The sequence below is a fragment of the Bacteroides sp. MSK.20.82 genome, assembly GCF_019052485.1.
Classification (GTDB): domain Bacteria; phylum Bacteroidota; class Bacteroidia; order Bacteroidales; family Bacteroidaceae; genus Bacteroides; species Bacteroides thetaiotaomicron.
In genome coordinates this window covers 1-57,671 of the sequence record NZ_JAHQUN010000028.1, presented here as the reverse complement: position 1 = coordinate 57,671, position 57,671 = coordinate 1, and the positions used below count along the sequence as shown (strand labels likewise).

The 57,671-nt window shown below is 45.0% G+C and carries 28 protein-coding genes (1 of these 28 running past the window's edge); 11 read left to right on the top strand and 17 right to left on the bottom strand.

Annotated elements, in window-relative coordinates; genetic code table 11:
- Positions 1-2,854, bottom strand: partial view of a TonB-dependent receptor gene (locus tag KTR07_RS19145; protein ID WP_181981980.1) — the 5' portion only. 260 nt of this gene lie to the left of the window's left edge; the window shows 2,854 of its 3,114 coding nt (coding positions 1-2,854); its start codon is at positions 2,852-2,854; its stop codon lies off the left edge, out of view.
- Between the two features lie 237 nt (positions 2,855-3,091).
- Between KTR07_RS19145 and KTR07_RS19140 the strand changes: the two genes are divergently transcribed.
- Positions 3,092-3,259 (top strand): hypothetical protein, encoded by a 168-nt coding sequence (locus tag KTR07_RS19140; protein WP_165938096.1) that lies wholly within the window; start codon positions 3,092-3,094, stop codon positions 3,257-3,259.
- 34 nt (positions 3,260-3,293) lie between these two features.
- Positions 3,294-4,166, top strand: a complete 873-nt coding sequence (locus tag KTR07_RS19135; RefSeq protein ID WP_113748296.1) for an aldose 1-epimerase family protein — start codon at positions 3,294-3,296, stop codon at positions 4,164-4,166.
- Positions 4,167-4,370: 204 nt separating this feature from the next.
- Here KTR07_RS19135 and KTR07_RS19130 read toward each other — a convergent pair whose 3' ends face one another.
- Both KTR07_RS19130 and KTR07_RS19125 read right to left on the bottom strand, forming a co-directional pair.
- Complete coding sequence (locus KTR07_RS19130; RefSeq protein ID WP_113748295.1) at positions 4,371-6,251, bottom strand: DUF4980 domain-containing protein; 1,881 nt, start codon at positions 6,249-6,251, stop codon at positions 4,371-4,373.
- A 630-nt stretch (positions 6,252-6,881) separates the two neighbouring features.
- Positions 6,882-8,399, bottom strand: a complete 1,518-nt coding sequence (locus tag KTR07_RS19125; protein WP_225710334.1) for a TROVE domain-containing protein — start codon at positions 8,397-8,399, stop codon at positions 6,882-6,884.
- 111 nt (positions 8,400-8,510) lie between these two features.
- Here KTR07_RS19125 and KTR07_RS19120 point away from each other — a divergent pair, with 111 nt between their 5' ends.
- From KTR07_RS19120 to KTR07_RS19105, 4 genes are all read left to right on the top strand, one after another.
- Positions 8,511-9,533, top strand: a complete 1,023-nt coding sequence (locus tag KTR07_RS19120) for a YafY family protein (protein ID WP_008767775.1) — start codon at positions 8,511-8,513, stop codon at positions 9,531-9,533.
- A 181-nt stretch (positions 9,534-9,714) separates the two neighbouring features.
- Entirely contained in the window at positions 9,715-12,966 is a 3,252-nt protein-coding gene (locus KTR07_RS19115) for a glycoside hydrolase family 2 protein (protein ID WP_032841480.1), read from the top strand.
- Positions 12,967-12,983: 17 nt separating this feature from the next.
- Positions 12,984-15,239 (top strand): GH92 family glycosyl hydrolase, encoded by a 2,256-nt coding sequence (locus KTR07_RS19110; protein WP_008767773.1) that lies wholly within the window; start codon positions 12,984-12,986, stop codon positions 15,237-15,239.
- A gap of 216 nt (positions 15,240-15,455) precedes the next feature.
- A complete protein-coding gene (locus KTR07_RS19105; protein WP_008767772.1) occupies positions 15,456-18,023 on the top strand; it encodes a hypothetical protein in 2,568 nt (855 codons plus the stop codon).
- Between the two features lie 875 nt (positions 18,024-18,898).
- Here the strand turns inward: KTR07_RS19105 and KTR07_RS19100 are convergent.
- From KTR07_RS19100 to KTR07_RS19080, 5 genes are read right to left on the bottom strand one after another with little or no spacing between them, the layout of a single operon-like run.
- Positions 18,899-21,046, bottom strand: a complete 2,148-nt coding sequence (locus KTR07_RS19100; RefSeq protein ID WP_217315477.1) for a BACON domain-containing protein — start codon at positions 21,044-21,046, stop codon at positions 18,899-18,901.
- A gap of 2 nt (positions 21,047-21,048) precedes the next feature.
- A complete protein-coding gene (locus KTR07_RS19095) occupies positions 21,049-22,329 on the bottom strand; it encodes a hypothetical protein (protein ID WP_008763274.1) in 1,281 nt (426 codons plus the stop codon).
- Between the two features lie 21 nt (positions 22,330-22,350).
- Complete coding sequence (locus tag KTR07_RS19090; RefSeq protein ID WP_008767770.1) at positions 22,351-24,357, bottom strand: SusD/RagB family nutrient-binding outer membrane lipoprotein; 2,007 nt, start codon at positions 24,355-24,357, stop codon at positions 22,351-22,353.
- Positions 24,358-24,368: 11 nt separating this feature from the next.
- On the bottom strand, positions 24,369-27,674 hold the full coding sequence (locus KTR07_RS19085; RefSeq protein ID WP_008767769.1) for a TonB-dependent receptor: 3,306 nt from the start codon (positions 27,672-27,674) through the stop codon (positions 24,369-24,371).
- 36 nt (positions 27,675-27,710) lie between these two features.
- Complete coding sequence (locus KTR07_RS19080) at positions 27,711-29,447, bottom strand: DUF5010 domain-containing protein (protein WP_008767768.1); 1,737 nt, start codon at positions 29,445-29,447, stop codon at positions 27,711-27,713.
- Between the two features lie 797 nt (positions 29,448-30,244).
- Between KTR07_RS19080 and KTR07_RS19075 the strand changes: the two genes are divergently transcribed.
- Positions 30,245-33,940 carry a beta-galactosidase gene (locus KTR07_RS19075; protein ID WP_008767767.1) on the top strand — a complete coding sequence of 1,232 codons (3,696 nt, stop codon included), beginning with the start codon at positions 30,245-30,247 and terminating at the stop codon, positions 33,938-33,940.
- A 635-nt stretch (positions 33,941-34,575) separates the two neighbouring features.
- Here the strand turns inward: KTR07_RS19075 and KTR07_RS19070 are convergent.
- The 7 genes from KTR07_RS19070 to KTR07_RS19040 all read right to left on the bottom strand — a co-directional run bounded on the left by KTR07_RS19070 (position 34,576) and on the right by KTR07_RS19040 (position 51,170).
- Positions 34,576-37,635, bottom strand: a complete 3,060-nt coding sequence (locus KTR07_RS19070; RefSeq protein ID WP_117981685.1) for a glycoside hydrolase N-terminal domain-containing protein — start codon at positions 37,633-37,635, stop codon at positions 34,576-34,578.
- Between the two features lie 214 nt (positions 37,636-37,849).
- Entirely contained in the window at positions 37,850-40,411 is a 2,562-nt protein-coding gene (locus KTR07_RS19065) for a glycoside hydrolase family 3 C-terminal domain-containing protein (RefSeq protein WP_117981684.1), read from the bottom strand.
- Between the two features lie 50 nt (positions 40,412-40,461).
- Positions 40,462-42,180, bottom strand: coding sequence for a sialate O-acetylesterase (locus tag KTR07_RS19060; RefSeq protein ID WP_117981683.1), 1,719 nt, complete (start codon positions 42,178-42,180; stop codon positions 40,462-40,464).
- A 30-nt stretch (positions 42,181-42,210) separates the two neighbouring features.
- The gene (locus KTR07_RS19055) at positions 42,211-45,075 is read right to left on the bottom strand and encodes a glycoside hydrolase family 3 N-terminal domain-containing protein (RefSeq protein WP_181981979.1); all 2,865 of its coding nucleotides are present in this window, start codon (positions 45,073-45,075) and stop codon (positions 42,211-42,213) included.
- A 66-nt stretch (positions 45,076-45,141) separates the two neighbouring features.
- On the bottom strand, positions 45,142-46,050 hold the full coding sequence (locus tag KTR07_RS28810; protein WP_309301810.1) for a family 43 glycosylhydrolase: 909 nt from the start codon (positions 46,048-46,050) through the stop codon (positions 45,142-45,144).
- A gap of 2,071 nt (positions 46,051-48,121) precedes the next feature.
- Positions 48,122-48,967 carry a patatin family protein gene (locus KTR07_RS19045; RefSeq protein ID WP_008767761.1) on the bottom strand — a complete coding sequence of 282 codons (846 nt, stop codon included), beginning with the start codon at positions 48,965-48,967 and terminating at the stop codon, positions 48,122-48,124.
- Positions 48,945-51,170, bottom strand: a complete 2,226-nt coding sequence (locus KTR07_RS19040) for a cation:proton antiporter (RefSeq protein ID WP_011107975.1) — start codon at positions 51,168-51,170, stop codon at positions 48,945-48,947. The genes KTR07_RS19045 and KTR07_RS19040 overlap by 23 nt, the downstream gene beginning before the upstream one ends.
- Before the next feature lie 186 nt (positions 51,171-51,356).
- Between KTR07_RS19040 and KTR07_RS19035 the strand changes: the two genes are divergently transcribed.
- Positions 51,357-51,878, top strand: coding sequence for a hypothetical protein (locus KTR07_RS19035; RefSeq protein ID WP_008763266.1), 522 nt, complete (start codon positions 51,357-51,359; stop codon positions 51,876-51,878).
- 83 nt (positions 51,879-51,961) lie between these two features.
- Here KTR07_RS19035 and KTR07_RS19030 read toward each other — a convergent pair whose 3' ends face one another.
- Positions 51,962-53,167 carry a hypothetical protein gene (locus KTR07_RS19030; RefSeq protein WP_011107976.1) on the bottom strand — a complete coding sequence of 402 codons (1,206 nt, stop codon included), beginning with the start codon at positions 53,165-53,167 and terminating at the stop codon, positions 51,962-51,964.
- Positions 53,164-54,501, bottom strand: a complete 1,338-nt coding sequence (locus KTR07_RS19025; protein ID WP_011107977.1) for a DUF4270 family protein — start codon at positions 54,499-54,501, stop codon at positions 53,164-53,166. The genes KTR07_RS19030 and KTR07_RS19025 overlap by 4 nt, the downstream gene beginning before the upstream one ends.
- 197 nt (positions 54,502-54,698) lie before the next feature.
- On the opposite strand from KTR07_RS19025, the gene KTR07_RS19020 reads away from it, so the two are divergent.
- The 3 genes from KTR07_RS19020 to KTR07_RS19010 all read left to right on the top strand — a co-directional run bounded on the left by KTR07_RS19020 (position 54,699) and on the right by KTR07_RS19010 (position 57,485).
- Positions 54,699-55,787, top strand: coding sequence for a kelch repeat-containing protein (locus tag KTR07_RS19020; protein ID WP_062695911.1), 1,089 nt, complete (start codon positions 54,699-54,701; stop codon positions 55,785-55,787).
- The gene (locus KTR07_RS19015; RefSeq protein ID WP_011107979.1) at positions 55,780-56,121 is read left to right on the top strand and encodes a DUF4907 domain-containing protein; all 342 of its coding nucleotides are present in this window, start codon (positions 55,780-55,782) and stop codon (positions 56,119-56,121) included. Before KTR07_RS19020 ends, KTR07_RS19015 begins: the two co-directional genes overlap by 8 nt.
- 179 nt (positions 56,122-56,300) lie before the next feature.
- Complete coding sequence (locus tag KTR07_RS19010) at positions 56,301-57,485, top strand: aminopeptidase C (protein ID WP_011107980.1); 1,185 nt, start codon at positions 56,301-56,303, stop codon at positions 57,483-57,485.
- The last annotated feature ends 186 nt before the right edge of the window (positions 57,486-57,671 follow it).

Below are 57,671 nucleotides of genomic sequence, written 5' to 3'. Positions count from 1 at the left end.
CACTGCGGGTCAATGCCGGAATATCAGAGTTTGGGTTCGTAGGTGACCAGGCATTAAGCAAACGGGTTCCCTTATTCAGGAAACCGACATTGGAAGCACTCCAAAAATCGCTTTTCTTCTTCACGTCACTGATTATATCCACTCCCTGAACGCCTTGCCAAAACATTGTCAGATCGAAGTTCTTATATTCCAGATAAATATTCAATCCGTAGCTGAAAGAGGGAGTAGGATCATAAATCCAGTTCTGATCTCTTTCGTCAATCACACCGTTATGGTCAATATCACGGTAACGGATACGGCCGACAGCAGCGCCTTCTTGAGTAGCATGGTTGTCTACTTCATCCTGCGACTTAAAAATGCCATCAGCAATGTAACCGACTTGTGCGCCGTAAGTATGTCCGACTACACTCTTCACACCATTACCACCAAACTTGCCGTTGGCAGCTACCGTTTCCGGCAATTCAAGAATTTCATTCCGATAAGTGGATATGTTTCCGTTCAGGTCGTAAGTCAGTCCAAAGGCAGTCTTGTTACGATAACCCAGATTAAATTCAAAACCCTGGTTTTTCATTGCACCCGAATTTATCCAACGGCTGCCGCCTTCTCCCAGCACTCCTACTCCTGCCATTTCAGTCAGGATATCTGTTGTTTTCTTGTAGTAGTATTCCAGTGAACCATACAGTGATTGCTTGAACAGGCTGAAGTCGATACCGACATTGGTCTGTGTCGTTGTTTCCCATTTGATATTGTCATTACCGATCTGGTTGCGTTTGAAACCGGAAGGAAGTACGCCTCCACCGTTAGAACCTGTGATATCGTATGCCGTACCGTAGCTCTGTCCGCCGAAAGAATCGGTTGTACCATAGTTAGGTGCATAGATAGTATAACGGGCAAGGTTGGAGATTTCCTGATTACCGGTCTGTCCCCACGAAGCACGCAATTTCAGATCATCAAGCCAGGTCAGTTCTTTCATGAAGTTCTCCTGTGTGATGCGCCATCCCAAAGATACGGAAGGGAAAGTGGCATAACGGTGGTTTTTACCGAACCGGGAAGAACCGTCCCGACGGAGAGTTAACGAAAGCAGATATCTGTCGGCATAAGAATAGTTCATTTTGCCGAAGAAAGAGACGAGTGAATAACCTTCACCGGCACCGTATGCCTGTGCCGTGCCACTACCTGCATCGGGCCACATATAGTCGGGGGTAAGGATAGAGAAGTCTTCTTTGTATCCGGAGAAATGGCTGTCGTCTTCACGGTTCAACTCCATACCTAGCATTACGTCTCCACGATGTTTGCCTACTTCCAGCTGGTAAGTAGCAATGGCGTTCCACATCCATTTCGTCCAGTGTTCCTGCTTGGCTTCCACTGCGCTCTTGCCATTATTGGTCTGCGTTCCTTCCTGATAAGGATAAGTGAAGTAACGTGCCTGCTTGTTGGCATAGTCCAAACCGAAAGTGGAGCGTAAATTGAATCCCTTGAAAGAAGTCAGATTGACATAGGCATCACCGAACATACGCCAGTAGGTGTATCGGTTATCTTTATTGTATTCAAGTACGGCACGAGGATTACGACGGTCGGGCCATCCGCCTACCGGTCCGCCCCATGAACCATCCGAAGCATATACGGGAATAGCGGAAGGAATATCCAGTGCGGTTTCAATAATTCCACCCGGAGCCTGCACTTCCGACGTGCGGTTCAATGTAAAATGCTGACCGATGGTCAGGATATCATCAATCAACTTATAATCGCTGTTCATACGAGCCGAGAAACGATCGAAGTCCGTGTCTTTGATAACACCCAGATTCTTGTAATATCCCAGAGAAAAGAAAGAAGAACCTTTCTCCGAACCGTTGCTGACGGAAAGATTGTATTGCTGGATAACACCAGTACGAGTGATCTCGTCAAACCAGTCTGTGTCTGCCACAGGCATTGTATTCTTTGAATCCAGATATTTGGAAAGAGTCATTCCGTATAATACCGGATTGCCGTCGGCATTGTATCCCCAATTGTAAGCATATCCCAAAGCATTACCGTTCGGATTTTCACCGTCGTTCACGTAGGCTTGCCACATAGCTCGTCCGTATTGCTCAGTGTTCAATACGTTCATTTTACTCTGATACATGGAGGCGGAAACAGAAGCGTCGAAATTGATTTTGATCTGTCCTTTCTTTCCTTGTTTGGTAGTAACGATGATAACGCCGTTCGCTGCACGCGAACCGTAGATAGAAGCGGATGCGGCATCTTTCAAGACTTGAATGGATTCAATATCATTACCATTCAGTTCGTGCATACCGGCTTTGGTAGGAACACCGTCGATTATATAAAGCGGGTCGTTATTGTTCAGCGTACCGATACCGCGGATACGTACGGTAGCCGATCCGCTCGGATTACCATCGGCGGTGATGTTCATTCCGGGGACACGTCCCTGAAGGGCTTTCACCGGATTGTTTTCACCCTGCTTCTGAATTTCGTCTACCTTTACTACAGAAACAGCACCTGTCAGGTCGGCTTTACGCTGTGTAGTATAACCTGTTACGACAACTTCATCTACCATCTGGGTATCTTCTTCCAGTAGTACATTAACGATAGCAGCCGCTTTTACGGTCACCGGTTTATAACCAATATACGTAATCTTTAAAGTAGAGTTGGCCGGAACTGAAAGAGTGAAATTACCATCGAAGTCTGTAATTGTTCCGTTGGTTGTAGCTGTAGTTTCAACGACAGAAGCACCGATAATCGGTTGCCCATCCGTTTTAGAAGTAACGTTTCCCTTTACCGTAATGTTTTGCCCCCACAGGGCCGACATGAAAGCAAACAGGAAACAAACGCTGCAAAGAAGTTTTTTGTTCTTCATGATACCAGGCATTAGTTTAATGTTATTAATTTAAAAGTACGAATTTTCTCTTTTCGATGATGCAAATTACGGTTGATTTAAGTCAACCGACTGAAAAAAATGTTTCAAATGCTGTAAGATATGTTGCATAGAACGCTATTTTATAGGGTTTTATACCCGGATGAAATAAAATTAATAGTTCATAAGTATATCCCCTCGAAAAAGGTTACCTTTGTGTGTCAATAAAGACATTTGCTAATGAATAAACAGAGACCTTTTATACATAAAATAATGACCAAACAACAAGCTATCAAGCTTTTCGAAGAAAAGAAAATCCGTACCGTATGGGATGATGAACAATGCTCAAAGTGGCATTTTATCGAAAATAGAATCAAAAGAGAAGTCAAAAGAGGAATTGAAAGATGAATCAAATGAGTATTCAACTAAATAACTGAATGATATGAAAACAATCTCCAACGAACAACTTACTATTCAGGTATCTCCATATGGAGCCGAACTTTGCAGTATCCTCGCCAATGGGAAAGAGTATCTGTGGCAAGCCGACCCTGCTTTTTGGAAACGCCACTCTCCTGTACTTTTCCCGATTGTAGGAAGTGTGTGGGAAAACCAGTATCGTAATGAAGGTATCGCTTATACATTGAGTCAACACGGCTTTGCCCGTGATATGGAATTTACTCTTGTTTCAGAGAAAGATGACGAAGTACGATACCGCCTTGTCAGTAATGAAGAGACATTACAGAAATATCCTTTCCCGTTTTGTCTGGAAATAGGTTATCGTATTCAGGGTAAGCAGATCGAGGTTATATGGGAAGTTAAGAATACCGGAGAAAAAGAAATGTATTTTCAAATCGGTGCGCATCCTGCATTTTATTGGCCGGATTTTAATGCGGATACACAGAATCGTGGTTTCTTCGGTTTTGACAAGGAAGAAGGATTGAAGTATATCCTCATCTCAGAGAAAGGATGCGCAGACCCTTCCACTGAATATTCTCTGGAACTTACAGACGGGTTATTGCCATTGGATACACATACATTCGATAAAGATGCTTTGATAATAGAGAATGAGCAAATCCATAAAGTGACTCTTTATACCAAGGAAAAGAAAGCTTATTTAAGCCTGCACTTTCATGCTCCCGTAGTCGGTTTATGGTCTCCGCCTGCAAAGAATGCCCCTTTTGTCTGCATTGAACCGTGGTATGGCCGCTGTGACCGCGCACATTACACAGGCGAATACAAAGACAAAGACTGGATGCAACACCTGCAACCGGAAGAAACTTTCAGAGGAGGGTATACGATTGAGATCGATGAATAAGTAATGACAGCCTATTCTGCGAATAGACTGAAGAAACACAGAACAGCTGCCGGACCTCACGGACGGCAGCTGCCAAACACCTAATCTACAAAACCTAACTTAAAAACTAACTCATAAATCCAATCTATGAAATACTGATTATACAAGTGATAAACAATTGATTATATCCTTGATAAATACCTATTGAAAAATAAATCCATCCTTTTATAAACCTAATCTATACACACTAAATGAATCGACTGCGAATGTACCGCCCTTACTGTAAAAACACATACGATTGTATGGCTCTGTAGGGAAAATCAGATTAGTCATCGCTATCTTCCCACCATCCAGAAATATTTCTACCGAACACTTATCAACAAAGACATCCAGTTTGTATTCATTTTCCTTTTGGATAGGCGCCCATGTAGCCAATGCGAAATCATCTATATAATTGATAGAAGTCGTCTTCCGTCGGTCGTGCGCCTCGATCTCGTGCGGAGAGCTGTTCTTCCCAAAATCTACGATGCCGCTTTTCGTACGGTCCATCACCAGCTTCTTTTCCGGAAGATTAAGGTAAATATCCACTTTCTCTCCCTTGTCATTGAAAAGACTGAATCCCATAATTTCCGCCTTTCCAGCTATGATATTCAGAGAAAGCTCATAAGCTCCTTCATTATCAGTCAATAAAGATTCGATGTGATAATCCTTGTCTACCGTGAAGGACGGAACATCCTTGCTTTCTTTTCGTAAGTTCTTAGTTTCCGCTACCGGTGCGGCGGAAAGATAAATATCATTATCCTGTGTATAGAGTCCCAATTCACGGGGCAGTGCATTGGCACTACGGAACTGCCGGGTCGGAACGATATTGCAATACTGCCAGTTGCTCATCCAAGGCACTGCCACCACACGGTCTCCCGTATTTGAGAAACAGACGGTAGCATAGTGATCTTTCCCCCAGTCCAGCCATTTCGTGACATTCGGCAGATTGTCACAAATAAATTTTGTGCCGTCAAAGTCACCGATAAAATATTGAGTAGCACTTCCTCCGAAGTAACATCCCGGATTTACATTGACAATCAATGCCCATTTCTTATGGTTGATATCGCCGTCTACAGGAAGTTCCACCATATCCGGACATTCAAACTGACAGGGTTGCACACCGTATCCTTCGCCAAAGCTACTCAGGTAGTTCCAGTCTTTCAGATTATGGGAGTCATAGAAACGCATTTCCTTATCGGCAGAGACAATCATCACCCATTTACTCTCCGGTGCATACCAGAAGACTTTCGGGTCACGGAAATCTTTCAGACCGTCGGAAGGACGCAGGACAGGATTCTTTTCGTATTTAGTAAATGTTCGTCCATTGTCTTTGCTATAAGCCAGACACTGAATCTGTCCGTTCTTATCGCTGGCAGAAGTATAGTAAGCGAGGATGGAACCTGCTCCGTAGCCCGCCACATTCTCCTGATCGACAATAGAACTGCCGGAAAAGATATGCCCTAATGTATCACGGGCAATGGCAGGAGCCAGATGTTCCCAATGCATCAGGTCCTTGCTGACCGAATGCCCCCAGTGCATATTTCCCCATTTGGAGCCATAAGGGTTATACTGATAATACAGATGATACTCTCCGTCTTTATATACCAATCCGTTTGCATCATTCATCCAGCCATAAAGGGGAGTATGATGGTAGACAGGACGGAATTTATCCGTATTGGCAGTATCAAACGTATCGGATAATTTGATTTCTTCCCAGCAGAGGGCGTCTTTCGGTTTCTTTTGAATGCGCAGAGTGACTGTCTTTGCATCAGCCGGCAAAGCAAAGGGAACAAAATAATCGACCTTTGTCTGTGCCAGACGGATATCCATATCGGTATCCGTTGCGTTCCCCGTATCAAGACGCACCTGACTTTCGTCGGCTTCTTCTTCGATGGGGAGTAATATATAATGGGTAGGATGAACGATGTGGACAATTGTCAGGCTATCCCCCTTCTGTTCAAGAGTGAACGTGCTTTTGGTCGACTGGCAATAGGTCAGTCCAAAGGAAACAGTCAGTGCGAGTACGGCACCTTTACACAGTTTTATCCAAGGAGTTGTTTTCATGGTAACAGGATATTCAGAGTTATACTAGTGTTAATCAAAAATTGACGGAGGCAAAGATAGGGGGTATCTTCACCTTCGTCTATAAACTTTGTTTCAAAGAGTAACATTTTTGATACATCATTGAAAAAAGGGAGCTACAGGCGTACAGAGTGTGTTTTAAACTACATGACCAACTGTGTGACCAGCCGCCAAGACAGGATTTGAACCTGTACCTCAAGTCTGTAAAGACAAGCGTTCAACCGAATCGTTAACAGCGAAGTATCTCTATACTACGGCATCCCTTTCTGTTTTTTAAAAGCAGAAGTAACAGGCGAAAAGAGAAACGGGGCACGTCAATGCCGGAGTCGAACCGGATAGTCTTGCTGATTTTACAACTTCACTATTCCTCCCCTAAAATGAGACGAAGTAACTCTTCTCTACGACATTCTGCTTATGTCAAAGTAAAAAACAAGGTAACAAACGAAAAGAGACTATAACCTGCTCTATCCAACTGAGCTATGCTTTTCCTTAAAGAATAAGGAGAGCAGCGGGAGTCGAACCCGCGACCTATGGTCGTCCCAAACGAAGTAACTCTTCTCTACGACACTTGTTTCTGTTTTTTTCCGTAAACCGGAATCCTGAGAACTCCGGTTATATCACTATCTTTTTTATCTCCTGCAACGCATCATTTCCCTTGTCGATTGCAGACAAAATATCAAATATCTTATCCGACCATCCCGCTATTAAAAATACATCGTCACGAGTGATATCCAGCGGAGTGTTGCCATATCCGCTTAAGTCAAACAGATACAACTTGGCTGCCGGACAAATTTTCTTGTACTTCCTCCACAAATCCGTTATCTGCAAATCACTATGGCTATTCCACAACTGACAGTCGGTGAACATCATTATCTTATCCATCTGCGCCTTCCGGTCTATCAGGTCTTTGATAACCAAATACCCGTTTGTAGAGTATCCCACTTCACCTTCCCTTTTATAGAAAGCATCGACATTGGACAAGATACCCGTATCGGGCAGATTGATAATCTTCCATCTATCGCCAAAGATACCCGTCATCACCTGCTTGCAACGTGACTTCAATAACATTCCCAGCAGCAAACCGATGTCATAGTACAATACTTTACTCTTTGCCGAAACCGGACACTGCATGGAACCGGATACGTCACAGGCTATCAGCACACGGATAGATTCATCAAATCCGGTAATATTGCGAGCAGATACCTGCACGGCACGTTCCAAAGCCGTCATCAACATCGTAGCATAGAGCGAAGGAGTCTTCGACAACTCACGGTAAGCAGCCAAAAAGCGGAAAGGCAACTGCCTGGAGTTCTCAACCGCCTTTTCGGAAGACAGCCTCTTCCCTACTGTCAGAATATGATCTGCGGAAACTTCCGCTTCCAATATATTCCTCAGATTGCGCAGCAAAGCCATGTATCCTAGTTTACCACTGTCTATCAATTCTTCCCATTTGGCACGGAAAGCTTTTCGCCGTTCTTCTTCCGTAGCAAAGGTACGCTGACCTAAAGCAGACAATTCTGTCTCCCAAGTATAGGGAACCGGAAGATTATCGTTAACTATTCCATTGAAAATTTCCTGTTGCCGTTCATCTTTCGCTTTCGGGTGCACAAGAAACAAGGCATCTTTCAGACAAACTTCTGCCGAACGGTTATACTTGGCAAACTGGTACGCATCGAATGTATTGAATGCATCCTGTAGCCCTGCCTGCAACTGTTTGGAAAGACGGTTCAGTTTCTTTGTCCCCGTCCGCCGGTTTGCCTGCTGATAACAGGCCAGCAGTTCGGTGATTTCATCGGCACGCCGAACGGTACGGGCAGTTACCCGCTTCACCAGATTGTCGCCCTGGTGGATACGCGCCAGTTCTACCGCCATCACCAAAGGGATGGAACGCAGGTTCATCGTTTCCCTTGCGTACGCCGCCAGTTGCGCCACAAACAAAGGGTTACATTTTCCGATGAGCGTACGGACCCTTTCTATTCTCTCTTCCTCCTGCTCATAGAAACTGTTGTTCAATGAAGTAGTTACCACGGATGTGTACAATTCCCATTCGGGTGTCAGCCGGTAAGCCGGTGCCGATTCTTTGTTCAGCACTTTATTCATTCCTTTATTTATCCAGTTAAACTTCATCATTTATACTCTTTATTTGTTTTCTTTTGCAAAGATACGGGGGTGGGTACGCAGCCTTTTTGCGTACCTCAAATTATTTTTCTACTTTTGGAGAAAATCTTTATACTTCCGCCTATGCCGGTCAATAGAAATGCCTTGATTCGTTATAAAACGATTGATAACTGTCTGCGTAATCCTTATCGTCGCTGGACACTGGAAGACTTGGTAGATGCCTGCTCGGATGCCCTTTACGAATATGAAGGAATCGACAAGGGAATCAGCAAACGTGCCGTACAAATGGATATACAGATGATGCGCAGCGAGAAGCTGGGTTATAACGCACCGATTGTGGTATACGAAAACAAGTATTACAAGTACGAAGACCCGGAATACAGCATCACACAAACCCCGCTGAACGAACAGGACCTGAAAACGATGTCGGAAGCCGTGGAAGTTCTGCGGCAGTTCAAGGGTTTCTCCTACTTCACGGAGATGAGTGAGATTGTGAACCGGCTGGAAGATCACGTAGCCTCCGCCCGAATGAAGACGACTCCGGTCATCGACTTCGAAAAGAACGAATCTCTGAAAGGGCTGGATTATCTGGATACCATTTACCATGCCATCGTCAACGAACATCCCCTGCAACTTAAATACCGTTCGTTCAAGGCCCGTTCGGCAAACAGCTTCATCTTCTATCCTTATCTATTAAAGGAATATCGCAACCGTTGGTTCGTATTTGGAGTCAGAAAAAGCGGACGGATATTGCAGAATCTGGCTCTGGACAGAATCCATTCGTTAGAGGTGTTATCGCGGGAACCCTTTATAAAGAATACATTCTTCGACCCGAACACATTCTTTGACGACTTGGTAGGGGTGACCAAAAACTCCGGAAGCAAAGCCGAGAAGGTCGGTTTTAAAGTAGCCGCCAACGAAGCCCCCTACATCCTGACCAAACCGATACACCACAGCCAACGAACCATAGAAACATTGGAAGACGGAAGTGTGATTCTTGAAATAGAAGTAGTCATCAACCATGAACTGGAACGGGTATTCTTCGGATATGCCAACGGAATACAAGTTCTTTACCCGCAGACACTGGTGGAGCTAATAGAAAAGAAATTAAGGAGGGCGGTAGAACAATACGAAAAGCCCAAGTGAGTTACATTCGGATAAAAAGCAAGTAACCGGACCATTTTCATCCTTTCCGGAGAGAAAAAGACATTTTATGATACAATTAATTCCATTTTAATGAAGAATTAATTTGCTTTATCCTCTCTTTTTAATGGTTCGACCTTTACTTTGCCCTTGATAATACCGAAAAACTCATTAAATTATGAATATGAAGAGAAGTTTAATTTTACTATGCGGTCTGCTGACCGGCTTTACCTTGCAATCTACAAAGGTAAACGCGCAGACACAAACAGTGGCTAATGACCAGAAACTGGTCTATCCCTACACCTTTGCCCCCAGCGAAGGTCTGGTGAACCAAACAGAAAAGGAACATCGACAAGAGATTTGCATCAACGGTTATTGGGATTTCCAGCCTGTCCGCTTGCCGAAAGAATACGTTCAGGGAAAAGGTATCGCTCCCGAACTACCCCTGCCGGAAAACGACAGCGAATGGAGCAAAACACGTATCAAAATCCCTTCACCGTGGAATATCAATGCTTTTGCTTACCGCGACCTGGAAGGTCCCGACCACCGCAACTACCCTTCATACCCCAAAGAATGGGAACAAGTGAAAATGGCATGGATGAAGAAGAATGTCACCATCCCTGCCGACTGGTCGGGGCAACAAATCAAACTTCACTTTGAGGCCGTAGCCGGATATTCTGAAGTCTACGTAAATAAAGAAAAGGTAGGCGAGAACTTCGATTTGTTCTTACCGTTCAGCTTTGACATCACCGATAAAGTGACTGCCGGCGAAAACATAGAGATACTGGTAGGCGTACGAAGCCAGTCGTTATTCGAAAACAATGCGACCATCGGACGCCGCATTGTTCCGGGCGGATCGATGTGGGGGTATCAGATCAACGGTATCTGGCAGGATGTATATCTGTTGGCTTTGCCGAAAATCCATCTGGAAGACGTATACGTAAAACCGCTGGTATCAAAGAATACACTGGAAATAGAAGTAACTCTTCAGAACCGGACAGAGAAGAAGACTGATGTACAACTACAAGGTAATATCTGCGAATGGGTGAACTGCGCAGGAACAGACGTCAACTCCGCTCCCGTTCCGAACTGGACGCTTGGTAATGAAGCATTGAAAGTCGCTCCTACGAAACTGTCCCTGCCAGCCAAGGCTTCACAGAAAGTGACCTTGCAAGTACCTGTCGACAAGGACATATTAAAATACTGGACTCCGGAGCATCCCAACCTGTATGCCCTGTTACTTTCCGTCAATAACCAGAAACAGACTGTCGATACCAAATACGAACGTTTCGGCTGGCGTGAATGGACATTGCAAGGTACTACACAATACCTGAACGGCGAACCTTACGCATTGCATGGTGACTCCTGGCATTTTATGGGTATCCCGCAGATGACCCGCCGTTATGCGTGGGCCTGGTTCACCGCCATTAAAGGGATGAATGCCAACGCAGTCCGTCCGCACGCGCAAGTCTATCCCCGCTTCTACCTTGATATGGCTGATGAAATGGGGATCTGCGTACTGAATGAAACAGCCAACTGGGCCAGCGACGGTGGTCCGAAACTGGACTCCGACCTCTTCTGGGAAGCATCCAAAGAACATCTGAAACGTTTTGTCCTGCGCGACAGAAATCACGCGTCCGTTTTCGGCTGGAGTATCAGCAACGAAAACAAACCCGTTATCCTGCACGTTTACAATCGCCCCGAACTGATGCCGGTACAAAAGAAGGCATGGGAAGAATGGCGTGACATTGTACATCAGTACGACCCTACCCGCCCGTGGATTTCAGCAGACGGGGAAGATGACGGTGACGGTATATTGCCCGTGACCGTAGGCCACTACGGAGACATCAACTCCATGAAACGCTGGATCGAAATCGGAAAACCTTGGGGAATCGGTGAACACAGTATGGCTTATTACGGCACCCCGGAACAGGTTGCCAAATATAATGGAGAACGCGCTTACGAATCACAGGAAGGCCGTATGGAAGGGCTGGCTAACGAATGTTACAACCTCATCGTCAACCAAAGACAGATGGGAGCCTCTTACAGCACAGTCTTCAATATGGCATGGTATGCCTTGAAACCGCTTCCACTCGGCAAGAAAGACAAAAGCAAAGCTCCCACCGTTGAAGCTGACGGAGTCTTCTTCGGTGATTACAAAGAGGGAGTTCCGGGCGTGCAGCCCGAACGGGTAGGCCCTTATTGTACGACGTTCAACCCCGGTTACGACCCGACCTTGCCGCTCTATCAGGAATGGCCGATGTACAGTGCTCTACGCGCAGCCAATGCTCCGGGGCAACCGGCCTGGTCTCCTTATGCTGTAATCGACAAACAACAGTACGATCATCGCAAAACAACAACTCCTTCCAAAAAGTATAAGGAAGTCATCTTTATCGGTAGTCAGAACAGTAAATTAAAGCAGCTGATGGATGCGCAAGGAGTCATATTCGCCAAGAAGGCAAACACTCCTTCCCTGTTGCTCTATATTGTAGACGGTAGCCAAAAGTTGGATGCTTCTACCAAAGATGAGATGCAAAAGCAAATCGCCAAAGGTGCGGATGTATGGATATGGGGACTCACACCGGAAACGGTAGCCGCATACAATGAAATTCTTCCGCTTCCGGTGTCCTTGGATAATCTGCAGCGTTCTTCTTTCCTGCCCGTACAAAAGTCATGGATGCACGGACTCAATAATTCCGACTTCTACTTCTGCGAACTTCAGAAGACCAACGCTTCCAGCTACTCGCTGAAAGGAGCTTTCGTAGAAGAAGGCGAGGTCTTGCTGAACGCCTGTAAGACCGACTGGAGAAAGTGGAACAAACGCCCGGAAGAGATCAAGACTGCCGGAACGATCCGCAGTGAATACGAATGTACAGCCGCCACTCCTGTATTTGTAAAATGCCAGCAGAACGCTTCCACTTTCTATCTGAACACATTAACCGAATTTGCCAACTCGGAGAAGGGGTTCAACACTTTGAGCGCTATCCTGAAGAATGCCGGAATAGCCTTCCAAAAGCCGGAAGTCAATATCGACGAGGTCTTCTTCCTGCGCGACGAACAGATCAACTTCCCCGTAGCCACCAAAGAGAAACTGGTGAAGGACAGCGACGGTGAATGGACACTGGAACTTTATGTATTCAGTCCACGCCCTCTGGACGACCTGTTGATAGAGCCGAACATGCCGAAACTATCCCTCTTTGTGAAAGCAAAGAAACGTGCGCTGCTCATCAACGACAAACCTTATACGGCTGTATCCCACGACGGACGCAACGAAATCATCTACAAAGAATTGCCCTTGCTGCAAGGATGGAATAAACTGGTGATCAAACTAGGAGCCGGAGACCGGAACGACTTCACCGGCTATTTCAAATGCGATAACAAGAAAGATTTCCTTCCGTTGTTGAAAGCAGCTTTCGTGAATCCGGAAACCAAATAATAGTAAATAAATATATGATGAAACTTACACACATTTTAGCCTCGGCGGCTATCATTTCAACGCTGAGCGCATGTAACGGTAGCCTGCAAACAGCGGATCGGACACCGGTCGATTACGTCAACCCGTATATCGGCAACATCAGCCATCTGCTGGTTCCCACGTTCCCCACCATCCAGTTACCCAACAGTATGCTTCGTGTTTACCCGGAACGCGCCGACTACACCTCCGAACTGCTGAAGGGGCTTCCATTGATTGTCACCAATCACCGGGAACGTTCCGCATTCAATTTCAGTCCCTATCAGGGAGAAAAGCTGCGTCCGGTCATAACGTACAACTATGACAACGAGCACATTACTCCTTATTCTTTCGATGTGGAACTGGATGACAACCGTATGAAAGCGGAATATGCGCTTTCCCACCAGTCGGCTATCTACCGGATAACGTACGAGGCAGACAAACCGGCTTACCTCATCGTAAACTCCCGCAATGGCTCTATCCACGCCAACGAGAACTTCATCAGCGGCCGCCAGCAACTAAATGACAACACCAATGTCTATGTATATATAGAAGCACAGGAGAAGCCGATAAGCGCCGGCATCCTCGAAAACGGCACTATTGAAACAAGTAAGGATAATGCCGAAGGCGCAAACGCCTGCGCGGCATGGCGCTTTGCCGATGGAACCACAACGGTCAACCTCCGCTACGGTATTTCTTTTATCAGCGAGGAACAGGCCGAAAAGAACCTGCACCGCGAATTAAAAGACTATAACATCAAAGCACTGGCAGAAGCAGGACGCCAAATCTGGAACGAAACGTTGGGACGTATCCAAGTAGAAGGAGGAACGGAAGATGACAAAACCGTATTCTACTCTTCTTTCTACCGTACCTTCGAACGCCCTATCTGCATGAGCGAAGGCGGCCGTTACTTCAGCGCCTTCGACGGAAAAGTACACGAAGACAACGGTACTCCTTTCTACACCGACGACTGGATTTGGGACACTTACCGTGCCGCACATCCTCTCCGCACACTGATCGACCAACAAAAGGAAGAAGACATCATCGCATCCTACCTGCGCATGGCGGAACAAATGGGCAATATGTGGATGCCTACTTTCCCCGAAGTAACAGGTGACACACGCCGTATGAACTCCAATCATGCCGTTGCCACGGTAGCCGACGCACTGGCAAAAGGGTTGAAAGTAGACACGGCAAAAGCCTACGAAGCTTGCCGGAAAGGGATTGAAGAAAAGACGCTCGCCCCGTGGTCGGGAGCACCGGCCGGCTGGCTGGACAATTTCTACCGTGAAAACGGTTATATCCCCGCCCTCCGTGTGGATGAACCGGAAAACGACCCGAACGTACATCCTTTCGAGAAGCGCCAGCCTGTCGCTGTCACTCTGGGAACCAGCTACGACCAGTGGTGTCTCTCCCGTATCGCCCAAGCTCTGAACAAGAAGGAAGAGGCCGAATACTATCTGAAATGTTCGTATAACTACCGGAATCTCTACAATAAAGAAACCGCTTTCTTCCATCCGAAAGATAAGGAAGGACAATGGATTGAGCCATTCGACTACCGTTTCCCCGGAGGCATGGGAGCCCGTGAGTATTATGGAGAAAACAACGGCTGGGTTTACCGCTGGGACGTGCCACACAATGTAGCCGACCTCATCAGCCTTATGGGAGGAAACGAGCAGTTCATCGCCAACCTTGACCGCACTTTCACCGAACCGCTGGGACGGAGCAAATATGCATTCTACGCAAAACTGCCCGACCATACGGGTAATGTAGGCCAATTCTCGATGGCGAACGAACCGTCTCTGCACGTTCCTTATCTTTATAACTACGCCGGACAGCCGTGGAAAACACAGAAGCGCATCCGTCAAATGCTGAAAACATGGTTCCGCAATGACCTGATGGGTATTCCGGGAGATGAGGACGGCGGAGGTATGACTTCATTTGTGGTCTTCTCCTCCCTGGGCTTCTACCCTGTCACTCCGGGATTGCCGGCCTACACTATCGGAAGCCCGCTTTTCACAGATGCCAAGATTACACTCAGCAACGGAGCTGTCTTCGAAATCGAAGCTAAGAATGCTTCCGATGACAACAAATACATCCAGTCCGCCACGCTGAATGGCAAAGAATGGAACAAATCATGGTTCAGCCATGATGACCTGATGAGCGGTGGCAAGCTAGTATTGGTAATGGGCAACAAACCCAACAAGACATGGGCCAGCGGAGCAGAGGATGTTCCTCCATCATTAGAAATCAAGTAGCTATATTCTAGCGATTAAGCGCAAGAGGGTTGTCGAAGAATCATCGAAATAACATCTGATTCTTCGACAATACCTCTTGTCATATTCTCCGGACGACAGCTATCATATACGAGTATTCCAACACTTTGGTTATATAAAATAAGTCCCCGATTCTTATGAATATCATATTGTTTTTCGTACTTTTGCCACATAGGAACAGATTCAAGTAGAAGTACTATGAAATATCAACTGCAATTATTGATTTTTATCCTGCTTTGCCTGGCGGGCAGACTGGATGCGTCTCCTTTATATGATTACGGACTTTATCTTAAGTCTCATGCCGTACCGGCACCGGAAAGGTCTACCTTATATTTGGATGACAACCAACCTTTCTCCGTAAAAAACGACTTAACCATTTCTTTTCAGATATATATACGTGCCAATGAAGCCGACTATGGCTCCATTCTTCATCTGAAGACAGACAAAGGCCAGATAATACGCTTTTCGTTTGTTGCAGGCGAGCAAAACCATGCTCCCGCTTTAATGCTCAATGATGAGATTATCATCATTGACAAACCCATAGAACTGGAAAAATGGATCAATGTCTCGCTGAATCTACGCCAAAAAGACAATGTGATCGAAATAGAATACGACAAAAAAAAGATGTCGTCCACCTTCCCCCTGCAAGAAACAAACAGTGTAACGATTACATTCGGACAGATGTTAGGCTATCAGGCGGAAGTAGCCCCTGTCAACTTAAGGGATATCAACATCATACAGGACGGCAAACTGACAAGAGAATGGAAATTATGGAAACATAACGACAATCTCTGTTATGACGAAAAAGAGGGAGCCGTTGCACGTGCTGTCCAGCCTCTCTGGCTGATAGACAACCATATCGAATGGAAAACAATCAATAAGATCACGACTTCCAGCAGAGTAGGCATAGCATTCGACGCCCGTTGCGCCTTATTCTATGTAGTCAGTCCCGAATCGGTGAAAGTGCTGGACGAAGACGGAAGACTCAAACAAGAGACTGCCGTACGCGGAGGATATCCTGCCGTAGAATATCCCAACCACCTACTGTATGATACGCTGAGCAATGCACTGGTATCTTACTCGCTGACAGAAAACATCATCTCCCGCTTTTCGTTCGCCGACGGCATGTGGAGCAACGAAGTGCGGAATACCAAAGAGCCCAACAACTATAACCATGCCAAAGCATTTAATCCCGCCGACTCCTCATTCTACTTTTTCGGCGGATATGGCTTCTATAAATACCGTAATGACCTGTTCCGCATGAAGTCCGGCAGCGAAATTATGGAGCAAATTAAATATGATCATCCGCTTTATCCCCGCTATTCGGCTGCTATGGCAGTAGTGGGCGACGAACTATATATCTTTGGAGGCAAAGGAAACAAATATGGTAAACAGGAATTGAGTACCCACTACTACCTCGGCCTGTATGCCATCAATTTAAAAAGTAAACAGTCCCGCACCATCTGGGAGAAAAAAGACGATAACAAGGAAACTATCATGGCTTCCTCCATGTACTTCGAGCCGGCAGACAGTTCTTTCTATGCCGTATCTACGGACAACGGGGGAACACTGTGGAAAATTTCCATGAAAAGCCCTGTTTATACAGAAGTTTCAAAACCGATCAATAACCGACTGGATTATCAGGACTGCGATTTTAACCTTTACTATTCACCGACTCACAGGAAACTGTTCCTTGTATTGGACAAGATACTGAACAATCGTACGCACGATATTAAGATCTATTCCATCAATATGCCTTTAGTCAACGAGATAGATATCCGGCAGTCAGTGGATGAAATGGGCTCCGGCAAATGGTGGAATCTGCTGTATGTCATCGGTGTCCTGGCAATACTAGGTTGCGGTGCCTGGTTGTTCTATCGTTCAAGAAGCAAACGTCAGCCAATCCAATCGTCCGCAATCTCAAAAGAAACACCTCAATCGGTTACGGCTCCAAAAGCTATCTCTGAGAATCAAGAGAAAGTTACTCCGACAATGCCGGAACAAGAAAACGAGCCCGCACCGAAAGAGATAGTCCACTACTACGATCGTAGCCGTTCTTCCATCTCATTGCTGGGGTGCTTCAACGTACGCGATAAAGAGGGAAATGATATCACCGCCAATTTCACTCCCCGTCTGAAGCACTTGCTTATTTTGCTGATATTATATACGGAAAAGAATCCGAACGGTATCCTGACCTCCAAAACAACGGGAATCCTATGGCCGGATAAGGAAGAGACGGCTGCCCGCAACAACCGTAACGTAAATTTACGCAAACTGCGGGTATTACTGGAGAGTATCGGTGATGTAGAAGTCGTGACGGAAAACAACTTCATGCACATAAAATGGGGCGAGAACGTATTCTGCGACTATCGCGAAGTACTTGCACGCATCCAGCAATTCAAGGAGAAAGAAAACAGCGAGTTACTCAACCGGATCCTGGAACTTCTGCTGTATGGACCATTATTGCCCAACACTATTCTCGATTGGTTGGATGACTTCAAAGAAACATACTCCAGCCACTCCATCGACTTGTTGAAGGATCTGTTTGAAATCGAAAAGCAACGCAACCATCCAGACATGATTCTCCGCCTGGCAGACATCATGTTCCTGCATGACCCGCTGAATGAAGAAGCATTGGCCGCCAAATGCGCTGTATTCTCCGCACAGGGAAAGAAAGGGATTGCACGAAATCTGTATGACCGTTTCTGCAAGGAGTATCGGGACTCGATGGGAGAAGATTATAAAACACCATTCGCCGATTTATAACTGTATAGCTTTACTTCTTTCTTCACAGAAAGGAACAAAACAGCAGTAACTTCATTCTCCTCCTTCGGGAAGGAGGAGTACCCGTAGGGGGAGGTGGTAGGTGAATACACATGGCTGATTATTAAGTTGATGCGCTCACCTACCACCCCGGCTTTCAGCCACCCCTCCTTCCCGAAGGGAGGGGAATTGAGATACTATCGATTTATTCAAATCTGAATCGGGAATGAGCTAAACTAAACCGTATGGATAGGTAATCAGATGTACGAAAGAAGCATGGAGGACTTGACAAACCGCTTTTTATGTTGTATATTTGTAAGTAGAAACCGGAAGAAAATTCGATAACATTGATAATATAGACGAAAAATGAGCGATAATAAGTATAATATAATAACAGATTACAGGCATTTCCACTTCGGATAATGTTTTTCGGATAGTCTGATACAAGCTAAGGGCTGCGATTCTTTATGGGAATTGCAGCCCTTTTTGTTGCTTTAAATTAATATTTATCACTAAAATAACGATGTCCAAGTTTATAATAAACTTGGGGGACGTTTATAATAAACGATGAAGGAATTTATTAATAAACGATTGGAAGTTACTGCATAATCGGTCAATATCTTTCGTATAGATATGGATGCTGACCTTGAAAAGTTCTTTATCCTTTAAATAAGTAAATGAATTATTGCGACAATGATTCTTTTCTTTTTTTATGTCATAGGACTAAAAACCTCACTGTACCATTACGAATGAATCGACAAGGAAACAATGCATGACTTTACTACTGACTCAAAAGAAAAGCGGACTATCAATGGCGGGAATCTTCCCGCCGACTGATAGTCCGCTCTTTTTATAGTATATACCTACTTGACTCTATATCAATTGGATTCTCCCATGATAGTAGTGGCAGATGATCCCCAAGTAAAGTTGCTCTTCAATGCCGAATTGGACTTCAAGTACGGTTGCTGAACCTTCGGTCCCTTCGTCCATTCTTCCGATTCGGATGTCAATGTATTCAACAGGTCTTGGAAGTGCATGGAAACTACGTGTTTCGGGTCCGGATTCTTGTAATATTCCAGATATTCCATCGGTACATATACCGTGCTCGGCCATGTCTTAAAGACAGTACACCAGGTTGTCGGTTGGGTAGCACCTTCGTCGGCATCACTACGGGCAACTTCCTTACACTGGAACGGTAATGACTTCAAGTGCAAAGTCTTGAGTGCCGTCACATTATCAAAGATGTATCCGTAAACATAAGTCATGGTACTCGGGAACCAAGCTTCATTTACTACTGAGTTACCGAACGCGTGACGACCGATATAAGTCGGACCTTCGTTCACCACTACCGTTCTCAGCTTGGTACAGTTACGACAAGCTTCTCTCGGTACGTATTGCAATCCTGTCGGGAATGAAATATTCTCCAGAAGGTTACATCCGTTGAATACACCATTCTTCAGCGTTTCATTCTCCACTTCCGTCATATCCAGAGTTTTCAGGTTGTAGCCCTTACCCGCTGTCATCATGTTCTTCAGTAAGTTCAAATCGGTATCGTTGAGTCTGCCCTTCAATTCCAGGCTAGTGATGGATTCCCAATCTTTATAGATTTCGTCATCAATAAGACTCTGCAATACATTTGTCAAACCTCCCGGAGCCGGAATTTCAATCTGAGTGGCCGCAGCCTGACGGATAACCATATAGTCTTTCTTGTTTTCATAACCCTTGCGATAGATGTAAACGGTAGCCTGACGTTCTCTCAGTACCTTATTCACATCGTACGTGAAGATGACACGTTCGGGCATCGAGTTGTTTGCCATGTGCAGCCAACCATTCTCTGCCGTATAGCCACTTTCTTCCGGATATACGATATCCACCAAAATCTCGTTCTTCGGATCGGTCAACGTAGACTGTACGCTATACTTCACGGTAGCGGCACTGCCCAGCTTATCCAAACTTGTTCTGAAATCGTTCTTGTTGGTAATAACCAATTCCACATCGCTTGCCTGAGCTTGAGTCACGATAAACTCTTCTCTCACCTTCTTGTCGGCAGCGGCACAAAGCGCGATCGTTGCCGTACGTTCGCCACCGGTATTTTCTTTCACGGAAACGAGGAAGGTAGAGTCGCCCTTGGCATCTATAGCAGGCTTGAACGAAATCCAATCCTGATCGTTCTTATCAATATCAATCGTCAAATCCCTTGGTCCGTTGGTATTGGTTGCTTTATATTTCAACAGAATCGAATCTTCTTTCGATGCCAGGTTAGTGAACATTTCCTTGTTATCGACCGTAATGACAGGTTTGGGCAGACCGGTCTGGAAGATATTCATCGTAGCCTTTACATTATCATTATCTTTCGAAGAGATTTCAATGGTACCTCTACGAATATCAAACTTCTGATTCGGCAACACCTTAAAGTACAGTGTATGGTTTTCCATCGCACGTGTCTCCGGTTCGCCTGCGGGGCGTTCGTCCGTCGGCATGATCCAGCCCGTGTCACCGGAATAGAGGAAACTGGTTTTATACTCTCCTGTGTTAATTCCAAACTCTACGGAAATGATATGCTCACCGGCATCCAGGTTTTCGTAGGCCTTCGGGTCGGTGATTACCACCGCATCCTTCTGTGCCTGATAGATAACGAAATCATACTTAAAGCCACCGGACACGAGAGAAAAATTAGCACGGCGTGCATCCGGTTCCACATTTTCGGCTGCAGCTACCCATACTTTGTTGCCTTCGCCGGCCATTCCTTCGCGTTCAAACAGCACTACCCAGCTATTATCCACACCTTCCGAATCATCCAATACGATATGCCAATCCTGATTGGCGTTGAATGTCAGTACTTGAGCGGAATTTCCCGCAGAAGAGAAACTGAAGGTGGACGCTTCGTTCACGATCTCCAATTTAGGCTCTAGCGGCGTCACCACTTCCGGACCAGTTTCATCGTCACCACATGCAGTCAGTAACGATGCCACCAAACATCCGGTCAAGCCGATATATTTCCAATTGATAAAATTTATCGCTTTCATGCTTATTTCACTTTAAATTCTTCTTTTACAATATTAAGGTATTTCATACCGTATCCATTCCCGTAATTCGGGTCAGTCGGTTCGATAGCCTGATCCACATTCCAACGGTTAAAAGAATCGATGATGACCATCGGACGCTTTCCCAAGTTCATCTTGGCAACATTACACATCTTACGGAACATATCTTCATCCTTAAATACCACCGGGAAGTTATAGAACTGAGTTCCATCACCATCTATCCACTGATTGAACGAAGGTGAAACGCTAGGTACGAAGTCTACTCCGTAATTAGCCCACTCATATTCGCGGTTGTACTTAAAGTTCTGGTCGATGCACTGCGGATAGCAGGTAGGGCGGAACCAGTCGGTCTGATTGTACATATTATCCATGTACACAGCATCCACTTTTCCGCTCAGGAAGAAGTTATGCCAGCGTGCAGGAGGTGTCCAACGTTCCTGACGTGCTAAAATATAGATCTCCAGTCCATTGCCATTGCCGTCCTTTACATTTTCACGCACTCTTTCACGGATCGTATTATAGAGTTTCTCTGAATCGCGTGCATACAACTTGTCAGCATTCCAGACAACAATCATCGGTTTGCCGTCTACAGTATAGTAAAGATCGTTGTTCGTACAGAAACGGCTTGTCAGGTTGACAAAAAAGCTGTAAAGTTGCTCACAACGTGCAGAGACACCATTTTCATCGGCATCGTCTTCTATCATGGCGGTGTTGTTAAGTCCGTTTGCGAAGTTATTCATATCCATAGAAACCGCATAACGCAAGCCACCCCATTCGATACCTTCCGAGTTGGGATTCAGTCCCGCCATATAGTTCACGAAATTCACGTTACCTTCGTTCAGCAAATCTCCCTTACTGGTATCCAGACCGATGTTCGGCAAGATAAGGAAATTGATACCGGCATTATTTGCCCAGGTAAGGTGCTGCTGAATCAAATCGGCTGTTTCGGCTTTATTGATATCCATCGAATAACGTCCCAGCACCGGACGCACATTCGGACAAAGCTGTGGATACTGTCCGCTCTGATTATATTCACCAATCAACCGCGCATACTTCTTTTCATCCACACCCGTACTACCCAAGTTCCAATAAATGGCTCCTACCGGAATATCGCTGCTCGGTCTGATTTGCGGAATCTCATAGTTCAAGAAATGATCATCGATGGAAGGACCGTCATCTGTCGGTGAACAGGCCGATCCGGCCACCAGTCCCAACGTCAGGCATATTGCAAGACCTGTCTTATTAAAAATCTTATACTTTTTCATTTTTCAGTCATTACTTAATTACTACTTTTCTACCTTATAAACTAAAAGTGTAGCTTCTATCAAGAAGTTGTAAGCCTTGTCCAAAGCCTCTTCAGCCTCCTTGATACCGGTCAGCTCACGGGCATTCTTCAAGAACTCTTCATAAGTCTGTCCATACTTCTTGGCTTGGAAATCCATGTTGAACTGTACATAATCGCTGTTTTCCCATCCGGCTATCATCTCTTCCTGGTTAGGTACAGGTTTTGCGAACTGAAGCATCGTGAAGATATTGTCTCCCCAACGGGCGGCATTAGGTTTCGGACTATTCTTCTGTAACAAATCAATAGCTCTGTAATAAGCCTCTGCATTTGTCTGACGTTCCGCATCCGGGAAGTAAAGGCGTTCGGGCCAGCCGTAGTACATATTTCCGCCTTCTTCATAAGCCTGAGATCCGTTCAGGAACAGAGGCGGAAGGTTCAATGCACGTGTGCGGCGTTCCATACGCCAGGCAGACATTCCATCCAGGAAGTCGGCAAACCAGCGTTGTTTGTAGATTTGTTCCAATTGTCCGTCCTTACCGTCTGCTCCGTTGATGTCGGCAGTCATCAGTTTACGGGTATCATAGAATCCTTTATGACTGGTTCCCCAGGCGATTCCTTCCTGAGCCATATAGGCAGCAGCAGAAGCAGACAAGCCGTTCTCTTCGAACGAAGCACGGATGCCTTCTTCATAATAGGTCTGTGCATCCTTGGATCCCAAGTCGAACTTCACTTTCGCTTCAGCGCAGAGGAAACAAGCATCTGCCCAGCGCAGCAAAGGCATCGTAGCGTCCATTGCATAATATCTCGGGTTGATGTAGCATCTGTTGTCTTCGTTCATTGACAACGGATCAGGGATTTCTCTTGTACCATTCGGGTCGGTCGGGTCGATCGGTCTTCTCCAGCCGAACGGTGTACGGGCGCCCGGATTGTCCGGTGTAGGAACGTATGGAATAGAGTAACGTACACGCAATGAATCACGCACTTCATATCCATCTATCATCCATTGCAGGTGTTCCTGCTGATCGCTGGCGGAACAACCGCTCACATCACAGTCGTGTGAACGAGTCAGCACATCCGTCATACGATAAGGCTGGCGTTCCGGCCAATAAACGTTGGAGCCGTCAAAGTAAGTCTCCATACGCGGATCGTTGTATGAGAACAGGTAAATGGCGAAATATTCGTTCATGGAAGGGATCAGCCCCCAGTTTGCTTTCGTCTGAATTTCTTCTTTATACAAACGAGTGTAATACCAGGAACAGTCTTTGTCGATCACCGTTCCATATTTGGGAGCAAACGCATCGTCCAGAGAGCTGAACAGCCATTCTTCATGTCCCATAGATTTCGCAGCATATTCGCGTGCTTTCTCTTCGCTGATATTCTGGATATTCATGGCTATCTCCAGGCGTAATGTATTAGCCAGTTTGCGCCATTTCTGTACATCTCCGTTATAAACAGGGTCTTTCAGAATCTTATCAGTAGATGATTCGTCGAACTCATCGACTGCCTGGTCCAGCCAACCCAAAATGGAATAGTAAGCATCGGCTTCCGAATCATAGTCAAAGATACGCTTGTCCGTTCCTCCGTCCATACCGGCATGGCTCAGTCCGACCGGACCATAGAGTGACAGCAACTGGTAGTAAGTGAATGCTTTCCATGTCTTTACAACAGCCAGACTGTTAGGCAAAGAGCCATCATCGTATGCTTTTGCCAACTCTTCCAGGTCGCGCAGAATCTCTACATAAAACTTACGGTAGAATCCGTCTCCCCTTTCGTTCCACGGTGTCTGGAAAGCGACGTTAGTAATGTAACGTGAATAACTCCACATACGGTTATTATTCAATTCACTGATTGCATTCATTGTCTTGTAAACCGTACCGGGGAAAATACTCTGCAGATTTACCTCATACAATTTGTTCGGGTCCGAGTTGATGGTTTCGAAACCGTCCGTACACCCCACGGCAGTCGATGCCAGCAGGAGTAACGGTAATATTTTGTTTTTCAATTTCATGCTTTACGAATTTAAAAAGAAACTTTAATATCAAATCCATAGGTTGCGGAAGGCAGGTTGAAACCACGTTCGAAACCTTGTGCATTTCCTGTTGTACTCGTTGCCTGCGGATCAAGCCCGTGCGGTGTATTGGCAAACAAGGTAGCAATGTTTCGTCCGACAGCCGCCACACGGAATGTCTGGAACGGAGTCTTTCTCAGCCATTTTTTCGGTAAATCGTAGCTGACAGTGATTTCACGCAACTTCACATAAGAAGCATCGTAGATGAAACGGGAAATATCACGAGAGGTATAGTGCATCCAATAGCGTTCGGGGGTACAATAACCCAATACTTGTTGTCCTGCCAGCCCTTCTACGTCTTCGTCATAACGGCAATTAGGAAGAACTACCCCTTTAGGACGTCCCCAGTCAGGATAAATCTGCCCGTTTGCGGTCGGTGTGTTGGCGTTCTGAGGACGCATGAAGCCATATCGTTCTTCGTCCGACTCACCCAAAATCTTTCTGGAGAAGAAATCCGCGTCACGACCTTCCAATGACTTGACGGATTGTCCGTCTACAGAACTCTGGATGGATGTCTGTGAGAAGAACTTACCACCCTTCTGGAAGTCGAACATAACAGAGAAGGAGAAATTACCCAAACGGAACACGTTGTTCCAGCCACCTCGCCAGTCAGCCTGTACACAACCTAAATATTCATAGTCCTGTCCTTCTTTCGGCGACCCGTCGAGCTGACAAAGGATGTATCCTTCGGCATCGCGTTTAAATGTCTTCGCATAGATAGCACCGTAGGGCTTGCCTACTTCCGCATAAGACTTCACGTTGTACACACCGCTACCAATCTGTATCTTGTCGATACCTTCGGGCAATGATTCTACCATGGAATTGTTCTTTGACCAGTTGAAAATGGTTTTCCACTCGAAGTTCTTCACCTTCACCGGCACACCGCTCACGGAGATTTCCCAACCCTTGTTGGAGATTTTACCGGAGTTGATGATTACACGCTGGTAATTGGATAAATAAGAAAGTTCCGACTCGACAATCTGATCACGAGTGTATTTGTCATAGTAAGTAACATCTGCTGTCAGGCGTCCGTCCAGCAAACGAACTTCCGCACCGATTTCTTTTGAGATGGTTGTTTCCGGTTTCAAGTTCGGATTCTTGCGTACGGCGTCACCCTGGAACCACGCCATGTCATTACGGAACAATCCTCCGTAACTGTAACTGTTAATCAAACGGTCGAAACCAGCATCGTTACCCACGCGGGCAATAGATCCGCGCAACTTGGCGAATGAGAATGTCTTGCTCTTCAGCTTGGGGAAGATTTCCGTCAACACGGCACTGGCACTACCGGAGGCATAGAAGTAAGAATTGTTAGCTTTCGGCAAAGAACTTGACCAGTCGTTACGGAAAGTTCCGTCTACAAACAAACCATGATATCCCAAAGACAACATACCGAATACGGACTGTTTCTCTTTCGCATTCACACTTTCCGTTCCACTCAATATAGAGGCATTGTTGGACAATGACTTCACATCCGGAGCTGCCAGTTGAGAAACCTGATTCCAGAGTTTATACCAGTCATTCTTTTGCATAGAAGTACCCAAGTTAGCACTGAGGCTGACCTTCTTGATATTGCGGTTATAAGAAATAACTCCTTCATAATTGTAGTTGTTGGAGGCTTCACGGAAAGTTTCGTACTGTCCGTCGATATCCCACATGGTATAATAATTGTCAAACTTCCAACCGTTCTTGTTTGCCTTTTCTACACTGGCACGCAAACGGATATTCATTCCCTGAATCGGTTTGATATTAAGAGTCAGGTTACCACGGAAGTTATTACGGCCGTCACCATTGCTGATTTCGTTCAGCAGCCAGTAAGGATTGTAGAATCCGTTACCACGCGTGAAGGCTTCACCTGTCTCGCGCTTCCACGGCAGTAATTCCTCCATAACGACGTCACGCGGCATATTCATGATGGCACGCATCGGGTTACGGTTACTGTCACCTTTATAATCACGGTTATCGGCTGTTTCCAGCTGATAGTTAACGGAGATTTCACTGGACAGCCATTTAGCCAGATCCATATTCACACGCAGGTCAAATGTGTGACGCTTCATGTTATCAAAGTTCTTCAGCATTCCGTCGTAGTCGATACCCGTATAGTTGAAACGGATACCTGCTCCATTGAACACCTTATTGACCGAAACACTATGAGTCATGGCTACACCCATTTCGTACATATCCGTGATACCATCCTTATTAGGTACATAAGAACGTATCTGATTATTACGTCCCACCAGATCAAAGCCTAACATCGGCAGCCCCCATGAGCGTTGGTTCGGATTCGCCCAGTTAAATACAAAAATACCATAAGGCAGGCTGGGGTCATAAGCATAACCGTTCTTTGAGTTGGAACCATAATAGTTGAATCCGTCACCCACACCGACAGCCGGAAGGCTGGCCGAACCATAAACATTCTGATAGGCAGGAAATTCACGCAAGAAAGTAAACTGCATATTGTAGCCATAAGAAACACCGAGTCCGGATTTCTTGGTAGCTTTACGGGTAGTGATCAGAATAACGCCATTGGCAGCATCAGATCCATACAAGGCAGCCGCATTGGCACCTTTCAAAACTTCGATTGATTCAATATCGTCCGGGCTGATAGCAGAAGCAGGATTACCATAGTCCAAGTCTCCATCTTCTCCCATCGGGTTCATGATGGGCACACCGTCAATTACGTACAACGGCTGGTTATTTCCGGTCAGGGAGTTGTTACCACGAATCTCCACACGGGTAGAAGACAACGGACCGCCATTCGAAATAAAATTAACGCCCGAAACTTTACCGCTCAGACTATTCAATAAGTTCGGGTCACGTGTATCCAGCAGAGATTCCGTGTCAATGGACTGACGGGCATATCCCAACGATTTGGATTCACGACTGATGCCCAATGCCGTAACCACGACATCGTTCAGTTCTTTGACATCCTCACTTAGAACGATGCGCAGCAGATCATTGTTTTTCAAGGTAGCCAGTCTGATAGTCTTTACAGCATAGCCTATGAATCTTACATTCAGAATAGCATCTTTCGGCACATTGTTCAAGGTAAATTGTCCCTCCATATTTGTCGCAGTAGCTAAGTTTTGGTTTCCAACCACCGTAATATTAGCACCTGGAAGCGGATCACCAAACTCGTCAACAACGACTCCAGTGACCTTTCGGTTTTGCGCCGAAAGTGAAAGTGCGAAGAACGTGAGCAATACCATCAGGCACGTCCCTATCCTCCAGCTTCTTTTCAGATAAAGTTTCTCCATATTAGCTTAAGTTTATAATTAATAAATTTGTTCTTTTCATTTTTCTACAGTGATGGTGAAGTAGTTCAAATCAGGTTTGCCCGCCACAATGTTCAGCACTGTACGGCGCCAGCCATTCACATCGCTCTTCATGGTGAAAGCGTCGACAGTAACCCATTCGCCTCCGGTTGCATGAAGTTCTACGACAGGCCCTTGTCTTCTTTTCGTGCCTTCGCCAAAGTCAAAACGGATTTTAGCATCTTCTTTGGCAGCATAACATACCTTGACTGTGATATCTCCGGCAGCATAAGGCAGTTCTTTCCATTCCATCCACTCACCCGCCTCTGTGCTGGTGACATACCATTCGGTGTTCTTATCCGGAGCCACACCGGCTATTTTGGCAACATCCAGACTTCCGGTACGGTATTGATTACCGCTATTCTTAGCAGATACATCGAAGAAGTAATCGCAGGCCTCCATTTCTACACGGAATGATTCGGCCCATGCCCGGCTGCTACTGTATTTACGGAGAATGTTCAGACGCTGGTTGGGGAAGTCATAGTAAATGTTGTCGGTACTTCTCCAATAAGCGGCATTCTCGGCCATATCGGTAAAACCTTCCAGGAAGACCAGATCAGCATTCTTCGCAACCATATCGTCCAAAGCATCCGTCAAACGTTTGCCGTGATCTGCATCAAAAAACATACGGGTACCCGATTTATCATTGGTATAGAAAGCCGGAACAGCCACACCTACAGTTTTTCCATTGAAGGTACGTACCGTCCAGGAACTACGGGTGGGAGCCTGCTCAGAGGCAATAAACCAATCGTTCAGTGATTCTACGACTGATTCGTCCACCTCTTTATCACGGTCCTGAAAGGCTCTGTCGGCACAAATAAAGAGATCTTCGCCATAAGCAGACTTGAAGTCAGCATGAATCTTGTTCAGAATGGCCTTTAATTTGCCTTTACAGTCAATTTTCTTGTTGCCCAATGCAGCATAGTCTACATTAAGGAAACCGTTGATGCTCCACAAAAACAGGACAGGTTTGCCGTCTATGCGAAGAAGATACTTGTTATTGGCTTTATTCTCGCCATAAAAGTTATCGAAGGCCAGTTTTATATTGTAATCCCATATATACTTATATATATCGTCCAAATTGTCCAGCGGATACATCACCTCTTCATCGGTCAGTCCCTTGTTTTGCTGAGTTTCCGCACTAATGAATGTAGCATAGGTCTGATACAAGTCAAAATTGCGGGCAGCCGCCCAGGAAGCCGGACAGTCATCGAAGATGGCGATCTTCAGATTTTCTTCATTCCGACGCTGTAAAGCAGCAACGAAGTCTTTGATACGGGTAGGATCGCCATGATCTCTGTCATAAGCAGGATCAGTGTCCGCCTTCGGCAAGCGTCCGCGGCAATTGGGAGCTACATAATCCAAACCACTATACACCATCTCTTCTACCAAGTTATCCCACCACTCTGTTTCCGTAGCACCAAAAGACTTCACTTCGAAAAGCGGCTTATTATAAAAGGTAGTAGAACTAGTCCCGCCACTGGCAGCATCTTCTCCATTGCGGAGATTCTTCTGATAGCTGAACAGCGCCCCCATCAAAAAACTATGTTCGGGAATATTACTCTCTACCGCAGGAGCAGGAAGTATGAACGTCCCTTCTGTCGGTATAACCGGGTCCGGATTAGTATCAGGAACAATAGTATTGTCCTCATCAGAACAGCTAACAATCATGGAAGCTAATACAAGCCCCATCGTGATTTTCAAATAATTTTTCACGGTCTCTTTTTTATATTATACATTTGCTATTTGTTACACCTCGAAAACACCCTTTTTATCTATTATTTAAGAAAGCGTCGACTGAACAAACTTAATATTTAAGGTTATTTTTGAGTTCTGATGCAAAGTAACAAGAGCCTGCTTAAGATTTTTTATAAAATACGATTAAACTCTGATTAATTTCTAATTAATTTTAAAACTAATACTATCTTCTTATAATTTTTCGCAATCTTAGGTATTAATTTCAGGAAAAGGGGGAAGTTTTATATCCTGTAGTATGCTGTCCACACCCTATTTCTTTATCTAAATGAGTATTCACTTCCTGCAAAAAGAAGAATATTTCAAGTAGAAAGGCTAAAAAGGTAAATAAGGCAAATACTATACAAACATAACACAAATTAGGAGATATCCAATTAGTGACTTATCCGATTATATAAGATGTGGATTTTTAGTATTACAATGGCGTTATTCCTGATAGATTTTCAAAGCGCTCCCCATGATATAAGCTTTAAGTTGTACTATTCCCTATTTCTCATATAATATAAGTTTCCTATATAATAAGGAATAACAGGAATATTTATAACTACAGCTAACTTTTATCCCCTCTTCAGCATACTTATTTGCATAAATTCTACATTTAAGGGATATTTAATAATCAATTAAGCGAAAATTAAGCTCTCACTTAACTATCTGTCTCTATATTTGCCACATCATTTTTCGTGATCAACCCGTGAATTACAGTCTTTGCCAAATCATAAACTTAAATACAATGAACTTTAAAACTACAAAATCATATCATGAAACAAATTAGCAAAGTATTTTTAGCTTGCGCCTGTAGCCTGTCCGGTCTGACAACGCAAGCCCAAGATCAAACCGTATGGAGCAATGATTTCTCCAATGCCTCCCAACCACTGAATATGGTGGGACGTGGTGTCTGTCGGGTGAACGACGGAGTATTTCATTCGCGCAGCGCTTATGCCCTTTTCGGCAATCCTGAGTGGAAAGATTATACCCTGTCCTTCAAGGCACGTGCCCCGAAAGACGCCGAACAGGTACAGATATGGGCAGGCTTCCGTACACATAACCGTTTTGACCGTTATGTGGTAGGTATCAAAGGCGGGTTGCAAGACGATCTCTACTTGATGCGTACCGGATATATGGGTACAGACGAATTCATGGGAGTCCGTCCGCTGGGCTTTCACCCCGTGCCGGGAGAGTGGTACAAAGTGAAAGTGGAAGTATGCGGTAACCGTATCCGGGTTTTTGTAAACGACGAAAAGCTTCCTCACATTGATTTGGAGGACAAAAACAGCAACCTGGCTCCTACCGGTGAAGTAGCACTGGGAGGCGGATGGATAGATACGGAATTTGATGACCTCACTGTCACCCCATTGGCAGAAGACGCTCTCAAAGATGTCAAGGTTCAGGAGTATCGTATGGCACTCACCACACAGGAAAAGGAAAAGATACGCCGCGAAGAGCGGGCGCAATACACCTCGGTCAAACTGGATAAACTAACTGCCGACCGCACCGAACTATCGCTGGACGGAAACTGGCTGTTCATGCCCGACTACCAACTGAACGATAAGACGAAGGCCATCTCCATGCAGACTAACGACAACGACTGGCATATAATGCCTGTTCCCGCTTTCTGGAACCCTATCCGTATCTGGCTGCATGGAGAAACCATGCCATCGCCCACCGGTCCGCAACATAAAGGGGTATCGGACACTTACTACCAACAAGAAACCGACCGATGCGAGAACTATACGTTCAACTACCGGAAAACCGGTGCTGCCTGGTATCGCCAATGGCTGGAACTGCCCGCCGACGTGAAGGGAAAACAGCTGACTCTTTCATTCGACGCCGTATCCAAAATGGCGGAAGTATATATTAATGGCGAATCGGCAGGTTCCAACATCGGTATGTTCGGTGATTTCCAAGTAGACGCCACCCGATTCCTGCGTCCGGGACGCAACCTGATCGCAGTAAAAGTGACACGTGACATCAACGGAAAAGCCGCACAAACCAGTGACGCCATGGAAAACTACTATTCGTCAGTACGCAAGGAAGTGGAGGATAACCAAAACGACCAACAGGCCAACAAAGCCGTATTGACAGACATCCCTCATGGATTCTATGGTGATAACCCTGCCGGTATATGGCAGCCCGTGAAACTCATTGTCAGCAACCCGCTGAAAGTAGAAGATATCTTTATCAAGCCGGCTCTGGACGGTGCATCAATAGATGTCACCATCAAAAATCATGCGCCCAAAAAGAAAAACTTCGATATCCGTGTAGATATTATAGACAAACAGACGGGGGAAACACTGTACGGTGCACCTGTACGTAGCAAACTCTCATTAGCGACAAGCGCACAAGAAACATTTACCTGTGATATCAAAGGACTGAAACCCAAACTTTGGGAACCTGCCACTCCTAATCTTTATGATTTTCGCGTGAGCCTGACGGAAGGAAAAAACAAAGTGACGGACTGCATCACCGTAACTTCGGGTTTCCGCACGTTTGAAAGCAAAGATGGATTCCTTTATCTGAACGGCCGCAAATATTGGCTGCGTGGAGGTAACCATATTCCTTTTGCGCTCTGTCCCAATGATTCGCTCCTTGCAGACAAGTTCATGAAGCTAATGAAAGAAGGGAATGTACAGTCTACCCGGACACATACCACCCCCTGGAACGAACTTTGGGTGTCGGCAGCAGACCGCAACGGTATCGCTATCAGCTTTGAGGGCACTTGGTCGTGGCTCATGATACACTCCACCCCGATACCGGACAAAGGCGTGCTCGATCTTTGGAGCAGTGAATGGCTGCGCGTGATGAAAAAGTACAGAAATCATCCTTCCATATTCTTCTGGACTGTGAACAATGAAATGAAGTTCTACGATCTGGATGCCGACACGGAACGTGCCAAGCAAAAATTCCGCATCGTATCCGATGTGGTGAAAGATATGAGAAAGACTGACCCTACACGTCCTGTATGTTTCGACTCCAACTATCTCCACAACAAAGCTAGCAAACGCTTTGGTGATGACTTTCTGAAAACAGTTGATGACGGAGATATTGATGACAACCATGCCTACTATAATTGGTATGACTATTCGGTATTCCGCTTCTTCAACGGAGAATTCCAGAAACAATTCAAGACTCCCGGACGCCCGTTGATCAGCCAGGAAATGAGTACGGGTTATCCGAATGCTGAAACCGGTCATCCGACCCGCTCTTATCAGCTGATTCATCAGAATCCCTATTCATTAATCGGATATGAAGCATATGACTGGGGGAATCCCGCCAGTTTCCTGAATACACAATCGTTCATCACAGGAGAGTTGGCCGAAACCCTCCGCCGTACCAACGAACAGGCTTCGGGTATCATGCACTTTGCCTATATGACTTGGTTCCGCCAATGCTATGATCACCGGAATATACAACCGTATCCCACTTATTACGCTATGCAACGTGCTATGCAGCCCGTACTTGTCAGTGCGGAACTGTGGGGACGCAATCTTTATGCAGGTGAGAAGTTACATACACGTATCTACGTAGTGAATGACAATGAAGAAGGACGTGACTTGAAGCCTATGTCACTGGCATGGAGCATTGTAGACGAAACCAATAAGGTACTGGCTTCCGGCACGGAACAATTTCCGGCAGTGGAATATTATGGTCGTAAATACATCGAACCGAACATCCATATGCCTTCCAATTTACCGGCAGACAAGGTTAATGTAAAACTGAAACTCACTCTCACCGAAAGCGGAGTCACTTTATCGCAGAATGAATACGGATTATTACTGGCACGCAAGGAATGGAATATCGGTCAAGTAACAGCCAGCAAGAAGATTCTTTTACTGGATAAGGATCATATGAAAGCTACCCTTGACTTCCTGAACATCGCCTGCCAGACAGTACCGTCTATCAAGGAACTACTGAATGCCAAGCAAAAAGCTAATCTCTGCATTATATCGGGCTTGAAAGAATGTACCGATGAAGAAGCAAGATTACTGCGTGAATATCAGTCAAAAGGCGGTCGGATTCTCTTCCTGAACAGCAAAGAGGCAGCACAAAAAGTCTATCCCGAATATATCACCGGATGGATTATTCCCACCGAGGGAGACATTGTGGTGATGGAACGGGATGATGCCCCTGTATTCGACGGAATCGGTGCATTGGAATTACGCTATTTCAATAACAACAAGCGTGAAATTCCACTAGCCTGCACCGCTACATTGAAAGCTGTCCGCCATGAGAATGTGAAGGAACTCGCCGCCCAAATGAAGATCCATGCTTATATCGACGGTGGTAAGCCGGAGGAACGTATCGCACGTATCGAATCTATGCGCGGACTGACGCTGCTACAGATAGCCGACAATAAAGGAAAGTCTCTCGTTTCAACCTTATGTACAGAGAAGGCAACCACTGATCCGATAGCAGGTAAACTGCTGGTAAACATGGTGAATGAATTATTGAAATAGGTATGTAATTGATATCATTGAGTGGAGTTTTTCCATTCTTCCTGCCCGTCTTCCCATTAGAGGAGACGGGCAGTTTTGTTTTTAATTATAATCGAAGTTATTAGCAAAGATGTTCTTACAACTGCAATCTCTGAGTTAATTCACAAAAGATAAGAAATAATAAAAACTTCCCAATTCAGTAGAATTCTTAGTGTCTTCATTGAGAACTGACTAAAAAGTCGGTAGTATCCACATTCTCCTCCTTCGGGAAGGAGGAGTGGTCGAAGACCGAGGTGGTAGGTAAAATGATGTGTATTCCTAATTTTATTGTAAATGAAATAGGAGTGCATTCACCTACCACCTCCCCCTACGGGTACTCCTCCTTCCCGAAGAGAGTTAAGATACTACCGACTTTTAGTCACCTCCATTGTAGATACTACCGCTTTTTCAGTCAACCTCAATGAAGATAGTTTCGACTTTTAATCAAACCCAAGAACAAGCCTTATCCAAACTATTCACATCTTTTTTATTCTATTGAACATAGATTCAAACCAAAAGGCAACTGATTCATTGCGAATCAATTGCCTTTTGGTTTCAGTCGTTAATAGTTGTCTCTGGACAGACTACATTACCTCCTTATACACTTAGTTTTCTCTTTATAAAGAAGATACGTTTTTAATAATATACGTTTTACCCTTCACAGTAGCAAAAGAGATTTGATCATCAGCAAATACCTTTACCTTTGCTCCGGAAACTTTCAGCTCCTTTGCATTCGGATATTTAATCACACATTCCGCACCGGAATTAGAAAGAATCTCTACAGCTGTTATCTTCCCGTCAGTCCATGCCGCGTCTACTTCAAAGTTTCCTCTCGCTTTCATTCCTTTGAATGAGCCATCTTTCCACGCATCGGGCAAAGCAGGAAGCAGTTCGATATATCCGCCCTGACTTTGCAGCAGCATTTCTGCGATACCAGCCGTACAACCAAAGTTTCCATCAATCTGGAAAGGCGGATGCGCATCAAACAAATTAGTATATACACCGCCTACATGGCTTCCGGGAACAGTCAGTTTCATGGCACTTCTCAACAGTTTATGAGAACGATTGCCGTCATGCAGACGTGCCCAAAAGTTCAGTTTCCATGCTTTGCTCCACCCGGTTCCTTCGTCGCCGCGTATATTCAGCGTCACTTTCATGGCATCTGCATATTTATCGTCCTGTTCGCTTCTTCCGATTACAATCTGCGAACCCGGATGCAACCAGAAAAGATGATTCGTATGCCGGTGCCCACCATCTCCGGTAACATCCTTCGTTACTTCATCTTTCCATTCCATAAACTGCCCACCCAAACCGATTTTCGGTCCGGAGAGTTTGCTCATAGCTGTTGCTATCTCTATGATTTCAGGGTCTTTGTCCCTTCCCAGTTCTTTGCTGGCTTTGATCATCATGTCGAACATTTCACAAATCATAGCCTGCGAAGTTGAACAGCCCAGTGAGAACTCGCCATGTTCGGGAGAGTGAGACGGGTTTGCTACCAGTGTACCGTCGCGTTCGTCTGTCCAAAGATTGTCTACCCAAAAAAGAGCAGCATCGAGCATTGTATCATAATACTTTTTCAAGAAGTCTTTATCAAGGTTGAACTGATAATACTCCCAAATATCCTGACACATCCATATTGCCCCTGCCGGAAAATGATGAGGCGTGCTTTTCTTGGCTGGTGCCGTATTGCCCCAGATATTATTCTCATGATGCGTCACCCAGCCGCGAACATTGCCGCCATCGGGTTTGCAATAATATTGTTGCGCTGTATACTTTCCACGAGGCACCAGACTTCTGACATACTCTACCATAGGCAGATGACACGGACTCAGATTGGTAGACTGTGTCGGCCAATAATTCATCTGTATATTGATATTCGTATGGTAATCGGCATTCCATGGATTGGAAAGTCTTTCACCCCATACTCCCTGCAAGTTGGCAGGCAAAGAACCTTCTCGTGAAGAAGATATCAAAAGATAACGACCGAACTGGAAATACAGCATTTCAAGATACTGGTTTTCCTGTTCCGAGTTGGTATTCTCCTCCATGCCTTTCAGCAAACTGTCCGTAGGGGCAACGGGTGCCTCCGGCAAGTTACCGAGATTCAGTCGCATTCTGTCGTATAACGAATGATAGTCTTTCTGGTGGGTAGCCAACAGAGCCGTGTACTTCTTATCAGCTACTTTATGCAGCGTAGCCTGCACTTTTTCCAACGGATCTTCTTGAGAGAAATAATTGTAGGAGTCGTCCATGCACTGTACATAGTTTGTGGCGGCAGACATCAGAACGATTATTTCATCGGCATCCTCTACTTTCAGCTTCGTTCCGTCCACTACCGAAATCTTTCCTCCTTTATTCCTCACGACCAGTTGCTGCGCATATTTCAGTCCATTCTTCCAGGCATCCCCTATCCGCTTGTCTCCGCTGACCGGAGTCGGATATCCCGTCATGGTAATGGTATGACTGTCTGCCGTAATGGTTTTATCGGTATGCAGCGATTCAAGAGAAATGATGCGTGAAAGTTTTCCCTTCTTCGAATCTGAGGTGAGACGCATCACCATTACATTATCCGGATAACTCATAAAGTATTCGCGCTTAAAGGTGATTCCATTCTCCTTATACATCACCGTATGAATCGCATTATCTATATCGAGCGTACGGGTATAGTCGGAATAAGGCAGTTCGGTAGAGGCATCTATCGAAAGTTCCGCCAATTGCGGTTTCTGTTTGTTATCGATTAATTCTGTGATTTCGAGTTTGAAGAAGGTGTACTTGTCCGCCTTCAAAGGAAAAGACAGGGTCTTATTGCGGCTCCCCTTTCCGTCCTTATCATCCCCCCAAAAAGTGCCGGACTGCTGATCCAGCAAGTCGTATGATTTTCCGTCTGTCGAACCGTAGAGTTTCCATGATTTCGGATCTCTGCCCGGCATATCATTGGCGGAGGTCAGACTATAGGAAACAGCCTTGGGAGCATGGGTATATGCCCACTTGATAACGCATGGCAGGCTTCCCGCACCGGAAAACCGGTCGTTATCGGCAAACCATTTACTGGTAGTGCTCTGATCGAAAAGGCTGCCTATCGACTGACTTTGATTCTTTGTATTGTCATAATTGGTCTGCACTGCTTCTTTTATCAAGACGGGAATGGGAGGATTGACAGTTTCTACAATGATATTGCTCAATGTCTGGAAAGAACCGAAATGCTCCTTTGTTCCTGCCAGATTATCAATCAGATTCCGCAATTCTGTGCCGTCACCGTCTCCATCGTAGTTATGGGTAATCAGCTTTCCATTCTCATCTATATATGCAGAACGGTTTGCCGTAAAGTCGTTCATCTTCTGTTGCAACATCACCCGTGCTTTGTGAAGATAATCCTTGTTCACTTCCGGAGTTCTCAGATGTCCTCCATTGTAAGACGGATCTTCACCGGGGCCTCCCGACCACAAGGTATGTTCGTTTGTCTGGATGACATCTACGTAGACGTCACCAAAAATCATGGCTCCCATATAACCATTACCGATGGGCAGGGCTTCACTTTCCCAGTTTTTGGCAGGCTTATTATAAGTTGCCTTCAAGGTCGGCTGATAAGGCTGTTCGGAGCAAGCCGTCATCGTAGTTCCTGCCACAAAGCTAAGTAGAAATAATACATCTGCAAAACGCAAATACTTGTTTCTCATAATACTAAATTTTAAGAAGTAATGCCTTAAGATTGCCCCATACTGTGTCATGCTTGTGCCACCCTATTGGCACAACTGTGCCAAAGGCTTGGCATAACAGTGCCAGTGCGGTGGCACAACTGTGCCAATAGGGTGGCACAGACTGTGCAATCAGAAGGCATTACCTCAGTGAATATAATCTTAATCTTCTTTCCGGTTCAAATTTAAATAAAGTCTATAAATCAATGACTGTTTGCAGACGAATATCTTTGGAAGAAGCGCCAACCATTATGTCAAATGCCCCTCTGGGTACTACAAACTGTCCTTTTTCTACATCCCAATAGCGAAGTTGCTCTTTATTCAACTTAATCTCTACCCGACGACTTTCTCCTGATTTCAAAGGAACACGACGGAATCCCTTCAATTCTTTCAAAGGTACAATTCCTCCGGTCTCCGGTATCCGCACATAAACCTGAGCAACCTCATCGCCATTTCTCTTACCGGTATTCTTTAACCGGAATGAAACGGTGACTTCACCGCCCCCGTCCTTTACTTGCAGATCACTGTATTTAAAAGAAGAGTAACTCAGTCCGTAGCCGAACGGATAAAGGACATCTCCTTTGAAATATTTATAAGTACGCCCTTTGGTTATATCATAATCATCAAACGGAGGCAGTTCATCCAAAGACTTGTAGTAGGTGAGCGGCAGACGTCCGGCAGGATTATAATCACCGAACAATACCTCGGCAACAGCGGTTCCTCCCTGTTCACCCGGATACCAGGCATTCACAATGGCAGGAACATGCTCGTCCATCCAGTTAACAGCCAATGAACTGCCTGCTACCAGAACAACAATTATGTTGGGATTCACTTTATAGATTTCCTGCAGAAACTCTCTCTGATCTGCCGGAAGCTGAATATCATACCGGTCCTGTCCTTCACGCTCTATCGATTTATTGATACCCATCACAGCAACTACCGTTTCACATTCGCGAACCGCTTTCCCGGCTTCTCCGTACAAATCGAGACGAGTTGCCTTGCCTATCTGCGGAACTTTCCATTGCAACTTTGCAATGGCATAATCCCGGTTATCATAATATTCCGCTTTCAACTGGTATTCTTTTCCCGCTTCGAGATAAATGGAAGCGGAATCCGTAGATACGGCATGTGCCTGCCACGCATCAATCAGCATCTGATTATCAATGCTCAGGCGGCAACCGTCATCGGATGTAAAGCTGAAAGTATAGCGACCGGAAACGGTCGGTTTCAACTTTCCCGTCCAACGGACAGACAACGGAGATTTGGGCAGGAACGGATCGGGAGCCTGATTGGCAGGTTCAAAGTTGATCCAACTCTCCTTACGCACTCTCGGTGTACCTTCGAGGCGGGTATTGTCAAAATACTCAGCTTGCAGTCCTTCCGGGAAGTTCTCTCCCTGAATAAGTTCCAGCCCATCGGCAGCCGATTTCCAGGGAGCATAGACGACTTTCACCCGATCGCCCACCCTGTTTCTGATACCTTGTAGTATGGAAACCGGTTCTACTACCGGAGCGCCGCTGTAATCGCCAAATTCACATTTGCCGGCATTGATGCCGACTACTGCGATCGATTTCAGTTTGTCAGCATTCAGCGGAAGCCTGTTTTTCTGATTCTTCAGTAAAACGATACATTGGCGGGCAGCGTCCAGAGCTATCTGCTGATGTTCTTTCGAACCGATCACTGACGGAGAGATTTTAGTATACGGATTTCGCTCCCCGCTATCAAAAAGTCCCAGTTTCATGCGGGCCGTCAGCACATGACAGGCGGCGGAGTCAATATCGGCATCCGATACCATATATTGTTTGTAAGCATTCAATAAAGGGCCGTCATATACATCATCACCGCATTCAAGGTCGAGTCCCGCCTTGATGGATAAAGTGGCAGCCGCCTCCTTCGTCTTTACATATTTATGGGCATTGACCAGCAAGGCAGGTCCGCCACAATCGGAAACGACATATCCCTGAAATCCCCAGTCCTGACGCAACACCTTTTGCAGCAGCCACGGATTCAGCGTGCAGGGCACATCATTCAGCGCATTATAGGCGGACATGATGGAAGCGGCTTTTCCTTCCTTCACACACATTTCGAAAGCAGGAAAGTAATATTCACGCAATTGTTTCTCCGATATCTGTGGATTGCAGACAAAGCGATTATGCTCTTCGTTGTTGGCGGCAAAATGCTTGGGAGTAGAAACGATTTTCAGGTAATGCGGGTCATCTCCTTGTAGTCCGTTCACAAAGGCTGTTCCCATTATTCCACTCAGGAAAGGGTCTTCTCCATACGTTTCCGGTGTCCGTCCCCAACGCGGGTCACGTGCCATGTTCACGGTAGGCGACCAGAAAGTCAGCACATCGCTGAATTGTTCTTTCTGTTCTCTTCCCTGATCCAGCTCGTTCCAACGGGCACGCGCCTCATCCGAGATTACTGTAGCTACCCTTTTCTGCAACTCCGGATTCCAGGTAGCTGCCAGTCCGATGGCTTGTGGAAATACGGTGAAACGTCCGGGACGTACTACTCCATGCAATGCTTCATTGCCATGATAGTACTTATCGATACCCAAACGGGGAATGCCGGGAGAAGTGGCACGAAGCAAACTGATCTTCTCTTCCACCGTCAAACGGGAAATCAAATCCATTACCCGTTCATGCACAGGCGCATTTTCATTCTTATATAGCTCCTGTGCGTGAACGAACGAACAAGACAAGGCTGACAACACACCTGTCAACAAAATCTTTTTATACCTTTTCATCATGATCATTTTTCTATCCTATTTAATAACAAACATGGTAAGCCCCGTACTCTCCCCCATCATTTATCCCAGCTGTCCGTGCGGAAAGGAGATGCCGGCAAGCCTTTCTCATTGTACAGGTTACAAAGGGGGCTATTGGAAAATCCGTAACGTACGGCAAGAGGTACAGCCACTTCACTGCTGGACACAATCACCTTATTTCCTTCAATCACCGCATCTGCCCATACAAACTTACGGTCCGCTCCTGCAATGCCGAAGCCTGTCAGCTTCGTCGGTTTCGGATGAGGCGGTTTTCCTGCCGGGATGTACGGAGAAGTTCCCATCACCAACTTTTTACCCTGATTGGTAAACTCCAAAATGATCTTATTTCCTTTCACAGACATCTTTTTATAAAGAGGCCCCATGCCGACAATTTTCTCTCCGTATGCCAGTTTCCGGGCAGCAAGAGCCAGCCGGTGTCCGACATCATATTTATCTACCGGATGCAAATCGAAAGGATCTCCTACATCGATTGTCACAGCCATTGCCGTGTTGGGCAGATTCAAGGCCTTCAGCTGTCCTTCCCGTACCCAGCGCCAGCCGTTTCCTTCAACGGACGGTTCGGGATCTACCGGTTCGAAATTGGGAAGCTGCACATATACAAAAGGAAAATCACCGATTCCCCATTTCTCTCTCCAATCCGTAATCATCCGGGAGAACAGGGTAGCATACTCCTTTCCAGAGCCGCCGGAGTTAAATTCTCCCTGATACCAGATGACTCCCTTTATACTCAAAGGGATTAAAGGAGAAATCATTGCGTTAAACAGATTGGACGGACCGTTATTTCCCCCATTCGGTTTACGCGGATTGGGCGGACGGGGAACTCTGGGCTGTGGTTTGGGAGGAGCCGGCTTTCCAGCTGCTTGTGCCGCCTGCACAGCTATCGCCCATTCTTTTTGTGCCTGATTCCATTCTTTTCCTACGGTTTTATCCCATTCCCTTACCGCTTCATCAAATTCTTTCTGCTTCTGTGGATAAGTGGCGAGTATTTCCGGATTATCTTTCACATTCTTCTCATACGCAGTTACATAGTGAGCCAAAGCCGGTTCCTGTTTCAATCCGGAAAGGCTGGTCCAGGCTTCTGCACGTGTACCTCCCCATGCAGACTGGATAACTCCCAACGGGCGTCCGTTTGCAGCACGCATATCACGTGCAAAGTAATATGCTGTTGCCGAAAAGCCCTGTCCATTGATCTTAGCCAACATTTCCGGTGTACAAAGCACCCATCTGGCAGCCCGTTCGGGGTTAGATGTTCCCTGAGGAACTTCAATATCGGTCAATGGCTGCAACGACGTATTCTTGGGAACAAAGAACAAACGCAGCAAAGGATCTTCCGAAGCGGCTATATCGTCAGCATATTCTTTTCTTACCTTTATTCCCCATTCCATATTCGATTGTCCGGAAGCAACCCATACATCGCCTACCAACACATCCGAGTAGACAAGTTTGTTCTTACCGGCAATTGTCAGGAGCTGACCCTCTTTCTTCGTTTTTATCGGTTTCAGGTTCACTTTCCATGTTCCGTCAGTGTCAGCAGTCGTTTTCACTTTCTGTCCGGCAAAGACTACCTCTACGGTTTCTCCGGCATCAGCCCATCCAAAGATGGCAATCTTTGTGTCTTGCTGCAATACCATGTGATCACCGAAGATCAGCGGCATCCGTATATCGGCTTTCACCTTTGTCAGCCCAAAGCTTACGGACAACAAGAATATCCATGATATGAAAAGAAGTCGTTTCATTGTATTAAAAGTTAGGGAAATAAATTAGTATTACATAGATACCATCTTGTATTTGGTCGTAAACGCTACAGGCTGCTTATTCTCTTTTGCCAGCTTGAACGGAATCAGTTTTTCTTCGCCCGCTCCCAGTTCATAATGAATGGCATCTCCCACCTTCTTACCATCCACAAACATTTCCACCTTACCGATATCCATCAACGTACCTGTATTTTTCACACTCACCCACACTGTCTTTTGGTTCTTGACAAGGTTCTCTTCTATCTTGGACACAGTAAGATCGAAATTGGCACCAAACTCATGTGTATAATTAAGCATTCCCATGACACCTTTCTTGTTATCACTATAGCCTACACTATGTTTGATCTCATTTTTAGCTACGTAATCGGGACTCATTCCGCCTACCATGATTTTGAACTCTCCTTTTTCCACGACTCTGTCCATCCGGTCATTGAGCAATGAAATATCATACGGAGTCATTTCAAACGAAACTGTCTTCGATTCTCCCGGCTGCAAATGAATACGGGCAAAGTCTTTCAATTCCATAACACGGGTTTTCACACTGGCATACATATCCGTCACATATAGCTGAGCGACTTCATCACCCGCACGGCTTCCTACGTTCTTCACCGTAGCCTGAACTTCCACATTGCCATTCGCCTTTTCCTGTATCTTCAGATTAGAATATTCGAACGAAGTGTAGCTAAGTCCGAATCCGAAACGGTAAAGAGGATAATATTCCATATCTACATATTCGTAACGGCGTCCTGAAGTCTTGAAGTTATAATACAAAGGAAGTTGTCCTACGTGACGCGGGAATGTCATCGGCAGGCGACCGGCAGGATTGTAATCACCAAACAGTACATCTGCCATAGCCGGACCACCTTCTTGTCCCGGCAACCAGTTTACCAAGATAGCCTTGCACATTTCGGATGCTTTCAGAATATCATAAGGACGGCCTGCCTGAAGAATCAGTATCACCGGTTTTCCGGTTGCACAGACTGCTTCCAGCAATTCCTGCTGTTTGCCCGGAAGGATTAAAGTCGCCCAGTCGTTATTTTCTCCACATGTCTTACGGACATCATTGGTCGCTTCACTGGTAGAGCAGTCACCCAATACCATAATCACGACATCTGATTGGGAAGCCGCCTTCACAGCTTTCGGAATATTGGTTTCGTCCGGATTGGTAAAGTCACATCCCTGTTCATAAAGAACTTTGGTCTGCTTGCCCACTGCGCCTTTGATACCGGTCAGAACTGATTTCAATTGTCCCGGCAACAGCTTCGGCGTATAATCGCCCGGTTGAAGATCATCTGCACCGGGACCCAGTACCGCAATCGTACGCAGTGTCTTTGACAAAGGAAGAAGATTCTCTTTGTTTTCCAGCATTACAATTGATTCGCGTGCCGCCTGACGTGCCATTTCCTTATGGCTGTCCGAGTTCCATCCCGGATATATTTTCTTCCAGTCCAGTGGTTTGCAAGGGTTCTTTTCAAAAAGCTCGTTACGGAACATCGTACTCAGCATCGTACGGCATACATTGTCCAGATCTTCCATATTGATACGACCGTCTTTTGCCGCCTGAATCACTTCTTTATTATTGTAAGTATCACCGCAATTAGTTGCAATACCGGCAACCAATGCCTGATTGGCAGCTTCAATCTTATCTTTTGCCGTGTAATGTTTACGAGCTGTCAGATTCCCGATAGCACCACAGTCACTGACGATGAATCCATTGAATCCCCATTCCTGACGCAATATCTGTTGCAGCAGTTCTTTGCTCTTGGCAACCGGAACTCCCATATAATCGGAATAGGCCATCATCAAAGACTGGCAGTCATAATTACGGATCGCATGCCGGAACGGAACCAGATGAATCTCGCGCATTTCACGTTCGGACAAGCCTATATCATGTGAATCACGTCCGCCCAACGGGGCACCATGTCCACCGAAATGCTTGGGAGTAGTAAACAATCCTCTGGACTGGTATCCTTTGATCCATGCACCTCCTATTTGTGACACCAATACAGGGTCTTCTCCGAAAGTTTCTTCACAGCGCCCCCAACGTGCATCCTGCGCAACGTCCAACACCGGCGACCATGCCTGTTTGGTATTGGCAGCCACTGTCTCGTCTCCAATCACCATAGCCACTTCTTCCGTCAGCTTCCTGTTCCAGGTAGCTCCCATCGCCAAAGCCTGAGGGAAGATAGTAGCACCGCTACCATAAGAGAAACCATGCACCGCTTCTACCTTTGTGATAGGAGGCACGTACAAATGAGGAATACCGGGAATGCCCCATCCTTCACGGATCAGTTCCATTTTATCCTCCGGCGTCATCACTGCCAACAAACTTTCCACCCGTTCTTCTACTGGCAGTGACGCATCCATATACCGACGGTCAGTTACTTTTCCCTGACTGTCCGTCAATACCTTTTCTGCCACAAGAACCGAAATTTCTTTCAGAGAGAAAGGTTTATCCAACTTTCCCGACTTAAAATTCAGCTTGACGTGTGCACCGTATTTAGGAGTGAATTTGACTTTCATCTGTTTGTCGCTCCCTTCGATCCGGTAGTTCACGGGAGTTCCCAGATTCATGGGGTCATAAGTGACAAAGATATCCAGTACTTCTTTCAGTTCATTCTTATTGATACCCTGCATCTGAAGGTCCAGTTCACAAACATCTCCGGGCTGCTGAATGGTAAACATCAGCCATTGTTCAGCCTTTAGTGCCTGAGAAGGGATTGTCCACATCGTTTTTACATTCCTGTCAAAGGCTAAAGCAGCATTTTCCGCATTTGCAGAAGCAGATACCGATAATATATCACTCTGTTGCTGTGCCATTGCTACCGAACATGACAATAACCCTACTGCCAATATCCATTTCATTTTGTTTTTCATGCTATGTTCGTTTTTCAACTATTATAAGGATTCTATTTATCAATTGCCTGTGTATGGATCTATCTGTTATTTAGTTTGCTTCACCATTTTTATAGTGCCGTCCGGATTGTAGTACAGTTTGTCCACACAGATAGAGCGCAGCCAATCATGACCGGACAATGCACTGTTGTGATAGAAAGAATACCATTGTCCCTTGAACTCGACAATAGAGCCGTGGTTGGTATAACTATCGGTGGGTTCCATGTAAATTCCCTTGTATTCCCAAGGCCCCAAAGGCGAATCACTGATGGCATAACACATTCGGTTATGCTTTTCTCCGTCGTCGTGATTATCAGAATAAGACAAGTAATATTTTCCGTTATACTTATGTATCCAGGTCGCTTCGTGGAAGTCTGAAAGTCCCTCCATAGTCCGCATGGGCCCATCCAGTTCTATCATATTATCTTTCAGTTTGCCACCTTTGCAGGTACCACCGCCACCATTGTAGATATAGGCCTGTCCGTCATCGTCCACAAATACACAAGGATCGATCATCGGATCCATTCCCTCAATATATCCCTGTACTTTGAATCCCTCCGCAGGCTTGTCACTGGTAGCTACACCGATCTTCCAGCTATCATTCCAGTCTGTTTCGCTGGGATGAGGGAAGTAGAAATAGTAGGTGCCGTTTCTGTAAGCACAATCCGGAGCCCACATAAAACCTCCTTCTTTCCGTCCCCACGGCACTTGGTCGGAACTCAGGATTTCTCCATGATCCGTCCAGTTAATCATATCATCAGTCGAGAATACATGATAGCGGTCCATCAAGTCACATCCACGCGGAGGAGCAATGTCATGAGAAGCGTACACATACAATCTGCCATCTTCCCATACATGCGCTGACGGGTCAGCGGTATACATATGCCGAATAAAAGGATTCGGACTTTTCGTATCCAGCTTTGCACTAAATGCCACAGCTTTTTCCTTTCTTAAAATCTTAGCGGCTTCTCCCACCAATTTCAAATAATGATCGCTTTCCACGCCTTCTTCAAGGGGCACAAATGTACTTTTACCTACGGGAACCTTCTTAGCACATTTAAAGATGGCCGTCCCTTCATCTATTTCATCAAACATAGCCACGTAGATCATTTCAGCACCCGCCCGAATGGCTCCCATCAATTGCGTCCAAAGGAAAGAACCTTTATTGCGGGGAATAAACGAATTATGATCTTTCCCCTTCAGATTTCCCCATGAGAAACCGGGGAAGACCAGCGGAGCATAATCTACCTGATTCTTCTTTGCCCACTGAATATCTTCTTCCACCAGTTTCTGATACTTGGGATAAGTCGTTTCATTATAACGCCCTACAAACCAAGGCATCATGATATCACATTTTCGGATAAGCTCATGCAGGCGGGGATCTGATTCTGTGTCCCCATTCAGTGTACGCCACTGCGTAGGTACTCCAAGCATCACACTGAATCCCTGTGACTTCAAGCCGTCAATAATATGAGCGGCTTCTTTCAGCCCATAGCGACGATTATCATTAAATCCGACTCCCCAAACCGTAACCAGCGGTTTACCATTGTGATACAGATAAGAGGGGTTCTTTGCATGGTCTTTTAAAGAATAGCGTTCTGCTATTTCTGCTATGTCTTTCAGCAACAACTGCTCTTCTCCCGGTTGCATGCCGCTCAGGTCGTACATCACACAGATAGCCCGTTCGTATTTATTGGCAAATTTCATCGCTGAATTCAGTACTTTATTAAAGTGTTTCAATCCGCTTTCGTTCCGTATCTCCGTAATAAAACGCTGCATAAATACTCCGTCCAGTCCATACTCCTGCATCCATTTAAAATGTACATCAACCGTAGATTCATCATGAGAAGAAAAAACATAAGCCGGTTTACCGTCAGCAAAGGAAAACTCAGTCTTATAGAGTTTCTTATACTCCGACACTTCAGGCCAAAGGTCTACCGAGCATGACCCCGGACGAAAACCATTACGTCCATTATAATGATGCCAACCACGGCCCGAGCCGTCACCAGGGGTGTTGAACCACCCCTGATAACCTGCCATGACCAATCCTTTGTAAGAATTATACTGTTTCCCACCGGATTGTGCCATCACCCCTATTGAAAACAATAAACACACCAACAACCAATCAAACCTTTTTACCATGTTATTCTTTTATTTTTCATGTTATGTTATTACGTCTGCCAAAAAATATTTTTCAGCAAAGTAAAGGGGCATCCCTTAATAAATACCACAAAAACGAATTAATAATGACTTAAAATCGAATTAATTGAAGAAAAAGAAGAGTATTCGTAGAAATATTATACAGAAATATATAAATATCACAGATATAGTCCGCATTCTTCGTGCAGACTATCAGCCAAACAGGGCATTTATTATTTATGCGAATCAGTAGTTGGATTTTGTTCGTTTTCGATTCAGATTTGAATCAACCGCCGATTCGCATTAATAGCTAATAAAGCGAAACTAAGAATTAAGTCCGAAGATTATTCTTCTCCTGACCTCGTAAGGAACTCAGTTCAATGACACAAAAAGAGAAAGGAAGTAGTGTAGCGATAATTCATCGATTTACTTAGAAGATACAGAACTTTTCAACATCAGCACCAACATCTGTACGAAAGACATTGACTGATTATGCAGTAACTCCCGATCATTTATTAATAAATTCTTTCACCGTTTATTATAAACGTCCCCCAAGTTTATTATAAACTCGAATTTCGAACTTGCTGCAAGAAATATCAATTTTAGGCAACAAAAAGGGCCGCAATTCCCATAAAGAATCGCAGCCCTTAGCTTGTACCAGATTATCTGACAAGCATTACCCGAAGTGGGAATGCCTGCAATCTGTTATTATATAATACTTATTATCGCTCATTTTTCGTCTATATTATCAATGTTATTGAATTTTCTTCCGGTTTCTATTTACAAATATACAACATAAAAAGCGGTTTGTCAAGTCCTCCATGCTTCTTTCATACATCTGATTACAAATCGTACGGTTTTGGTTCAACTGCTGATTCACATTATTTACTTAAAATTCAAACAGATTTCTTGCGCAGTCGTATCCTTCCTCATAAAATTCCGTCAGTTTCTGTACATCCCGTTCAATCCGGTCCACCATCACCGGTTTCTGCGGACGGATAACGATGATCTTTCCTTCATCTTCCATCTGTTCCACCATTTCCAGCTGTTCATTGTAAACTGCACACCGACGACTCAATGCTTCACGCAACTTCGGATATTTCCGGTACACAAACGATGGAATACGGATATCTTTCGTGTCTTTCCGGTAACCACGATTACGGGTAAGTATAACCACATTACGGGTGTAACCGTCCGCAATAGCTCTCTGCAAGGGAATAGAGTCTACAATGCCCCCATCAAGCATCGGAACACCATCCACATAAGTGACAGGACAAACAAAAGGCAGGCTACTGGATGCCCGGACAATATCAATCACACGGCTTTTATCCCGTTTCTCTTCAAAATAGTTGGCTTCTCCTGTCATACAATTCGTGGTTACCATCACGAAACGTTCGGGAGAAGCAAAGTATGTATCATAATCATAAGGAAGAATATGTTCGGGAAATTCGTTGAAAAGTAAATCAAAGTCGAGAATGTTACGCTTCCTGAGCAGATGTTTCAGGCCGATATAATTGTATTTCTCCAGCAGGTCAATATTACTGAACTTGGCACGACCACGCTGACGGGATGCATACGACAAGCCGTTACAGGCTCCTGCCGATACCCCGATCGCATAAGGAAAACGAATATCATGATCCATTAAATAGTCAAGTACCCCACAAGTGAATACTCCCCGCATTCCGCCTCCTTCAAGTACTAACCCCGTATGTTCATCCAATTTCAAGTCTTTCATTTTTTTCTCCCTTATTCTTATTCCGACGAATAACCAGCAATGATGACAATTCCCGCATCACAAGCTCATCCTCGGATAATTTTGTATAGGAAAGATGGCTCATTACCAGCAATCCATCTCTCTCTTTGGTTACTAATTCTTCTACTCCTGCAAACCATACCACTACTATCTGATCAGCATAATGAGCCAACAAGTCATCTATGCACTGATGAAACTCTTCATCGTCCGTTTCAAAAAGGAAAAGGCGCACCGAATGACCGTTTTGCAACATTATATTCAGATACGAAAGTAGGAATACATCAATCATTCCTCCCAGAACAAAGCTAACCAGTGCTCCTTCCCGATAATTACGATTCACAAATACGGCAACAGGACATTTCACCTGTTCCATTATGTCATCAATCTTATCACGGAAGAGCGTCAGCCATAAAATAGCTCCCGGAGTTCCCGGCATTTCGGGACGGTAATGGCTACCGGCTCCTAAAAGCAACATATCAGGATGCTCTTTGCGAATAAAATGAATCATCTCCTGTACCAGCTTATCCGTCACCCGATAGTGATTGTCCACCTGAATATTCAGTTCGACAGCTCTTTGGTTGAGTAAAGCAAAGCTTTCGCTTTCATAATGCTGGGCATCCAACGGATTCAAATCCGTACCCACTGTATAATGCGCTGCAATCACATGTTCTTTCTTCAACTGCTTCCCGAATAACAAATCATAAATGGAAAGCAGACTGCGCCCGGACTCCGGGCGACCAAAACAAAATATAAGTTTGCGCTTCAAAGATAACTTTTCTTCCCGATGTACAAAGAAACGTTCGACTAAATGTAGCAGCGGAGTGGTCATAAAGGTTGTAACTAGCGCCATAATGACCAAAATTACGAAAATAGACGGGGGAAGAACTCCCATTTCGTAACCAATATTCAATGCCACCAACTCCATCAATCCGCGCGTATTCATTAAGGTACCCACTGTCAGACTATCCTTCCATGACTCACCCACCAGACGGGCAGCTATGGCACAGCCACCGAGCTTACCGACTATGGCCACGGTCACCAGCAGCAAACACACCATCCACAACTCCGGACTATTGATCAGACCTATCTCCGTACGCAAACCTGTGAAAGCAAAGAATAACGGTAGGAAGAAAACCAAAGAAATGTCTTCTACCTTTTCCATCATCACCTTTCGGAAACCCAGATTCGACGGCATCACCACTCCTGCCATAAACGCTCCGAACAAAGCATGAATACCGATAATCTCTGTCAGACAGGAAGAAATGATCAGAATCAACAGGATAAATGCCACAAACGTTTTATTGATCGCCTCCTTATTGGCATACACCTCTCCCACCTTTTTCAGAAACGGACGCACAACCAAAAACATGACTGCAATATACGCTACAGCCAATCCCACAGAATAGAGAGCACTGGCAAAGCTACCTGCCTTTGAAATAGCAATAACAACAGCCAGCAAACACCAGGCAGTCACATCATCATTGGCAGCAGAAGCAATCGCAAGAGTCCCCAAAGGAGTTTTGGTCATATTTCGTTCCTGAATGATACGCGCCAGCACGGGGAAAGCGGTAATACTCATGGAGATGCCTATAAACAAGGCAAAAGGCAGAAAGGGAGTATGATCGGCGGCATACGTTTCGTAAATCCAGTAAGAAGACAGGATACCCAGAAAGAAAGGTACTAAAATACCGGCATGACTGATCACCAGCGTTTCATTTATCTTATTTTTCAGCACACTGAAGTCCAGTTCCATACCGATAACAAACATGAAAAGGATCAGTCCGACCTGACTCAGCAATTCAAGATTGGTCAGTGAATGGACAGGGAACAGGAAATGAAAAGCTTCCGGGAAAAAAAGCCCCAAAACAGAAGGCCCCAAGACAATACCGGCTACGATTTCTCCAATCACCCCCGGCTGCCCGATAAGACTAAACAAATAACCGAAAAGACGCACCATCAACAACACGGCAATAATCTGAATAAGTAACGTCGTCAGCGGATGATGCAGATTATCTTGCATAAATTGTAGAAACATGGCAAAAGGCCCGTCTTGTACCGTGTTTAACGTGTTCGCAGCATGATGTGAAAACCTGTCGCCCTCTTCAATAGCAACATAAATCAACCCTCCAAACAGAAGGAGCATAAGTACATAAATAATATAATTCTTCCGGGCTTTATTCTGCATAAACTTGTTTTTTTGCTATTTGTTGCATAATTATAATAAAAACAAACGAAAAAGGCAGATAGTTTGGCAAAAATAGTAAATATTCAAACAAAATCTTGTTTTTTTGCTTCAATCTATGTAACTTTAGGCTAGCTTAATTGTTTTAAGTAGGAAATTCAAAAAAAGTCCTGCCCGCAGGCAAGCACCATGAGAATACAGTTTGAAATTAAAGAAAAGTTGCCGGAACTCATTGAGGAAATCCTGCATTCTGACAAATGGCAAACTTCCGTGAAGGAAGAAATCAGCGGTCGGACGACCGTCGTGATCCGTGACCAAGCGTATGGTTCAGAAGCAACGATTGAGATTTACGCTCAATCCATCGAAATCAAAACCGCATGGTCAAAGTACTTCTATCGTATATTCGTTGCCAACGATCTTGTCTGGTGTGAATATAACGGTGCCTATCGTGGACTATTGGAACAAGTGCTCCTGCCCACCATCACTCCTAAAGAAAGCCTGCTTGATTCTGATGTTACTGAAAGTTCACTTTATGGACGTGAACATAAGAAGTTAAGAGAATATGCCGAAGACAACCTGAAGCTGAAACAATTCCGCCGGGAAAACTTCAACGAACAGAGGAATGGAACCGCAGCATTCGATCATCCTAAACGGGTTTATGATGAGTTTATAAAAGAAGACTATGTAGTGACACCGAAAGGCAATAAATAATAGAAAAGGGTACCGCTGAGGGTACCCTTTTCTATATTATAAATGCTCTCCCTATCCGCCAGATAAAGAAAACACCCCGCCAGTTACTTCAATTTTGCCTTATAAGTCTTTTCCGAGAAAGTCAGATTCAGAAAAAAAGAAAGTTTCTGCTCTTTAAATCTCCCCGAATTCACCTTCAGTTGATCTGTATATTTCACTCCTAAAGAAAGCGTACTGCGGCTACGAAACTCAAAATTAAGTCCGGTACTCAGATAATAATTCGTTGTCGTCTTATCATGCACTGAAATATATGAGTTGCCCATACCTGCTCCAAGCAATAAGCGTACCGGTTTACTATAAGGGTTCCCCAATGTATAGCTGCCTCCCAACATCAAACGATGTTGATTACGAAAACTTATACTGGAATGCGAAGACTCCAGCCGGCTCCAGTCAACAAATTTATAGTCGATGGAAGCCATCCAGCGCAACGTAGTATAAGACGCTCCGAATCCGATAAACTGCGGCAAACAAGTACGATACTTTTTTCCTTTTTCTTCAATGCTTCCGCTGGAACTGCTACTGCTCACCACATGATCATTATCCTGCATCAAGTCTTGAGAATATCCATATACGACTCCTGCTACCGCCGAACGGTAATGATCCAACTTATAGGTATACTGTAATCCGAAATCGGCATAAATCGTATGTTTATGCGAACTATTACTTTCTGTTGCACTCCCTTGAGTTTCTGTTTGTGAAATACTTCCTCCCACATAAGAAAAGTTTGCACCCAGTGAAAGCCCTTTCCACAGTTCGTGCGCAACGCTGATACCCATTTTGGATAACCCTCCCTCACCTTGGAAAAGTGAAGTCACCGTACTTCCGTCCGTACCCGCCACATCCTGATCGAGCGAGATGGCATACCCTACACTACTGACAGGAGCCATAAAAATAGCTCCATACCAACGGGGGGCTATACGGAATCCAACAGCCAAATTATTAAGATTACCATTCAGAGAATGATTGCTCGCTCCTGACTGTGAATATTTCAGATAAGACCCGCTGACACCCAAATCGAAAAAGAAATACTGCGGCAATAATCCCGTTAAAGAAGCCGGATTGGCACTATTAATCACATTTTCTCCACGCAATGCAATGCCGACTCCACCCAAACCGGAATAAATTCCGCCTTCTCCGGTGGACAATTCACCGAGTCCGAACATGGAAACCGGAGAACTCGTCATATTTTGGGCAGCTACATTCAATAAGTTCGCACCTAGTATAAGGATAGATAAAACTCTTCTTTTCATTTCGTATATGTCTTATAATAAATAGTGAGTGATACATTATTATCATGGTCATTCACAGGGTGTTTGCTATCTCCCAGCACCACTCCCTGAACGGTATTATAAAAAGCATTGTCAGAGAGGAATATTTGCAGTTTCTCACGGCTCTCCCCCGCTGTCCCCAGATTATTCTGAATAAACGAGGTGATATCAAACGAATAGTGAGTATCTTCATAATAGACATTATCTTCCACCAGGCTTCCCGTTTGTACGGTATTTCCCGAGATGTCAGTAATGACACTCTGAGTGGCGTTATTCTGGTCTGCCGTATAAAGAGACAACGATTTCGGTAATGGATACTTTCCGTTATACGTACCTTTGATAGGATATAGCTTGAGTACTGCACTTTCAATGGAAACAAGCCTTCCGGTCTGATTCAGATTATTCAGATAGGGAAATTCGACATTGATATACATACCGGTCAGCCCTTGCAGATACACCTGATGTTCGCTCTCGGAAGAAGGCAGTTCATAATCTGTTCCTGCCTTGAGATTCTCCAAAGGAGTATTAGTACGGTCATGTTCCACCTTGGTGTAGTTCAGTGAAGTGCTGGCATTGAACACTAAGGTCTGTTCCGTAGGCTTCTCTTTCAGTTCATGATAATAAAGGGTAATACAAAAACTCGAATCGTTCACCTGAAAGCCGTTAATGCACGTCCCGTTTTCATCGGGAATAAAAGCTATTCCTTTGAAGAAAGCCCGGAAACGATCCTGAGACTCCATACATTCATCATCTTCCAGCATTAAATTAAACCACTTCTTTCCCCATTCGTCAGGCAGGCGCGTTTCATGTAACTCGTTCCGATAGCCGGGTGTAGGACGTATAGAAACAGAACCAAGATGATTATTCTGATTATAGCTAACGTTGGTCTTATTAAACAGGTAACCGTTATCTTCCAGAGAGAGTCCTTGCGATAAACTATATAAGTCAATACGATGATAGACCAGTGTATCCCCCAGATAATCCCCGGAAGTATACCATTTGAACGTGATAGAGTCAAACTGATAGTCAGTAGTCTCATTAAGTGAATGAGAAGGTACTTGATATTCTGCATAAAACGAAGTTTTTATTTCTCCGTAAAGATCATCCTTAAATCGCCCGATCTGACAGATCGTATCTCCCGAAGTTGCCAGAGAATCGGCTAATAATGTGCTCAGAGTCACCATACATGTATCTGTCACTACATTTATAAAAGAACTCTCTACCCATTTACTTCCAATGGAAGAAGATTCATCCCTACAGGAGAATATTGTACAAAATAAGAGTAATGAATAAAAAAGTGTAATGAATAGTCTCATAATGAATATTATTTTTGAGTTGCAAAGGAACCCCTTTAGGAAAGCATCCCCAAAATTAATCGACTATTTCCCGCTATTTATAGACTCGGTTTTGTTCGATAGAGAAAATAGGGCTATTTGTCGATATCTTTTTTCTTCAACCGCATTGATAACTACATTTGCCCCAAGTTTAAAACGTAATAAAACGAATGGAAATAATGAAAAAACTACAACTGTTATTAGTGTCAATAGCTATGCTATCCATGTTCTCATGTTCAGATGATGATGACGACACATTAGGTGTGTGGTATCGCCGTTCTGATTTCGATGGAAGGGCAAGAGAGGACGCAGCCGGATTTGTGATAGATAACCGGGGATATTTGTGCGGTGGATATCGGGGAAAAGACCAACGGGAAAGAGACTGTTGGGAATATAATATTGATAACGACTGGTGGACGCAATGTGCCGACCTTCCCGAAGAGGCGGCGGCCCGGAACGGGGCTGTCGGATTTGCGATCAACTCCAAAGGATATGTGACTACGGGATATACCGTATACAGAGACGACGATCCATTACATACCGGAGGATATGCATATTTAAAAGATACGTGGGAATATGAACCGGCAACGGACACCTGGAAACAGATGGATGACTACCCCGGAGATGCCCGGATCAACGCCATAGCCTTCGCTATCGGTAATTACGGTTATGTAGGCACCGGTCAGTCTAAAGATGATAAACAGACCAAGGACTTTTACCGCTTTGATCCGACAGCCGCTTCCGGCAACCAATGGACTATCGTCAACGGATTCGGCGGTCAGAAAAGAACCGGCGGACTCTCCTTTATTATCGATAATGTCGCCTACATTGTCGGAGGAACAAATAATGGTAAGGATGTCGATGACTTCTGGAAGTTCGATCCCAGCAAAAGTGAAGAGAACAAATGGGTACGTCTCCGGGACATTACAGACCAGAGCAGTGACGATTACGATGACGATTACAAATCAATCACCCGTACCTACGGCTGTGCTTTTGTCATAGACGATCAGGCATACATCACTTTAGGGCAAACAGCCTCCGGTAGTTTCCGAAGTAATTACTGGATATACGATCCTGCTAAAGACTTATGGCGCAGCAGTGAAACGGAAGATGATTTTGACTACACTCCTTTCGAAGGAAGTTCACGCATCAAAGCGGTTTGTTTCGCTACCGGCAGACGAGGTATTATCACTACCGGAGGCAGCAGCAGCTATTATTATGACGATACATGGGAGTTACATCCATATGAATGGGAAGAGAATGACTAAGAGAAAGATACTCGGATGCTCTGTTGCAGGAATATTGATAGTAATCGCTTGTCTGTCTTTTTCCAAAACATCTTTTTCTAAAACAGATTCTTCTGCCTCTTCTTTTTCAATGGAAGTGATTGAGGTAAACGGAGGATACGGCTATCAAATATCTCACAATAATCATATAACGATTTTTCAGCCTTTCATACCCAGTATTTCCGGTAAAAAACCTTTCATGGAGAAAAGGGATGCCGAACAAGTCGGACAGTTAGTAATGAAACGGATGAAAAGCGGAGAGAATTATACTGTTACTCTAGATGATTTAGAAAGTCTCGGGATCAAAATAAAATAAATGTAGAAAGAGGAAAAGGTGATCACATACGATTGCCTTTTCCTCTTTTTGTATAGTAAAGAAGGTGGGATACAGCATTTTCTACTCTTTTTTTATGCAAAATCTATGCAAGAATATGGAATTCCTCCAAGGAATCCATATCTTTGTAACCAAAACAATTTAATATTAATTTCATCAGAATGAAAAAGAGTATCCTTATCGCTGCCTTAGGCTTGTTCAGCCTGAGCGCAATGGCACAAGACGCAAAACCCGAAGAGGGCTTCGTTTTCACAACAGTGAAAGAAAATCCGATTACTTCTATCAAGAACCAGAATCGTTCGAGCACTTGCTGGAGTTTCTCCGCTTTGGGATTCCTGGAATCAGAACTACTACGTTTGGGTAAAGGCGAATACGACCTTTCGGAAATGTTCGTTGTACACAAAACAATGGAAGACCGCGGAACAAACTATGTACGCTATCATGGCGACAGTTCTTTCTCTCCCGGCGGAAGTTTCTATGACATCATCTATTGTATGAAGAATTATGGACTGGTTCCGCAAGAAGCAATGCCGGGTATCATGTATGGTGATACACTGCCGGTACACAATGAACTGGACGCTGTTGCAGAAGGATACATCAATGCGATCGCCAAAGGTAAACTCACTAAACTGACTCCGGTATGGAAGAAAGGCCTTAGCGCCATCTACGATACTTATTTGGGAGCGTGCCCGGAGAACTTCACTTACAAAGGCAAGGAATATACTCCGAAGACTTTCGCTGAATCACTCGGACTGAAAGCTGAAGATTATGTATCACTGACTTCATATACACACCATCCTTTCTATTCTCAATTCGCTATCGAGATTCAGGACAACTGGCGTAATGGTCTGTCCTACAATCTTCCGCTTGACGAGTTCATGGCTGTAATGGACAACGCTGTAAAGCAAGGATATACATTTGCATGGGGTAGTGACGTCAGCGAACAAGGTTTCACCCGTGACGGTGTTGCCGTAATGCCGGATGCTGCTAAAGGTGCAGAACTTACCGGCTCGGATATGGCTCGCTGGACAGGTCTGACTGCTGCCGATAAACGCAAAGAACTGACTTCCAAACCGCTTCCGGAAATGGAAATCACTCAGGAAATGCGCCAGACTGCTTTCGACAACTGGGAAACTACAGATGACCACGGAATGGTAATCTACGGTATCGCCAAAGACCAGAACGGAAAAGAATACTTCATGGTAAAGAACTCTTGGGGTACAAGTGGTAAGTACAAAGGTATCTGGTATGCATCCAAAGCATTCGTTGCTTACAAAACAATGAATATTCTGGTACACAAAGATGCACTTCCTAAAGATATAGCTAAAAAGTTGGGAATTAAATAAAAGAAATTCCTCCTTTATATAAAAAAGCCTCAGAAGTCAATAATTACTTCTGAGGCTTCTTTTATGGCTGAACACTTACACCTGTATTCACATCCGTGTAATTGGAAAATAACAAAAAGGAAAACAGATAAAAAAGGACGTTCCTGGGGAAAAAGGGGAAATGTGGGAACAGGAACGTCCTTAGAA

What these genes read in the sequence shown, in the direction of transcription:
- KTR07_RS19010 (WP_011107980.1), top strand. Translation starts at nt 56,301, where the DNA reads ATGAAAAAGAGTATCCTTATCGCTGCCTTAGGCTTGTTCAGCCTGAGC.
- KTR07_RS19100 (WP_217315477.1), bottom strand. Translation starts at nt 21,046, where the DNA reads ATGAAAGCGATAAATTTTATCAATTGGAAATATATCGGCTTGACCGGA.
- KTR07_RS19060 (WP_117981683.1), bottom strand. Translation starts at nt 42,180, where the DNA reads ATGAAACGACTTCTTTTCATATCATGGATATTCTTGTTGTCCGTAAGC.
- KTR07_RS19015 (WP_011107979.1), top strand. Translation starts at nt 55,780, where the DNA reads ATGACTAAGAGAAAGATACTCGGATGCTCTGTTGCAGGAATATTGATA.
- KTR07_RS19140 (WP_165938096.1), top strand. Translation starts at nt 3,092, where the DNA reads ATGAATAAACAGAGACCTTTTATACATAAAATAATGACCAAACAACAA.
- KTR07_RS19125 (WP_225710334.1), bottom strand. Translation starts at nt 8,399, where the DNA reads ATGATGAAGTTTAACTGGATAAATAAAGGAATGAATAAAGTGCTGAAC.
- KTR07_RS19075 (WP_008767767.1), top strand. Translation starts at nt 30,245, where the DNA reads ATGAAACAAATTAGCAAAGTATTTTTAGCTTGCGCCTGTAGCCTGTCC.
- KTR07_RS19065 (WP_117981684.1), bottom strand. Translation starts at nt 40,411, where the DNA reads ATGATCATGATGAAAAGGTATAAAAAGATTTTGTTGACAGGTGTGTTG.
- KTR07_RS19135 (WP_113748296.1), top strand. Translation starts at nt 3,294, where the DNA reads ATGAAAACAATCTCCAACGAACAACTTACTATTCAGGTATCTCCATAT.
- KTR07_RS19090 (WP_008767770.1), bottom strand. Translation starts at nt 24,357, where the DNA reads ATGAAATTGAAAAACAAAATATTACCGTTACTCCTGCTGGCATCGACT.
- KTR07_RS19115 (WP_032841480.1), top strand. Translation starts at nt 9,715, where the DNA reads ATGAAGAGAAGTTTAATTTTACTATGCGGTCTGCTGACCGGCTTTACC.
- KTR07_RS19030 (WP_011107976.1), bottom strand. Translation starts at nt 53,167, where the DNA reads ATGAAAAGAAGAGTTTTATCTATCCTTATACTAGGTGCGAACTTATTG.
- KTR07_RS19040 (WP_011107975.1), bottom strand. Translation starts at nt 51,170, where the DNA reads ATGCAGAATAAAGCCCGGAAGAATTATATTATTTATGTACTTATGCTC.
- KTR07_RS19085 (WP_008767769.1), bottom strand. Translation starts at nt 27,674, where the DNA reads ATGGAGAAACTTTATCTGAAAAGAAGCTGGAGGATAGGGACGTGCCTG.
- KTR07_RS19045 (WP_008767761.1), bottom strand. Translation starts at nt 48,967, where the DNA reads ATGAAAGACTTGAAATTGGATGAACATACGGGGTTAGTACTTGAAGGA.
- KTR07_RS19095 (WP_008763274.1), bottom strand. Translation starts at nt 22,329, where the DNA reads ATGAAAAAGTATAAGATTTTTAATAAGACAGGTCTTGCAATATGCCTG.
- KTR07_RS19035 (WP_008763266.1), top strand. Translation starts at nt 51,357, where the DNA reads ATGAGAATACAGTTTGAAATTAAAGAAAAGTTGCCGGAACTCATTGAG.
- KTR07_RS19105 (WP_008767772.1), top strand. Translation starts at nt 15,456, where the DNA reads ATGAAATATCAACTGCAATTATTGATTTTTATCCTGCTTTGCCTGGCG.
- KTR07_RS19110 (WP_008767773.1), top strand. Translation starts at nt 12,984, where the DNA reads ATGAAACTTACACACATTTTAGCCTCGGCGGCTATCATTTCAACGCTG.
- KTR07_RS19025 (WP_011107977.1), bottom strand. Translation starts at nt 54,501, where the DNA reads ATGAGACTATTCATTACACTTTTTTATTCATTACTCTTATTTTGTACA.
- KTR07_RS19055 (WP_181981979.1), bottom strand. Translation starts at nt 45,075, where the DNA reads ATGAAAAACAAAATGAAATGGATATTGGCAGTAGGGTTATTGTCATGT.
- KTR07_RS19130 (WP_113748295.1), bottom strand. Translation starts at nt 6,251, where the DNA reads ATGAAAACAACTCCTTGGATAAAACTGTGTAAAGGTGCCGTACTCGCA.
- KTR07_RS19020 (WP_062695911.1), top strand. Translation starts at nt 54,699, where the DNA reads ATGAAAAAACTACAACTGTTATTAGTGTCAATAGCTATGCTATCCATG.
- KTR07_RS19070 (WP_117981685.1), bottom strand. Translation starts at nt 37,635, where the DNA reads ATGAGAAACAAGTATTTGCGTTTTGCAGATGTATTATTTCTACTTAGC.
- KTR07_RS19120 (WP_008767775.1), top strand. Translation starts at nt 8,511, where the DNA reads ATGCCGGTCAATAGAAATGCCTTGATTCGTTATAAAACGATTGATAAC.